Genomic DNA, 57,074 nt, shown 5'->3' with positions numbered 1-57,074 from the left:
CAATGCGTTGTTCCTGGAGGAGCTCATCCGCGCAGCCGCCGAGGGCAAAGCGGAAGGACAGCCCGACACGGTGCTGGCGATGCTCCAGGCGAGGCTCTCTTGTCTCGATCCGGCGAGCCGGCGTGTGCTCTCCGCGGCGAGCATTTTCGGACGGACCTTCTGGCGTGGTGGGGTGCACGCGCTCCTCGGGCGAGCACGCGACACGTCGTCGACGGACGAGCGGCTCGAAGAGCTGGTCCAGGCCGAGATCCTCCAGCGTCGCGCGCAAAGCCGTTTTACGGGTGAAACCGAGTATCAGTTCCGCCACGCGCTCCTGCGCGACGCCGCGTACGGGCTCTTGACCGAAGCGGATCGCATGCTCGGACATCGGCTCTCGTGCGCGTACCTGGAGCAGGTGGGCGAGACGGATCCCATGGTGCTCGCCGAGCACGCACGCGCGGGCGGAGATCTCGCGCGGGCCGCGGGCCATTATCTCGGCGCGGCGCGGCAATCGTATCATCAGGACGATATCGACGGGATGTGGACGCGCGCGGAGTGTGGCCTTCAGTGCGGCGCCTCGGGCGAGCTCAGGGGCAAGCTCCTCGCGCTCAAGCTCGAGGCTTGTGTCTGGCGTCTCGACTGGCAAACGGGCATCGAGGCAGGCAGGGAAGCCATGGCCATCCTGCCCCGGGGGAGCGTGGCCTGGAACGAGGCCGCCACGTGGTTTTTGCTGATCGCGGTGAACCTGAGCATGAAGGGCGAGGTCGACGCGCTCGTTTCCGTCATCATGAACGTCGATCCTGCGCCGGACGCGCTCGCCTCGTGCCTCTTGGCCGTCGCGCGGGCGGCGGGCATGCTCACGCTGGTCGCGGCGCGCGAGCACGTCCTCGGGCTGCTCGCGAGGCAAGACGCGCTCGCCCCGCGCCTGCCCCGGCACGAGCTGCTCATCTGGGCAAGTATGCTCCATACGCGGGCGTGCTTCGAGGCCCTGGTCGAGGGAGATCTCTTCGCGGCCCACGAGTTCGGCCGTGAGAGCATCGACGCGTTCACGAGCGCTGGCTCCTCGCGCATGAGTTGCATGGCCACGCTCCTCTTGGCCGCGACGCGCGCGGCGCTCGGGGACGAGGACGCGGCGGCGCGCATGACCCGCGAATGCCTGGACGGCGTCCTTCAGGGCAATGACGCATTCCTCGTATCCACGGCCCGTTTTTATCACATGCTCGTCCTCGCGGAGCGCTGCGCGCCCGAGCGGCGGGAGGAGATCACGGGCCTCGCGAGGCTCCTCATCGAGCAAGGCGCGATGGAGGACACCATCGGCGTCGCGTACGGCGCGCTCGCGCGTGTGTTCCTGGCCGAGGGCCGCGTCGCGGAGGCGCGGGAGGCGGCCGAGAAAGCCCTCGCGATCCTGCAATACGTCCATTGCTGGCGGCCGCAAATCGAGAGGACGTTGATCGTGGCCTTGCTCCGCGAAGGGCGCCCGGAAGAAGCGCGTCGCGTCGCCGAAGACGTCGTGCGCCGGATGCAAGCGCAAGGCGGCACCGCGGGGTATGCGGAGATTCCGCTGCGCCTCGCGATCACCGAGGCGCGCGCCGCGACCGGGGACATGAAGGCCGCCCGGGAGGCGCTCGTGGAGGCGATTCGCAGGCTCGAATGGCGGCTCGAAAGAATCGAGGACCCGGCGATGCGGGCGCTTCACCGCGATCTCCCCGAGCACGTGCGGCTCCGGGAGCTCGAACGGGAATGGTTCGAAGGCTAAGCTCCGCGCGGCGACCTGGCCGAGCCGTGCGACCGGCGTCCGAGGTCGCTCGCGCGCGGCGCGAGGCCCATCGATTGCATCACGGGCCGGCGTGGGCAAACCCAGGCGCGTCGGAGTGCAAAAGGGCGCGGCGGAGCCGGAGGGGCCGCCGCCGTCGGGGGTTGTCTCGTCGTCGCTCCGGCAGCGGGCCGCCGAGATTCACGCGCGGCTCGCCCGGGCGATCCCCGCGCCGCGGCTCGAGCTCGATTTTCGCAATCCCTGGGAGCTCCTCGTCGCCACGATCCTCGCGGCGCAGAGCACGGACCGGAAGATCAACCTCGTCACGCCGGCCCTTTTTCAGTCGTACCCCACGCCCGCCGCGCTCGGCGCGGCGCCGCAGGACGAGGTCGAGCGGCTCGTCCACGAGACCGGTTTTTTCCGGAACAAGGCCCGCGCGATCCGCGAGGCGAGCCGCAAGATCGCCGAGGACTTCGGCGGCGAGGTCCCGCGCACGCTCGAAGCGCTGGTCACGCTGCCCGGCGTGGCGCGAAAAACAGCGAACGTCGTGCTCGCGAATGCTTACCGCATCGCGGAGGGCATGGCTGTCGATCGGCACACGGCGCGGGTCTCGCGCCGGCTCGGGCTCACGGAGGAGGAAGATCCGGCGGCGGTGGAAATCGATCTCTGCCGGTCGTTCCCGACGAACGAATGGATCGACGTGGGCCTGCGCCTGCAGCTCCACGGGCGTTACGTCTGCACGGCGCGGGCGCCGGATTGTCGGCATTGCCCGCTGAACGAGCTTTGCCCGAGCAAGCGCGCCGCCCCCGAGGGCACGATCGACGCGCGCGCCGCGCTCGAAGCGGCACGGGTCGCGGCCCAGGGCGAACCCGAGCCTTGACCCCCTTCACTTGCAAGCCGGGCACTCGCAGAGGACGTTCTTGTCCGAGGCCTGGATGCAGGCGAACCCGTCCCCGCAGACAGACTCCGCGCAGGCGCACGAGAGCGGATCCGGAACGCAAGGATCGAGTACGCATTCGTACTCGGCCCCGAAGGCCTGCTTCACGACGCAGACATACCCCTCGAGGCACTGGATCTTGTCGCCGCAGGTGATCGCGCCATTGCACAGCGCCGGCATGTCGCTGTGCCATCGATTGTCGTCGCCGCACGTCACGGTGAACGACGCGCCGCCCTGCTCGCAGGCATAGGTGCACGGCGACGTTTGTCCGCACGGACCGCCGACGCAGGCCGTGCCGTCGAGGGGCGGAGACTGGGGGCACGCCGGCGGCGGCGCGCACCCGGCGAGGGTCTCGACCCAGCTCCCCGCTTCGCACGTGAAGATACGCGGGCAGCATTCGCCGTACGAGCACGGCTCGTCCGGCGGCATGTCGCAAGGCGCGCCGTCGACGGGCGGCTCGGCGGGACACGCGGAATCGGAGCCGCCGGTGCCACCCTGACCGCCGGTGCCGCCGGTCCCTGTCGAGGTTTGATCGACGTCGACCTTCCCGCTGCAAGCGACGAGGACGGGGAGGACGAGGAGAAAAGCACGATGGATGGGAAAAAGCATGGGGGCGATTCTACACGAGCTCGTGCGCTCGGTGCTCGTTCCCGGCAGCGGAGCGGCGGGCACTGCCGTTGCAGCCTCGGCGCGCATGCCAGCGACCGTGGCCTTCGTGCTCGCTTGTCTGCTCGGGCTCTCTCCTGCCGTCGCGCTCGGGTGTCCGGATTGCCCGCTCGCGCGGCGGGCACGCGCATCCATCCGGGAAGATCCGAATACGTGGGCCCACCTTGCTCTTCTGCTCCTCCCTTTCGTGGTCGCGTGGCTCGTGGCGCTCTGGTTTCACAAGCGCAGGCAAACCGCGGGAACGGGAAAGGACGGGTGACGTCATGGGACATCGAAAAGACGGGGGCCTCCTCGCAGCGGGGATCTTGCTCGGCGTGGGGCTCGGAGGATTCGTGGACGGCATCTTGTTCCACCAGATCCTCCAGTGGCACAACATGCTCTCGTCGCGCCTGCCGCCGACGAACCTCCTCGCCATGAAAATCAACATGTTCTTCGACGGCCTCTTCCACGCGGTCACGTGGACGACGACCGTGATCGGCCTCGCCTTGCTCTGGCGTGGCTTCAAGAAGGGCACGTTGCCGCGCTCGACGCCGACCTTCGTGGGCGCGATGTCCCTCGGCTGGGGCCTCTTCAATTTCGTGGAAGGCCTCATCGACCATCAGCTCTTCGGGCTCCACCACGTGCGGCCGGGCGAGCGCGAGCTTGCATGGGACATCGCGTTCCTGGTCTCCGGCCTTTTGCTCGGCGGCCTCGGGGCGGCGCTCATCCGGAAGGGGCGCGCTGCGAACATCGCGGCCTGACGCCAAACTTGGCCACGTTTCCTCGCAGGCACGACGATGTCGCGGGGAGAAATTTTCGTGTCATCCGATCGCTCGCGTCCTTTCGGGCCTCCTGCCAGGCCCCCGCATGCGGCTACCGTGGCGCAACCTCGAACGGCTACACCGACCGGACAAACCGGACAGCGGCCACCACATCCGGCGACGGTGGTGCAACGGCACGGCGCCGCGCCCGGGCCGTCCAAGGGATTGCCGCCCCATGCCGCGACCACGCTGGCCGGTCCTTCCAAAGCATCACCGCCGCATGCGGCGAAGGTGATGCAGCGGCAAACGACCCCGTTCGGGGCTGCGGGCGGGTCCGGGACGGCCCAGCGGGCGCTCCTCGTCAGTGAGGTCAATCAGAAAGGCAAAATGCTCGCCTTCACGACCGGGGCCGAAGTCCGGGTCGGCCGGCGCGAGGCGTTCTTCAAGAACTCGAAGGCCACGCACGCCGTGTTCAGCTTGGACAATACGATCTACGGTCTCAAGGGCGACCTCGGCGGCGGCGAGATCGACGTGGACGACAATACGAACAACGCGCCGTACACCTGGGTGACGGACGCCGTCTACCTGGGCTCGCAGGAGATGAACCTCTTCTGGGCCGTCGCGCAGAAGAAGGCCATCGAGATGACGTATACGCTCGTCACGCACAACTGCTACACGCCGGTGACGGCGGCGCTCGTGGCCGTGCGGGGCGCGATGCAAGAGACCGACAAACGTGTGAAGATCATCACCCAGATGCTGAAGGACCTGGCCGAGGACAACTTCGGCCTGGGCTCCTACAAGCACTCGCACAAGTTCGAGGACGTGATCTGAAAGGGCGACCCCTCAATACGTCGAGAACCCCGAGCAGCTCGACGTGATCTGCATCGACTGCGATCCGCTCGCCACGAAGCTCGAAATGCCCTGATCCCGGTCGTCCACGATCCACACCGTCTTCGGCCCGGCCCCCGAGTACGACGACGTCGAGTTCGATCCGAGCGACGTCCGCGTCCCGCTGCCGAACTTCGGGTTGTCCCCGAAGAACAGTGTTACGGTGCGCGAGCAGCTATTGTGCAGCCGCAGCGAATACGTGGACCCGCCACCGCCGGCGCTCGACGTTCCCGATCGCGCGGCCTGCTCCTGCTCTCTGCGCATGCGGCTCGCGTCGAAATCGGCGCGCATCTGCGCCGATTGCGCCTCCTGTTCGGCCCGGCGCGCCGCCTTTTGCTGGACGAACTCGCTCGTCTTCTGGTTGTAAAAATCGATGTCCGCCTGCCCGGCCCACGCGAGCCCCTTCTCCGCCGGGGCCCCGTGCGAGTGCTGCAAACAGCTATCGAGCAGCGTGTACCGATCCTCGTCGTCCCGCACCGCCGGCCGCGCCTTCTTGCAATGGCCGAGGGCCTCCTCGGATCGCCCCGCGTCGTCGAGTTCCTTGATGAGCGGCACGCACGCGAGCACCGTGGGCCGCGCGGCCATCGAGGCCTCGAGGATCTCGATGGACTCCGCGTTGCGCTTCGCGTGGATGCGCAGGATGCCCTTCGACGAGAGCGCCTCCGCCTTCTGATCGGGGTTCTTCTGCGTCGCCGCTTCGAGCGCCGCGTCCGCCTCGGCGATCGCCGCCTCGCCGTCGATCTTCTTCCGATCGACGAGCCCCAGAATGAAACATGCTCCCACGCGCTGCGCGAGCACCCGCGCCGCGTTCATGTCGCCCGGGTTCGCCTTCACGGCGGCGCGTGATTCTTCGAGCTGCGCGAGGATCTGCGCGTCGTTCTGCGCCTGCGCCTCGGCCATCACCTGCGCCTGCTGCGCCTGCATCGCCGCGGGATCGAGCCCGGCCATGCCCGCGTACGGGTTGAAGCAGCCCGCGGCGGCGAAAGAGGCGAGGAGTGTGGCCGAGAGGACGGAAAAACGTTTCATCACGAGAGGAGCCTTGTACCAGAGCCCCGCCGGGCGGGAAGAGAGAAGCTCTCCGGCAGGGCAAACCGCTTCGTGGTATGCTGGCCTCCGCCGGAGGCCCTCCATGACGACCGATGCCGGAACGTTCCAGAAGACCGCGTGTATCCTCTGCAGCATGAACTGCGGCATCGAGGTGCTCGTCGAGGATCGCAGGCTCACGCGCGTGCGCGGCGACCGACAGCACCCGACGTCACGCGGGTATCTCTGCGAGAAGGCCCAGCGGCTCGACCATTACCAGAACGGAAAGGATCGCCTGCGCACGCCCCTCCGGCGGCGGCCCGACGGCTCGTTCGAGGCGATCGACTGGGACACGGCCATCCGCGAGATCGCCGCGAAACTCGTGGGGATCCGCGATACCCACGGCGGGGCCTCGATCTTTTATTACGGCGGCGGCGGCCAGGGCAATCACCTCTGCGGCACCTACGCCACGGCGACGCTCGCGACGCTCGGATCGGTGTACCGCTCGAACGCGCTCGCGCAGGAGAAGACCGGCGAGTTCTGGGTCGACGGCAAGCTCTTCGGCCGCCCGCGTTGCCACACCGCGCCCGATTTCGAGCACGCCGAGGTCGCCGTCTTCGTTGGGAAAAATCCCTGGCACTCGCACGGCTTCCCCCGCGCCCGCCACGTGCTCAAGGAAATCGCGGGCGACCCCGCGCGCTCTCTCGTCGTCATCGACCCGCGTCGCTCCGAGACGGCGCGGCTCGCGCAGTATCACCTCGCGGTGCATCCGGGCACGGACGCCTTTTGCCTCGCCGCGATCCTCGGCACGCTCGTGCAGGAGAACCTCGTCGATCACCGCTTCCTCGCCGAGCACACGATCGACGCGGAGCCCGTGCTCGAAGCCCTCGCGCGCGTGCCCGTCGCCGAATTCGCGAAACGCTCCGGCGTCGAAGAATCCCTCGTGCGCGAGGTCGCGCGGCGCATCGCCCGCGCGAAGAGCGTCGCCATCCAGGAGGATCTCGGCGTCCAGCAGGCGCCGCATTCCACGCTCGATTCGTGGCTGGAGAAGCTCGTGTACCTGCTCGTCGGGAGCTTCGCCAAGGAAGGCGGCATGAACATCCACTCGCGGATGGCCTCGCTCGGCGGGGGCAGCGGCGGGGGCAGGCGCGGCAGCACGACGCCCGTCACCGGCGCGCGGATCATCACGGGGCTCGTGCCTTGCAACGTGATCCCAGACGAGATCCTCACGGACCACCCCGGGCGGTTCCGGGCGATGATCGTCGAGAGCGCGAACCCCGCGCACTCGCTCGCCGATTCGAAGCGCTTCCGCGAGGCCTTCGCCGCGCTCGATTGCCTCGTCGTGATCGACGTCGCCCTCACGGAGACGGCGCGGCTCGCGCATTACGTGCTCCCCACGGCGTCGCAGTTCGAGAAATGGGAAGCGACGTTTTTCACGCTGGAGTTCCCGAAAAACGCCTTCCAGCTCCGCGCGCCCCTCCTCGCGCCGCTCCCGGGGACCTTGCCCGAGTCCGAGATCCATCGCCGCCTCGTGCGCGCGACGGGCGCGCTCGACAGCGTGGATCTCGCTCCGCTCGCCGAGGCCGCGCGCCGTTCGCGGGGCGAATATGCCATGGCGTTCATGGGGCTCGTCGGGACGCGGCCCGAGCTCATGGCGCTCGCGCCGGTGATCCTCTACGAGACGCTCGGCCCGACGTTGCCCGAGGGAGCCGAGGCCACGGCCGTGCTCTGGGGCATCGCGCAATCGTGCTTCATGACCTTCCCCGAGAGCGTCGCGCGCGCGGGGTTTCCCAACGCCGACGCGCTCTTCGACGCCATCCTGCGCGAGCGCTCCGGCGTCACGTTCACCGTCGATCCGTACGAAGAGACGTGGGCGCGGCTCGATACCCCGGACAAACGCATTCGCCTGACGATCCCGGAGCTCATGCCGGAGCTCGTGGGCCTTTCGTCGGAGCCCGTGCCGCCCCGGGACGAGCGATATCCGTTCATCCTCGCGGCCGGCGAGCGCAGGTCGTCCTCGGCGAACACCATTTTCCGGGATCCTGCGTGGCGCAAGGTCGATCTCGAAGGCGCGCTCCGCATGAGCCCGGCGGACGCGGAGGCGCTCGGCGTCTCCACGGGCAGCGTCGTGCGTGTCGTGACCGAGGGCGGAAGCGCGACCGCGACGGTCGAGGTGAACGACGGCATGCGGGCCGGCCACGTGAGCCTGCCAAACGGCGGCGGGCTTCTCTATCCGGACGAAGCCGGCGGCGAGCGAAGGCACGGCACGGCGCCGAACGAGCTCACGCACCACGCGCAGCGCGATTGGCTCGCGGGCACGCCGTGGCACAAGCACGTGCCGGCGCGGATCGAGCGAATCGAGGCGGCGTAGCTTCTCTCGTCTCGCCCGAAAAACGTCAGTGCGTCTTGCGGATCGCGTAGGCGATGCCCTGCTCCAGGCTGCCCAGCGTCACGATCCCGCGGAGATCCGCGCCGATCTCGATGAGGGTCCGCGCGACCTCGCGACCGACGCCGGTCAGCACGAGCTCGGCCCCGAGCAGGCCGACGGCGCGCGCGGCGCGGGTCATCGCGTCGGCGGCGTCGGGATCCACGTCCGGCACGCCCGTGACGTCGAGCAGCACCACCGAGGCGCTGCGCTGCGCGACGCCGTCGAGCAGCACCTCGAGCAGCCGCTCGGCGCGCTCGGCGTTCACGCTGCCGATGAGCGGGACCGCGACGACGTGCCGGGCGATCGGCACGAGCGGGGTCGAGAGCGCGCGCAGGGCCTCGTTTTGCGCTGCGATGACCTTCTCGGCGAGCGCCCGTCGCTCCTCCTCGGCCGCGAGCGTCGCCGTCACGTCGGCGATGATGAAGGCCTCGTGCGAGGGCCCGTCGTCCTCGTGCAAGGCGAACGCCGTGAGGTGCCCCTGGAACACCGACCCGTCGGTCCGCCGGAAGGCCCCGATCGCGCCCCGCACCTCATGGCCTCGCCGCACGGCCTCCGCCACGGGACCATCGACCACGTAGGCCGTGACGTCGACCCCCGCCTCGCCGCTTCCGCTGCCGAAGAGCGCGCGGCAAGCGTCGTTCGCGTACATCGGCTGCCCGCCCGTTCGTGACACCGCGATGGCGCTCGGCGCATGGTCGGCGAGCGCTCGGAACAGCCGGACGGAGCGAAGCGATTCTTCGAGCTCCCTGCTGCGCCGCTGCAATGCCTCCCGGTTCTCGTGTTGCTCGGTCGTCTGGCGGACCAGCATGACGAGCTGCTCGGCGTCGAGGGGAACGACGCGCGCCTCGTACCATTCCGTCGACGGGCCCATCAAAAGCGAATACTCGGCGTGCCCCACCTTGCCGGTGGCCAGCGCCTCCCGGCATACGCGCTCCAGGTAGGCGCCCACGTCGGGCGGTAACAGATCCGCCATCCGTTTGCCCAGGAACACATCGGCAGAGACGTACAGATCGTCGTCCGATCGGGCCCGATAATCGATGATGGTCCCGTCCTTCTCCATCCGGAAGAGGAGATCCGGCAACGCGCGGAAGAGCGCGTCGACGGTCGTGGCGTCGTTCCGCTGCGCGTCGAGCGCCCGCCGTGCCTCGTCGCGCTCCTCTTCGAGGCGCGCCACGCGCTGCCGGAGGGCTTCGTTCTCGTTGCGGAGCTCACGTATAGCGTCGACGTCTGTCATCTGGGACCCTGCGTTCGGGGCACAGTAGCACGATTCCGTCGCCCAGGACGGAGCTTCCGAAGGGGCGCAGGACACAATCGGTACGTCACGCCATTGACGAAGGTCGCGCTCAGCCCGCCCCGATCCACGACGCCACGAAGTCGAGATACGCTTCGCGGAGCTCCGGGAACACGGTCACGTTGGGGATGTGGTTCAGCTCGAGCAGGTGCTTCGTCCCGTCGGGCTCGATCATGTAATCGATCGCGAACATCTCGAGGCCAAACGCCGCTCCGATCCGCCGCGCGTCCTCGACGAGGTCGGGATCGGCCTCGCCCGCGGGCAGCACCACCGAGCCGGCGTGGTGGATCGACTTGAGCCACGTCTCGCCGGCCATGCGGATCTGCCACGCGCGCTCGCCGAGCACGTGGATCCGCGTCGCCTCCCCGCGCACGAACGGCTCGACGAGCGTCGGCACCTCCGCGCGGCGTGTCGCCGAGAAGAGCTCCTTGTTCTCGCCGCAATGCCACTCGCCCCATTTCGCGACGAGCGTCTCCCCTGCCCTCGGCGAGACGGGCGACCCTCGATCGGCAAACCCGCGTTTCATCGCCCCGAACCGCGTGACCGCGAGCGCCCGCACGAGGCACGGGATGCGCAGACGCGCGTCCATCATCCCACGCGCGAGCGGCAAGCACGGGCCGCCCCAGAGCGCGAGCGCGGTCAAAAACGGCAGATCGTCGTCGAAGATGCCGTGGAACACGACACGCGAGACCGGCACGTACACCTCGTGCGCGTTCGGCCGCTCGACGTAGAGCTCGCCGGCTTCGAGCTGGATGCGCGGCAGGACGGGGCAGGAGAGCACGGGGATCTGGGTCGAGAGGCGCGCGCGTAGATCACGCACCTCGGGCTCGTCGAGGCCCACGAGGAGCAAGCGGTTCATGCGTGCCAGTATACGGAAGGCACGAACCCGGCGCGACCAAGCAGCGCGCCCGAGGGCGTCGCCGTGCTACTCGTCAGCGCCGACGGACCGGGGCCCGACGTCCCCCTGGAGGACCGAATATCATGCGCGAACGGACCATCGCTTTCCTCGTCTTCCCCGAGATCACGCCCCTCGACCTCGTCGGACCCTTGCAGGTGCTTCGGGCCCTCGAAGGCTCGTCCGATCTCCGCACCGTCACCGTGGGCGAGAGCCTCGAGCCCTTCGAGACCGACCTGCCTTTCCGGATCGTCCCCGAGCGCACGCTCGACGACGTGCCCGATCCTTACGGCATCGTCGTCCCGGGGGGCCTCATCGGGCCCTTTCACGCGATGGCCAGCGATCGCATCATGGACTGGCTCCGCGCCGCCGCCCCGAAGGCCTCCTTCGTGAGCTCCGTGTGCACCGGCGCGCTCGTGCTCGCGGCGCTCGGCTTGCTCGAAGGCAAGAAGGCCACGACGCACTGGTCGTTCCTGCCCCACCTCGCGCGCTTCGGGGCGACGCCCGTCAAGGGGCGCTGGGTCGAGGACGGCCAGGTGATCACGGCGGCCGGCGTCTCGGCGGGCATCGACATGGCGCTCGCGCTCGGCGCGCGCCTCACGAGCGAGGCTTCCGCCAGGGCGGCGCAGCTCGTCCTCGAATACGAGCCCGAGCCCCCGCTCGGCCCGATCGCCTGGGAGGGCAGTGAGGCCCTCCTCCAGGGGATGGGCGGCGTCGTCGCGCAGAGGCTCCCCGGCATCCTCCGCAACAAGCCGGAACTCCTCGCGAAATTCGCGCCGTAGCCCTCGTGCTCGTCGGCGCGGATGTGCCAGGATGCCGCGATCGCGGACGAAACCCGAGGCGGGGGACACGCCCCATCCAGCCCGACATTGGAGCCCGAGTCATGAGCGACGACGAACGAGCGCGGATCCTCGACATCGGCACCCACCGCGCGCGCTTCGATCCCCCCGACATCATCCGTGTGTGGTGGAACGGCCCTTCCGGCGTCAGCGAGATCGACACGCTGTACACCTGGTCCGCCGAGAGGCTCCCGGATGGCACCCCTTATTTCGTGGTCGCCGACATGACCGGGCTCGTGGAGGTCGGCCCGGCCGCGCGCAAGGCGGCGGCGGGGGATCCGCGGGCGCATCGCGTCGCGGGCATCGCCATCATCGGCGCGAACTTTCACATGCGCGTGCTGATGGGGATGATCTCGAAGGCCCTGCGCCTCTTTTATGGCCAGCGGCGGTTCCAGATGGAGTTTTTCGAACGGGAGGACGAGGCGCTCGCCTGGGTGGCCGCCGAGCGCGCCCGGCGCGCGGCTACTTCGGGATGATGATCGGATCGCAGTTCGTGAAGCTCAGGGTCGACTGAACCTTGAAGTTCGACCCCGTGCTGTGCCGCTCGGCATGGAAGAAGTCGAGCGCGTACTCGCCCCCGGGCACGATCCCGAGCTCGGCCGCCTTCGCGTCGAGGTTCAGCGTATCGGCCTGCGGCGGGTGCAGGCCGCCGAGATCGATGGCGAGCCGGTTGTTCACGAACACCCAGAGGTCGTCGTCGCCGCTGAACGCGAACGTCTCGCCGCCCTGGTACTTGAACGTCATGTGGAGCTCGTAGGTGAACCCGTAGTTGTGCTCGAAGCCCTCGTTGCCGAAGAGCTGGTTGTCGATCGGGAAAAACGCGGTGCTCTCGAACGTGGCGATGCCGGTGGCGGGGTCCTCGGTCAGCGCCACTTTGAATGGCATCGGCATGTTCACGCCTTCGACGTCGCGGTACCACTGGTCGAACTCCGCGGGGCCGGTCGTGTGCGCGGTGGGGCCGTCGTGCGCGTAGACGGGTTTCTTGTCGGGGCCGAGATCGAACTTCACGATCCCCTTCAGCCCTTCGCCGCCGAAATGCTCGAAATCGGGGTGGCCGTTCGGGTAGCCCTTGAAATCGCGCACGATGCCCACGAGCTCGGGCGTGCAGTTCCCGCCGGCGCCGCCGCCTCCTCCGGAGCCGCCGGAGCCGGCGAATACGATGCCGCCCTCGCCGCCCTCGCCTCCCATGCCTCCCAGACCGCCCTGGCCTCCCGAGCCGCTCTGGGAGGATGAATTGCCGGCGCCCTGGCCGCCGGCCGCGCTGCCGCTCGAATCGCCGCTGCCGCCGCCGCAGCCAATCGCGGCCCCGGCCAGCACGAGCGAAGTGGTCATGGTGAAGGTCAGGGCCGCCTGTCGTAAAAGCATATTTCCTCCTGATGAAGCAGATGCGCGTCCGCGTCAGCAGACGAGCGCGAGCGTACAGCCGGAAATTCTTCCTTGCGAGCAAGAACGAGGCTGCTATCTTGCTCGCCCCCTTCGGAGGATTACGCCCTTGCGCCTGTTTTCCTGAATCCAGCCGTTCGTAAACGTGCCGTGACGCCCGGCGCCCTGCCCCGAGGAGACGAACCCGGGGGACGCGCGGGCCACCGATTCAGGAGAACAGAATATGTTATCGCTTCATGCGCTGCGCGTAGCGTTTTCCCATGGGGATGCCACGTCCTTGCTCGAGGACGTCGAGCTGCACCTCGGTCCGGGATGGGCCGGCATCGTGGGCGAGAACGGCGCTGGCAAGACCACGCTGCTCCGCCTGCTCGCGGGTGAATTGCGGCCCGAGCGGGGCCACGTGCGGCGTGATCCGGCCGAAGCACGTGTGGTGCTCTGCCCGCAGACCGTCGATTCGCTCTCCGATGCAATCCTCAGGTTCGCCGAGGATCTCGACGGAGAAGCCATAGCGCTGCGCGGCAGGCTCGATCTCGTGACCGAGGATCTCGAACGCTGGCCGACGCTCTCCCCGGGCGAGCGCAAACGCTGGCAGATCGGCGCGGCGCTTTTCGAGGCGCCGGAGATCCTCTTGCTCGACGAGCCCGCGAACCACCTCGACGTCGAGGCGCGAAAGCTCCTCGTCGGCGCGCTCCGCCGTTTCGACGGCGTCGGGCTTCTGGTTTCGCACGACAGGACCCTGCTCGACGCGCTCACCACGACGACGCTGCGCATTCATCAAGGCCACGTGCATGTCTATCGCGGCCGTTATGCCGACGCGCGCGCGGCGTGGGAGGCCGAGGCGGCCCACGCGCGGGACGAGCGCGAGGCGGCCAAGGGCGAGGAGAAGCGCGCCGCGCGCAGGCTCGATCAGGCGCGGCGGGAGCAAGCTGCGGTCGACGCGGCGCGCAGCATGAAGACGCAGATGAAAAACAAAAACGATCACGACGGCCGGGGCATGCTCCGGAAGATCGCGATCGAATCCGCGGAGAAACGCGCCGGGCGCACCGTCGGCGTGGCGCGGGGCGATCTCGCGCGGGCGAGCGCCGAGGTCGCGCGGCACCACGTCGAAAAGGAGCACGGCGGCGAGATCTACGTCGGCTGGGAGCGACCGACGCAGCCCTGGCCCTTCCTCCTGGAGCTGCCCGTCCTTCGCGCGGGTGATACGGAGCTTCTCCGTGACGTGCGCCTCTCGGTCCCGCGCGACGGCCGCATCCGCATCGAGGGTCGCAATGGCGCGGGCAAGAGCACGCTGCTCGGCGCGCTCGTGGCCGCGGCGCGGATCCCGAGGGAGCAGGTGCTCTACTTGCCGCAGGATCTCCCGGCGGAGGCGCGGCGGGCCTTGCTCGCGGAGGTCCGCGCCCTCGGACCCGAGGCGCGCGGGCGCACGCTGTCGCTCGTGGCCACGCTGGGCACGGATCCCGAGCGGATCCTGGCCTCCGCCGAGCCGTCGCCGGGCGAGGCGCGCAAGCTCGCCATTGCGCTCGGCCTCGGCCGCAGGGCCTCGGCGCTCCTGCTCGACGAGCCCGAGAACCACCTCGACCTGCCCTCGCTCGAACGCCTCGAACGCGCGCTCACGGGGTATCCGGGGGCGATCGTGATGGTCAGCCACGACGCCTCGTTCGCCCGCCGCGCGACGAGCGTGGTCTGGCGGATCGAGAATGGGCGTGTCCGCGAGCTCGACCCCGCTCAGGGCACGGCGATCTCCACCGGCGTGCGCTGAATGGGCTCGCGGTCGCCCAGATCGAACACGCTCCCCCAGCAGTAAATCTCTCCCTCCCGCGTGCGGCCGCAGTCGCGCGCGATCTGCACGATCGCGCCGCCGGGCAGCCCCTCGATCCGGCGGAACTTCGCGACCTCGCCTTTTTTCGTCGCCTTGCGGTCGAAGCAAAACACCTCGCCTCGCTCGGTGCGCGCGCAATCGACGTCGACCTCCGCCACCTCGGTCAGGACGACCTTCGGCCCGTCGGGCGCGCCCATGCAGACGAGGCGCGCGCCCTCGTCGACGGCGCAACGCGCGGCCTCCAGCAAGGCGCGGAACTTCCCGGGGACCCGCGCCTTGTCGCCGAAGGAGTCGTCTTGGAAGATGGCCGTCCCGTCGGCGAGGATGGCCCTGCGGAAGGGGGTGAGGTACGTGGCGTTCGAAAGCTCGTCCTTCGGGTCGAACCATCCCACACGGAGGGGCTTCGGGTTTCCCTCGTAAAAGAACATCCCCGCGCCGCCGCCGCGCTTGGCGACCATGATGCCGACGCCGTTGTGGACCTTCACGGTGACGTCCTTGACCGCCGCGCCGCGGGTGTCGACGAGCGGTGCGAAATCGTCCTTCAGGTCCCCTCGGATGAACGAACGGTTCCGGCAGTACCATTGCCCCGACTTCGCGCCGCGCACGCAGAGCGGCATGCCACCGACGATTGCGTCGACGGCCGGCTCGGGCAGCACGAGATCACGCCGGGGCACGTGCAACGTGTCGGCGATCGCGCCCCAGCAGGAGACGCGGGTCGTGCCGAACCGCGCGCAGACGACGCCGCCCTCGGCGCTGATCTCGCTCGCGCCCGTGATTCCGGGGACCATCGTGGTGCGTTCGAGCACGCGCGGCACGCCGTCGCCGAGCAGGCCGCCGCGACGCGCGCCGAAGCACCGCACGCGATGATCCTTCCCGAGCGCGCAGACGTTATTCGGAAGCACGGCCACCCCGAGGGACGCATCGACTGTCGGGAGCACTTCGTACGTCTTCTCGGGGTCCACGCAGGGCCGCTCGAAGGCGCACGTGCAGCGCGACACGCCGTCCTCGCGGCTCAAGCACACGCTGGTCCAGAGGCCCGTGAAGAGCCGCGTCACCCGCTTGCCCTCGGCGAGCTCGCGGACCTTCCGGTCGACGAGCGAATCGTCGCAGAAGACGGTGCCGTCGGGCCGCCGCGCGCATACCTGATGTCCGAGGTTCCGGACATGGGCGACGATCGCTTCTTCCACGGGCCCTTTCAGGGGCATGGGCCCGACGCCGTAGCCGGGGATGGGCTTGCCGAAGCGTGTCGTTTCGGCTCTGTCGAGGTTCCAGCAATAAAAGCCGCCGTCCACGCCCATGCCGCAGTTCTCATCGGAGAGGGCGCGCATGGGCGGGGCCGGCACCCGCAGATACGGCCCATCCGTGTACTCCATGCGGAGCGAGCAAAAGACCTCGCCCTTGTCGGACAGCAAGCAATCGCGGCTGCCTGCGACGATCTGCGCGTTCCCGGGGGTATTCGAGCCGAGCGAGTACTTCGCGATGTCCTCGGGCTTGGGCTGCACGACCCGGAAGCCCCGCACGACGCGGAAGGGTTTCGTCCCGTCGTCGCGCACCACGCGAAACAACGTACCGGCCGCGTCCCAGCCGACGACCTGGCCGCCCGTGAGGATGGTGAAGCCTTTCAGGTTGGAGAACCCTTCCACGCGCACGGGGCGGTCGTACGAGCGTTGTGCCAAGTCGCCGGGCAGGGCCAGGGCGCCCCAGCAATAGAGCGAGCCGCGCTCGGTGCGGGCGCAAAAGCCGCCGTCCCCGCCGCGGACCTCGACGAACGTGTGATCCTCCGGAGGCGGCGCGGCCGGAGCGGACGTGGAGGCGGGCGCCGGGACGGAGATCGTGGTGGCGAGCGCGGGCGCGAGGTCACGCGCGGTGGGCGGCGGGGGCGGCGCGGCGGTCGTGCAGCCGAAAAGGACGAGGGCGGAAGCGGGGGCGAACGCGCGGCGCATGGCGGTCACCCTACCGCAGGGGTCGGCAGCCGCGGAAGGATTTGGTGGGGCGCGGGGATCGGGTGATCAGGAGGGTATCGCGGCGGGGGCGAGCGGCTACTTGGTGCCGTCGGATTTGCGCTTCGACAGCGAACGCTCTCGCAGGAAGAACGCCTCGGCGGCGGCCGGGTGCGCTTTGTAATGATCCCGCAGCCGGCCGAAGGCGCTCACCAGTTGCTCGCGTACGGCGCGGCGCGCGGCTCGTTCGTGGGCGAAACGCGTGTCGACCTCCGCGGCGGCCAGGTCCACGGTTTCGAGGGCGGCGCGGTGCTGCATTTCCGCGTAATCGAGGCCGGCGATGGCGTCGTCCACGTCGCCCTTGCCGGCGAAGGGCGCGAGCCGGACCCGCAAGGGGAGCAAGACGTCGAGCTGCGCCTGCCCCTCGGGCTTGAGCACCGGGCGCAGGCCCGCCGGGAAAATCGTGCGCTGCGCGGCGAGGGCTGGATCCTTGCGGTCGAGCTTCTTCGCTGCTGCATCGAGCTCGCGGATCGCGTTCTCGAGCGTGCTCTCGGCGCGCGAGAGCCCGGCCGACGCAGCGGTGGCCGCGTCCTCGGCGTCCTCGCGGGCACGCTCGGCGTCCCTCAGGTTCATGTAAATCGTGCTCGCCTCCGCGGCCAACATGTCGTGCACGGGGCCTGCGCCCTTGCAGGCCGTGAGGTGAAAACGGATGTGACGGCGGTGAACGGGACTCCCATCGGTCTCACGAGGGCATCGCATGGCTCTTCTCCTCCCCTGCCCCCGCACGGCGTGGGCGGGGTCGTTTCGGGTTCGCGCGTTAGACGTTCGGAGCGGATCATTCATGCGAGAGTGAAAAAGGTGAGCATGAAACCGTCGGCAGGCCTACCGGAGGCATGGCGACGCGCGTTCGCCGAGGGAGGAACGAGCCGCGCCGCGTGGCGGGGTGTCTTGCGAGGGATGGGAGCGTGCCGGGATCTGGATCCGCGGGCGTTGCGCGGCGGGGGAATCGTCCGGGATCCCCGTCCGCGGGTGTTGCACGGCGGGGGAATCGTTCGGGATCCAGATCCGCGGGTGTTGCACGGCGGGGGAATCGTTCGGGATCCAGATCCGCGGGCGTTGCGCGGCGGGGGAATCGTTCGGGATCCAGATCCGCGGGCGTTGCGCGGCGGGGGAATCGTCCGGGATCCCCGTCCGCGGGCGTTGCGCGGCGGGGGAATCATCCGGGCTCCCCGTCCGCGGGCGTTGCACGGCGGGGGAATCGTCCGGGATCCCGATCCGGCAGCGTTGCGAGGGATGGGAACGTCTTGGGCTCCGGATGGTCGTGGCTGGATCCGACCGGAAGGCGCTGCGGCGACCGGAACCGGTCAATACCACGGCATCATGTCGTCTCCCGGGACGAACGTCGACACGTCCACCGGATCGTAAATCTTTGGATCCGCGAGGGGCACGAACATCACCGTCCCGCTCGACGTGTGGGTGATCTCGACGCCTCCGTTGTTCCCATCGGACACGCACCCGCCATCGGCGGCCAGCTGGAAGTCGTCGAGCCAATACTGACCGAAAGGAGGGTTTTTGAGCACGACGCTCGTGCCATCTTCGCGCGCGACCTGCACGCTGTTGTGGTCGAGTCGCATCGTTCCAGGAGGCGGAGGATCCCACGGTGGGATCGTGACCGCGTTGATGCTGCCATAGAGGTAGAACGTCCCATTCGACTCGCGCGCCGCTGCCCCGAAGACCTCCCCAATGGGCAGGCCCACCGGCGTCCACGAGAGGCCGTCGCTGCTCACCTCGAGATGACAGACGGCGCTGTCGCGCATCGCCAGGTAAAGCCGTCCATCCGACGTCGGCCGCGCAGGGGTCATCTCGGTCCAACCCGGCGGCATCTGGACCGTGATCGCGCGCGCCGTGTGCGCGTTCAAGTCGGCGAGGAGCACACGCCCCTCGACCGCCGTCTCGAGCAGCGCGTGCCCCGCGGGATGGATTTCGATGAGCTCGCCTTTCTCGCCGAGAGGGATCGTCGTCGAGCCCTCCGGATCTTCGATGACGAGCTGCGTCGGATCGACGTCGTCGAGATACACGAGCCGGTGCCCCCACGTCCGAAAGGTCCCATGCGTCATGCGCGCGCTTTCGCGGGTCGGATGAAGCTCGCCCGTACACGGGTCGAGCCAGGAGAGGATCACCTCCGACGAGTTCGGATCCGCCGAGCGAACCACGACGCGGCCGCTCGGCGCCGGCTCGGCGATCGGTTGTACATCGGGGGTCGTGGCCAGGAGGCCCGTATCCCTTGCTGCGGATGTGTGGATGTCGTCCTTGAACCGGCGGCCAGCGACGATGATCCCGCGGTCGCTCAGAAAGAAGCCAACCAGCCCGACGCTCGAGATCGACGGGCCCTCTTCCAGGTGCTGCCCGAGGAGCGTTCCGTCGCGGCGAAGGAGCACGGTCTCGGCGTGGATCGGATCGCCATACGCGAGCCCGTGAGGCTCACGGGTGACCGTCGCGGCCACGTAATCGCCACGGACGACCATAGCCGTGTCGATGGCGGTCGCCTTCGTGTCATCCTGTCCTTCGAAGAAGCGGTGGATGATGCGAGGCCCGGCGCTGGTCACGCCGATGAGGTCGAAGCCCACCATCGCGAACATCCCGATATCGTCGCCGAGCGATCCCGCGTCGCACGCGTGGCCGCGCTCCCAGTCGGGAGCGCTCGTCCTCGCGAGGTCGGCGAGGCAGGCATGTGGCTCCGTCGGCGGGAGGCTCGTGGGCGGAGCGCTGCCGAGATCGAGGGATGTGCGCGCTCCGCACGCGGTGAGCAGCAGGAAGAGCAGGAGCGAGGTACGTCTCACGTAGAGAGTTTATACGGGACCACCTCTGAGAGGGTGTTCCAGTGCGACCAGGCAAGGCTAGACTCCCCCCATGTCCGGCGGCCTGATCCCCCACGACGACGGCCCCCCCATCGCGCGCTGCGTCCGCTGCAGCGCCGTTGCCGCCGGTCCCTGCGCGCGTTGCCAGTCTCCCGTCTGCGGCGACTGCTGCGTCCTCACCGAAGGCGGCACCCGCGTCTGGGCCATCTGTCTCGCCTGCGAAGACCGAGGCGGCCGCTCCCTGCGCCGCGGCTGGGTCACCTTCCTCGGCTGGATCGCCCTCCCCATCGCCGGCCTCGCCGCCCTCGTCGCCCTCCTGGAGTGGCTGGCCCGGAAGTAACCTCGCCCCCTCGATCGCGCCCACGTCGATTCCGCGTAACCTTTCGCCACCCCCCGACGTGCCTCCCCTGAGAGGTGCGATCATGACGACGAACACGGCGGCTCGGGTGGTGGTCATCGGCGGCGGGCTCGCGGGGCTTTCGGCGGCGGCGTATGCGGCGCGGGCGGGCCGGCGGGTGACGGTGCTGGAGAAGGCGTCCGAGCTCGGGGGGCGCGCGGCGACCCACGAGAAGAAGGGGTTTTCGTTGAACATCGGTCCTCACGCGCTTTACCGCGGCGGTGAGGCCGAGCGCGTGCTCGACGAGCTCGGCGTGGAGATGAAAGGCGCACCTCCGCCCACGAACAGCGGTGCATATGCGATCGATGGCGAGCTGCTCCGGGCCCTGCCGACCGGGCCCGTGTCGCTCTTGACGTCGTCGCTCTTGCCGCTCATCGGGAAGATCGAGGTTGCGCGGCTGCTCGCTCGTCTCGACAAGGTCGACGTCACGGCCCTCGGCGAGACGAGCTTCGAGGCGTTCCTCACGCAGAAGGTCCGCACGCCCGAGGCCCGGGCCGTGGTCCGCGCGCTGATCCGGCTCTCGACGTACTCGTCGGACCTCACGCGGCTCTCGGCGGACGCGGCCATCTCGCAGTTCCAGCTCGGGACGACGCGGGGCGTGATCTACCTGCACGACGGCTGGCAGACGCTGGTGAAAGGGCTCGCGGGCGTGGCGCGGGCCGCGGGGGCGGAGATCGTCGCGGGCGCGAAGGCCGTGTCCGTGGTGCGGGAGGATGGGCGCGTGAAGGCAGTCCGGCTCGCGGACGGGGCGGAGATCCCCGCGGACGCCGTGATCATCGCGGCGAGCCCTTCGCTCGCCTCGTCGCTCTTGCCCGACGTGCCGGTCCTCGCGGCGTGGGCCGCGGCGGCGATCCCCGTGACGGCCGCGTGCCTCGACGTCGCGCTCTCGCGCCTGCCGCAGCCGCGGAACACGTTCGCGCTGGGGATCGATCGGCCGCTCTACTTCTCGGTGCACTCGGCGTCCGCACGCCTCGCGCCCGAAGGCGGCGCCGTGGTGCACGTGGCGCGGTACGGCGCGCTCGACGATCCACGGGCAGGCGAGCGCGAGCTCGAAGAGGTGCTCGAACTGTTGCAACCGGGCGCGAAAAACCTCGTGGTCGAGCGTCGATTCTTGCCGTCGATCACGGTGGCGCACGATTTCCCGCAGGCATCACGCGGCGGCGCGCGTGGCCGGCCCGGGCCCGCAGTGCCGGGCGCACCCGGGGTATTCGTGGCAGGCGACTGGGTGGGCCACGCGGGCATGCTCGCGGACGCAAGCCTCGCGAGCGGGAGAGCCGCGGCGCAAGCCGCCACGCGGCGAGAGGTGAATGTGCTTGGCGAGGCGGGCCGAAAGGTTTTGGATGCGAGGGCGTGACGGTGATGGCTGACGGGGACGGGCTCGCGCGGGAGCATCGGCGGTACTTGTGGGGGCTCTGCTACCGATTGACCGGATCGGCAGCGGACGCAGACGATCTCGTGCAGGAGACACTCCTGCGCGCCCTCGAGCGTCCGCCAGCCCGCGCCGATGAACCCATGCGGCCATGGCTGACGCGCGTGGCGGTAAACCTCGGGATCGACCGGCTACGCGCGCGGCGACGGCGCGCATACGATGGCCCCTGGCTGCCATCGCCGGTCGAGACGGACGGCGACGGCGCGCTGGAAATCGGAGTCGAGCCGGTCGAGACCGAGGGGCGTTACGATCTCCTGGAGAGCGTGTCGATGGCGTTCCTCGTAGCACTGGAGGCGCTGACGCCGCGGCAGCGGGCCATCGTGCTGCTCTGCGACGTGTTCGACTGGTCGGTAAAGGAAGCCGCCGACGCACTCGGAATGACAGAGACGGCCGTGAAGACGATGCACCACCGGGCCCGTCGCGCGCTCTCCGCCTACGAATCGAGCCGGACACGCCGCACCCCCGAGCTCGTAGAAAAAACACGCGCAGCACTGGGGCGTTTTCTCCTGGCGCTCGGGACCACGGACGGGAAAGCCCTCGAATCGATGCTGGACGCAGAAGTCCGGCACCTGAGCGACGGCGGAGGCGAGTTTTTCGCAGCACGCCTGCCCATCCTGGGGCGAGATCGAGTCGGGCGCCTACTCATGGGTCTCGGCAAACGGCGCAACATGGCCGCGCGATTCACATTCCGAATGCTGAACGGGCTGCCCGCCGTGGTACTGGAGCACGCCCCAGGGCGGAAGATCGCGCCGCGATCAGTGCTGCAATGCGAGATCGGCGACGATGGATCGATCCGGGCAATCTATTGGGTGCTGGCGACGAAGAAGCTTTCGGCGGTGGGGCCTGTCGTCTGATGGCGCTGCGCTGGGGCTTTGCCCCAGGCCCCAGCAGGGGCTGTCCGCCCCTGCACCCGGACCAGCGCAAGCGCTGGACTCGGGGTCGATGAACTGCGCTCCGCGCAGTTCATCGAACGGCCAGGGTCAAGACCAAAGGCGACCCTTCCAGGCAAGGCGGCAGCGCTGACGTTTCAACCGGCAACGGTGTCCCCGTCGCCAGCTTGAAACGCACCTCCATGGTCTTGCCACCGGCCTGTGGGAAGAACTGCGCATTGCGCAGTTCTTCCTCAAATGGTCCAGCGCTTGCGCTGGTTCGGGTCGAGGGGCGAACAGCCCCCGCGGGGTCCGGGGCAGCGCCCCGGCGCGACGCCCGCCATCAGAACGCCGCCCCATTCGCCCGCGTGCCTGGCGAGCTTCCTGCCGCGACGAGATTCGTGTGTAGGACGAAGGTGGCGCTTTCGGCGGCGTCGGGGCTGCGGTTCATGCTGACGCCGTCGACTGCGGCGAGGGAGGCGGGGTAGCTGAACGAGTCTTTTGTTGTGCCTGCGGCGTCGCGCAGGTAGACGGCGTCTCCGCCGTTTGCGAGGCCCAGGTTGCTCGTGCTGCTTTCGATTGCGTTTGGGGTGCCTGCGGGGATGCCGGCGGCTGTGCCGAAGACGACGAGGCTCTTGCCTGCGGCGAGTGTCGTGCCTGCGGCGAATGTGTGCCGCACTGAGGAGGCGTCTGAGATTGTCCAGCCGTCGAGTGTGGCGGGGACGCCGCCGATGTTGACGATTTCGACGAATTCGCCGACCACGCTGCTGCCGGGCTCGTTCGCGCAGATCTCGTTGATGATGACTTGCGCGGGCTTGGCGGCGGCCCAGGTGTAGCGGCTCAGGATTGGAAAGTGGTCGCTCGTCGTGGAGGCGTAGCTTGGGATGAAATTGGAGACGCGGTAGGCTTCGACGGAGCCGGGGACGAGGGTCAGGGCGAGCTCGTTCGTGACGAGATGGTGATCGATGGTCGCGCCGCCGCTCGACGTCGAGGAGATGTTTGCGTCCGTGAGGACCTTCGTGGCGAAATGGTAGTCGGCGGTGTCGGCGAGGAAGTTGGCGTAGGGGGTGGTGCTGCCCGAGATGGACTTGTCGAGGTCGTCGTTGAAATCGCCTACGACGAATACCTTTTGCGTCGGGTAGTTCGTGTCGAGATGGGATTTCAGCGCGGCGGATGCGTCGAGCCGGCGCTCGTAGCTCGCGGCGTCGGCGAGCGCTTTCATGTGGAGGACGATGACGACTACGTTCTCCGTCGTGCCGTTCAGCGTGACCGAGAGCTTTACTTCGAGCGGAGGCCGGCCGGCGAACTCGTAGTCGTAGGCCGTCAGGATCACGCGCGCGCTTTGCACTGTGGCGATCGAGGTCTTGTAGAGGAAGCCGAGTTTTTGTTCGGATGAGGTGTAGTAGGAGGAGCCGTTCGTCACGATTGGGTCGTTCGACAGGAACCCGGCGTAACCGACGAGCTGTGATTTGAGCGTGTTCCATTGCGAGACGCTGACGATCTCCTCGACGCCCCAGAGATCCATGTCTGCGCCGCTGATCACGTCGTACGCGTTTTGCCGCTGGAGTGTGTCGTTCGTGGGGCCGCGGCTCGTGTCGCCGAACCACTCCAGGTTCCAGGCGGCGACGTCGAGCGTGGTCGCTGTCCCTTTCGCCGGGACTGTGTATGCGAACGTCGCTGTGTCGACGGACGGTTCGTCGAGCTCGGGCGCGACGCACGCGGGCGCTGCGACGATCACGAGCGATGAAGCGAGAAGGACGAGCGATGAAGGAGCGCTCGTCCTGGATCCAGACCTCGGCCGACCGTGCGCGTATTTCATGGTTTCCATGGTACGCGAGGAGCTGAAGAAGGGGCGAGGAAGTTCCGCTCGGAGTGAGCTGCCACAGGCACTCCACACTTTTCTGCATCGACCGCATCGCGGTCGATGCACGAGCGGTCCAGGGCTGCGCCCTGGTGCGGAGCGGGTCCAGGGGCGAAGAGCCCTGGTCGGGTCCGGGGTGAAACCCCGGCGAGGCGCAGCAGCCTCAGGAGCGCGCCATCGGGTACGAGCCGAGGACCTGGAGGTAGCCGGCGCGCGCTTGGAGCTCGACGAGGGCGCGGCGCAGCGCGGCATCCTCTGCGTGGCCCTCGACGTCGACGAAAAAGAGGTAATCCCAGAGACCTCGGCGCGAGGGGCGCGATTCGAGCTTGGTCATGCTGACTCCGTGCCGCGAGAAAGGGCGGAGGAGCGCGACCATCGCGCCCGGGCGGTTCGGCGCCGACATGACGAGCGAGGTTTTGTCGTGGCCCGAGGGCGCGGCGCTGGCTTCGCCGATCACCAGAAAGCGCGTGGTGTTCGTGGGGTCGTCCTCGACTCCCTCGGCGAGGATGGTGAGCGCGTGGATCGCCGCTGCGCGCTTGCCCGCGAGGGCGGCGGAATTCAGCTCGAGCGCGGCGAGGCGCGCCGCCTCGGCGTTGCTGGAGACGGCGATACGCTCGGCCAGTGGGAGCGTCTTTTTCACGAATCGCTGGCATTGCGCGAGGGATTGCGCGTGCCCGTAGACACGCGTGATCCCGTCGAGCTGCGCCTCGCGCCGGAGCAGGTGTTGGCGGATCGGGAGCGCCACCTCGCCGGAGATGCGGAGCGGCGAGGCGACGAGGCGGTCGAGGGTATGGCCGATCGCGCCTTCGAGGGAGTTTTCCACGGGCACGACGCCGAATGGGGCCGCGCGCGCCTCCACCACGTCGAAGACGTCGTCGATCGTGGTGCAGAAGAGGGGCCGGGTGTCCTGCCCGAAATGGCGCGAGGCCGCCTCCTCGCTGAACGTGCCCGAGGGACCGAGGCAAGCGATCGAGATCCCCTGCACGGCGCCTCGGGCCTCGGTCAAGCGGCGCTCGGCTCCGTGGCCGCTGCGGCCGGCGGCGCCGCGCCCGCGCCGAACTCGCGGACGATTCCTGCGTATGCGAGCCGCACGCTCTCCACGTACCGCGCGAAACGCGGCAAGGCGTGGAGCTCCAGGGCCTGCGGGCCGTCGCAGAGCGCCTCGTCGGGCCGCGGGTGGAAATCGACGAGCACCATGGAAGCGCCCGCGATGATCCCCTGCCCCACCACATGGAAAATGTCGGGGAGGCCGTCCGGCGCGTTGTCCATGCGGCCGACGGCGTGCGAGGGATCGACGCAGACGGGCAGGCGCGTCTGCCGGCGGACGACGGGCACGTGCGAGAAGTCGACGAGATTCCGGTGGGGATCGCCGAGGTGCGTCTTCACGCCGCGCAGGCAAAAGACGATGTTCGGGTTGCCCTCGCTCGCCACGTATTCGCAGGCATTCAAGGATTCTTCGAGCGAGATGCCCATGCCGCGCTTGAAGAGCACCGGGAAGCGCCTTTGCTGGCCCACTTGCTTCAAGAGCTCGAAGTTCTGCGTGTTGCGCGTGCCGATCTGGAGCATGACGCCGGTCGGATCACCCGCCGCCGCGAGCGCCGTGTTGATCTCGTCGATGTGGCGCGCGTCGGTGACCTCCATGGCGATCACCTTGATGCCGTGCTTGCCCGCGAGCTCGAAGACCCAGGGCAAACATGTTTTGCCGAGGCCCTGGAAATCGTAGGGGCTCGTGCGCGGCTTGTACGCGCCCATGCGCGTCGTGCGGATGCCCGCCTGTTCGAGCGCGGCCATCATCTGCGCGACGTGCTCGCGCGTGTCGACGGCACAGAGGCCGGCGAAGACGTGGACGCGCTTCTCGTCGAAATGGACCCCGTTGTACTCGAACCCGTGCGTCTCGGCGTCCGGGTGGTGCCGGCCGATGAGCCGGTATTTCCGGGAGACGCGGACGACCTTGCGCACGCCCGGCAAGCTTTCGAAGGGCTCCGTCGGCACGGCGCGCGTCGAGCCGATGAGGTGCACCTCCGTGATGGAGGTGGATTCGCCGCGAAAGACGAATTTCTGGACCGAAACCCCCGGATACCGCGCTGCGAGGCGGACGACCGCCTCGGCGCGCGATTCCGGCGCGTCCGGCTCGAGTGTGACAATCATGTAAGTTCCCCCTGGAGTCCGTGTCCTGTTGGATGCCGCGGCGGCCTCGGCCGGGCCAGAAAAAGATCAGTCCGTTTCGCCGGTGGGTTCCTCGTGTTGCAAGCGTCTGGAGAATCGGAGAATGGCGTCGAAGATCTCGTGCACCGAGGCCGGATCGAGATCGCGCTCGGCTGCCCAGCGCCTGCGCGCATCGAGGAGCTCCGCCTCGCGCTCGGGATCGCGCACGGGGCGGCCGAGCTTCGCCTTCTCCCGCGCCGCGCGCCGCGCGAGCTGGGCCCGCCGCCCGAGGAGATCGATGAGGTCACGATCGAGGTCGTCGATGAGATCACGCGCCTCTCGCAAGGCTTGCGAGCCCGCCTTGGAGGGCAGGATGAGCGCGGAGGAGGGCGGCGCAGCCATCCCGTCCGATCCGGAGAGGTTCTGATCGGCGGCGAGGAGCGCATCGACGAGCTTGCGGCGGGCCTCGGCGGCATAGGGATTTTCGCGGTGGAGCGCGGCATAGAGGTGCCCCGCGTCCGAGCGCGCGGCCTCCACCGTCCGCGCGAGCGCCTGGAACGAGGGCGGCGCGTACGGGATGTCGAGGGGCACGGCCGCGTCGAGCATACCCTTGGCCACGAAGAATGCGAGGGCGTGCGTCCAGGCCATGTTGCGGTCATGCGTGGCCTCGTCCTCCAGGACGACCGTGCAGCCGATTTGCTCGTACAGGCTCACCACGCGGTCGACCGCCGCCGGATGCATCGCATTGGGACAGACCACCGCGACGAGCGGCCGCTCGCCCCGGGAGAGGCTGATCGGGCCGAACAAGGGATGCGTGGCGACCCAGGGGATGTCGGCGCCGAAGCATTCGTTCATGGCGGCCGAGGGGCCGAGCTTGACGCTGCCGACGTCCACGACGATCTGCGAGGGCGAGAGCAGCGGGCGCATCGCCATGAAGGCGCGGCGCATCGCGGTGACGGGGACGGCGACCACCACGACATCGCGGCCTCGCACGAGATCGGGGAGCGACGCCGCGCGCATGTCGTCGGGCACGTGGGAGCGATCGTCGAGAGCCTGCACGTCGACGTTCGCATCCCGGAGGAGCGAGGCCATCGCCGCGCCGAAGCGACCGTATCCGAGCAGTGCGACGTTCGTCATGACGCCTGTATGGGGCCGATCCCCACATCAAGCATAGCGGATGAACGGCCCCGTGGGCGAGGAGGCGATGCGGAAGAAAATCGTTCCGTCGCGGACGCGGTCGGCGGCGTTTCTCCGGGTTTTTCCCGGTTGCGACGGAAATGCCGCTCAGGGGGCGCGGGGCGACTCGGATTTCGTCACGACGAAGGTCCGGAGGGCGGCAATCGCGTCGTCGCGCCGCGGCTCGATCCAGTACATCCGGAACGGCGCGGCCGATCCGATGCGCCCCGCGAGCACGCTCGCGACGCGATCACAGAATCGGAGCGGCATCTTCGTGTTCGGGGGCGCCGCGCCGGGATCCCGCGGATCGACCTGCTCGTGACTCCGATCGAATTCGCCCACGCCGCCCCATTCGGCGCCTCCGAATTCGTCGAGCTCGATGCTGCCGATCGCGGCCCTGTCTTCCAGCGCCGGCAGGACGAGCTCGCGCATGCCGGGGATGCGCAGCAAGGAGGGATCGAGCAAATCGTCGCGCTCGCCGCGCCGAAAGCGGGTGGCCCAGGGAGAAGTCTTGGTCGCGAACATCGCGCGGCCCGCGGCGACGATGGAAGGACGCGTGGGCCGGAGGGTCAGGGGCGCGAGGAGCGTGCGGAGCTCGCCTGCCCTCGGGGGCACGGTCGCGGGATCGATCTCGCGGATGAAGGACGCGTATTCGTCGAATGCCTTCTCGTCCCCCGAGGCGGCTCGGGCCACGAAGAACACGGCGAGGCATTGGCGCAGATCGTCCGCGGCGGCGGGGTCCTTGATGTCCTCCCAGCCATTGCGCAAGGAGCCCGTCCCCTCGCGGAGGGCGCGCGCGGCGCCCTTGGGATCCCAGAGCGCGAGGAGGAGGCCCATCTCGCACGAGGCCTTCAAGTACCCGTGCCCCATCATGTCGGCGAGCTGTTTTGCGCGTCGCGCGAGGAGCTCGGTGACCGAGGGATTTTTACGAGACGAAAGGCCCGCGAAGCGAGGCTTGGGCGGCCCGTCCACGCGCAAAAAGAGCGCGAGGAAATCGGAGGCGTCGGGGCTCCGGCGGGGCGCGTCCGTGGGCCCGACGATACGCGTGGCGGCCTGCACCCACCGCAGAGGACCCGCGGTGTCGTCCGCGAGATCACGGAACCAGCGCTCGTCCGTGGGGATCGATTTGAACCTTTCCGCCGCCTCCCGGAATCGTTCGGCCTTCTGTTGCTTCGTCTCGTCCGGCGGCGCGGGGGCGACCGGGAGATCCGCGGCGAGCGAGTCGAGGGCGAGCTCGGCGACGTCGCGCACCGTGAGGAGCTCGATGCCGTGCGCCTCGTACCATATCGATCGCGTGTAACGTTCGTCGTTCGCGAGCGCCTCCGCGAGCGACAGGACCGCCGCTTCGCCTTCCGCGAGCAGCGCCTGCAAGATCGGGTCTTCGAGGACCTGCGCCTGCGCCCCATGCCGTCCGAACGCAGGCTCGTGCACCTCGCCGAGCGCCGCGACGAGCGCCGCCACGCGCGCCGCCGGATCCGCGGGCAAAGGCGAGGGCAAACCTTTTGGTCCCTTCGTCGGTTGCGCCGCTCGTCTTTCCTGGTCCACGAGCAGCGGCCCCGCCGGCGCGGCGAATCCCTGGACGGTGGCCTCGTCCGCTCCGAGCGAGGCCGCATGTGCGGCGAGCGCCGGGCCGATCCGCGCCACGCCCCGCAAGCTCGCGAGCGCGAGCTCGTCGTCGCCGCGGACGTGCGCCCAGAGCGCGCGTTCGCGGAGCACCGAAAGGAAATGGTCGGCGATGCGCACGAAGACGGCCCGCTCGCTGCCCGAAATCTCCGGCGTGTCGTCGAGCGAGCCTCCCGCGATCCAGGTCTCCCAGAGCGATTGCGCCAGGGTATCCTCGCCGAGTTGCACGAGCATCGCGACGTGCATCGGCAGGATCTCGTCGAGCTTGTGGGAAGGAAGCTCGTACCGCGCCCGGCGCGTCCGGAAGCAAGGCATTTCGGGGAAATGCGCTGATTGCTGGTCGCAGATGCGCTTGTCGCTGGCCCGAAGCGCCTCGATATCGGCGCGCAGGTCCGCGGGCGGGCCGACGGCGACGAGCGGATACTCGAGGCCATTCCAGAGAATGCCGAAGCGCGGCCCGCTCTCCGGCCCCGGGAGCACGAACGCCTTCGTCGGAATCACCTCCCCTGGCCCTTCCGGCTGCGTCGTGAGCGTGATGGTGACGACGTGATAGGGCAATCCGCGTGGATCCGCGAGGCCTTTGCGGAAGAGCGTCTCGACGGCGCGCACGAGCCCGTCGGGCAAACCGTGGCGCCGGCCGGGCTCGGTCGGCGTTCCGTGGGCCGGCGGCGCAGGCAAAATGGTATCCGCGAAGGGCCACGGCAGGGGCGCCGCATCTGCGGGCGCAGTTCGTGATGCGGCGGTGGGCGGCGACGGAGGAACACGCGCGGGGCCGCAAGCGGCGAGGGCCAGGAGGGCGAGGCGAAACACGCGGCGGCGCATCACGGAACGAACGCTACCGCGACGCTCCCGGCGCGACAATCACGTGCACCTGGATCCCACCCGCGCCGCGGGGTACCGTGGGCAGGATGTCAGAAACGAGGGACGTGGCGACGCGGGTGCTCCTCGGATTCGCGGCATTCGCCCACGCCGCGGGAGGCCTCGCCTACGCGCTCTCGCAGCCGCGCGGATTTTCCGTTCCCTCCGCGGCCTTTTTCGAGCATCAGGTCCTCGGGCCGCTCGTCGTCGTGCTCGCACTCGTCCTCGGCTTTGCGCTCGTCACGCGCCGGGAAAAGCTCGCGGCCTCTGGGGCCGCGGTGCTCGCAGGGTTCTGGTTCGTCGTGGCGGGGTTCGGGCTGGTCACGGGCACGACCTCGTATACGCGTCTCCTCGTGCTCCCGTTTGCAGGGGCGTTCCTGCTCCTCACGCTCGCCCATCGAATGCATCGACGGGTGGTTTTCGTGGGGATCCCGGCGCTCACGGGCGCGCTGCTCGGCGCCGGCTTCTGGGCCTCGGCGCATGCCCCGAGGGCGTCGACCACGCCTTCGAACCATTCTCCGAAGACAGGCACGATCCCCGAGGGCGAGCCGGCGATCCGGAAGGATGGGCTGCGCGTGCGGGTCGAGGGGACGTCGGTCGTCGTGGATGCCGGCATTCATCGGGCGCAGATCGTCCCCTCGTTCGATTACGACGCCGTGGCGGACGGCTGCGGGCTGACGGTCCTCGACTTCCGATCGGCAGGGCCCCCGGCGTTCCGCGCCGGCGGCGACGGCGAGAGAATCGTGTTCGCCGCGGAAGACGCCGATTTCGAGGTGTTCGGCGTGGTGGAGATCCAGGGCACGTCCACCGTGCGGATCGAGGTCTCCACGACCGTACGGCGCGAGCTCTGCGCGCACCTCGGGTCGATCGTCTCCATGCGGCTGTCGCGGATCCGCGGGTCCGGCGACTGGTTGCAGCCCGACGAGGCCTCGATCAACGGAATCCCTTGGCCTTCGGGCAGCGCGGGGGAGCCTGCCCATTTCGTCGCGTTCCTGGGGGACGAGCTCGGGTTGTTCCGGGCGACGAGCGACGAAAAAGGCCCCTTCGTTTCGCTCGGCAAGATCGACGAACCCGTGATCACGGCGAGCGGCTTCCGGATCCGCGTGCCCTCGTGGAAGGCGCAAGCCTCCCGCGAGCCTTCGCCGACGGCCGGCTGGGGCATTTCGCAAGGCGCCATCGAGCATTACGGCGACTGGTTCTCCTGGGAGATCGCCGCGACCTCGATCGGCCGCGGCTGGCATACCGTACGGACCGCCCCCGGCACGTACGTGACGACGATCCTCGTCGAGAAGCTCTGACGGCTCGCCGCCCCCCGCCCCGTCGCGGTAAAAGGCTCGGCATGGATCCGCGACCCGTCACCCTCGAAGGACGCCATGTCCGCCTGGAACCCCTCACGCTCGCGCACGCGCCTGCGCTGCTCGCCGCGCTCGTCGAGGACGAATCCATCTGGCGGTGGATGTCGATCGAGCCGCCGCTCTCGCTCGAAGCGATGGAGGCGTACATCACGTCGGCGCTCGAGGCGCAGGCCTCGGGAGGGCAGATCGCGTTCGTGCAGATGGGCCTCGCGGACGGGCGCGCCTGCGGCTCGACGCGGTACCTCGACATCAAACGGAATGATCGAGGCCTCGAGATCGGCTGGACCTGGCTCGGCAAGCGCTGGCAACGCACGGCGATCAACACGGAGGCGAAGTTTCTCCTCCTGCGGCACGCGTTCGAGGTGCTCGGCGCCGCGCGCGTGCAGCTCAAGACGGACGCGCGAAACCTGCAATCGCAGGCCGCGATCGCGCGCATCGGCGGCGTGCGCGAGGGCGTGCTGCGCAAGTACCAGAAGACGCGCGGGGATTTCCTCCGCGATACGGTGATGTTCAGCATCCTCGACGACGAGTGGGCCGCCGTGAAAGAGCGGCTCGTCGCGAAGCTCGGCGGTTGATCAGATCGCCACGGCGAGCGGCTCGTCCGGCGCGAAGCGCACGCGGAGGCTCGCCGGGCCGTGCACGTGGAGCGCCTTGCGGGGCTGCCACGGCGCATCACTCGCGGGCGCGAGGCCACGCAGGCGCGAGAGCAGATCCGGGATCGCGACCTTTGCTTCGAGGCGGGAGAGCGAGGCGCCGAGGCAGAAGTGGATCCCGTGGCCAAAGGCGATGTGCGGGTTCGGGTCGCGGCCGACGTCGAAGGTGTCGGGCTCGTAAAACTGCTTCGGATCCCGGTTCGCCGCGCCCAGCAGGACGAGCACGAACTTTCCAGCCGGGATCGTCTTTCCGTGCATCACGACGTCGCGCTTCGTCGCTCGAAACACCATCGAGACGGGCGAGCGGTACCGCAAAACCTCCTCGATCGTCGTGGGCAGGAAGCGCGTGGGATCGCCCTCGAGACGCGCGAGCTCGGCGGGGTGCTCGAAGAACGAGAGGATCGTATTGCCGAGGAGGTTCGTGGTCGTCTCGGTGCCGGCCACGAGCAGGAGCTGGAAGAAGCCGAGGATTTCCTCGCCCGTCAATCGATCGCCGTCCACCTCGGCCTCCACGAGCCGCGTCAGGAGGTCGTCCTTGGGCGCCTTTTTCCGCGCCGCGCAGAGGTCGCCGACGTAGGCGCGCATCTCTTCTTTGAGCGCGGCGTGCTCCGCGACGGCGCGTGCCGCGGCCTCGCCGCCGGAGATGGTGTAGCTGAGGTTCAGGATGATCTCGCTCCAGCGAACGAAGCGCGGCCGATCGGCGACGGGGATGCCGATCATCTCGGCGATCACCATCGTCGGCAGCGGCTCGGCGTAGTCCTTGACGAGATCCATCTCGCCCCGCTCGATCACGCCGTCGAGCAGCTCCCGCGAGAGCTCGCGGATGCGGGGCTCGAGGTTCGCGATGGAGCGCGGGGTGAACGCGCGCTGGATGATGTTCCTGAGTTTCGTGTGGCGCGGCGGATCCGAGAAGACGAGCCAATCAGGGGTCGGCCCCGTCTGCGTGGTGACGACGGAGCTCCAGGTGTCGTGCTCGTGGAGCGCGCGCTTGACGCTGTCGTAGTCGAAGAGCATCCACAGGTCGAGCAGCGGGACGTGGAGCACCGGCGCCTTCGCGCGCATCTCTGCGTACAAGGAGAAAGGATTGCGGCGAACGTCGTCGGTGAAGAGGTCCAGCATGTCGGCCCGAGGCCCGCTATAAACGGGATTTCGCGGGACGTGCGCCGATGAGGATCCTGCTTTTCCGTCGGGGAACCGACGTATTCGGCTCAGGCGCCGCCGCCGCCCTCGGGCGGTCGCGCTTCACGGCGCCCGGACGGAGGGGAAGAGCGCGAGGATCCGCTCGATCGACGGATCAACGCTCGGCGTGGAGAAAGGCGCGAGCGCAAGCGCGAGCTCGGCCACGTTGCGGAAACGTTCGTCGCGGTCGCGGCGTAAGCAACGCGCGATGACGGCCGCGAGGCCCTCGGGGACGTCCTGCCGCTTGTCCCGGATCGACGGCGGCTCGGAGAGGACGATCTTGGAGAGGACCTCCACCACGCTGCGGGCGGCGAACGGCGGCTCGCACGCGAGACACTGGTAGAGCACGGCGCCGATCGACCAGATGTCGATGCGCACATCGACGTCCGTCGCGTCCCGGATCTGCTCGGGAGGGAAGAGCGGCCTGCCAAGCAACATGCAGGCGTCGGCGGGGTCGTCGTCGACCTCGGCGCCCGCCTTTGCCTCGAACTTCGCACAACCGAAATGGCGCACCTTCAGGAACCGATGCCCGCCCCCTCGCTCCGCGAGGAAGAGGCTCGCGGGCATCACATTGCGGTGCACGATGCCACGCGCATGCGCCTCGGCGAGGCCTTCGAGCGCCCCGATCATCCAGTCGACCGCGTCGAGGAAGTGAAACGGGCCGCGCCACTTGATCTCGTCGGCGAGGTCATTGCCGAGGAGGTCCTCGACGACCATGAAGGACACGCCGGCCTCGAGCGTGCCGCAGTCGAAGACGTGCACGACCCGCTCGGACGGGATGGCGGTCGTGGCCCGGATCTCGCGACGGACGAACGGCAGGAGCATCTCGTACGCGAGCTCGAGGGCCACGTTCCGGACGAGGCCCTCGTGCTCGACGACGGCGAGGGCCACGCCGTCTTCGGCACGGAAGCCCTCGACGCGATACTTGCCGGCGACGACGTCTCCCACGGCCACGGGGAGGCGCCGTGCGAGCTTGGCGTCATCCGGAGGTCGCGAACGCCGCGAGGCCATGGTGCATGCGGGAAAACGTGTTCTGGTGCGCGACGAGCGTGATGGCCGCGAGGATCGCAGGATCGTCGAGGCCGTGCGCACGCAGCAGAGCCGCATCCGCCGCGGAGGCGGCCCACGGCGTGCGCGTGAGCTTCGTCGCGTACGCCGCGAGGGCGTGCTCGCGAGGATCCCGCGGGACCACGTCCTCGTAGCGGGCGACGGCGCCGGCATCGCAGAGCTCGGCCGCCGCGGCGCGAGCGAGGAGCCGGCGGTCGCGGCGCGAGAGGAGCGCGTCGCGCTCGAAGTGGTACGCGTGCCACTCTTCGAGGAGCCCCTGGGCAAACGCGCGGCGCGGGAACACGGGGACACGCGAGCCGTCGACGGCGGGATTCCAGTCACGCGGCGGAGGGCGAGGCACGGGCTCGCGCGTGGGATCGATGGTGAGGCGCGGCAGCGGCGAGTCGTAATCGAACGTGATGCCCGTGCCGTCGGCGACGCGCGTGTAGTAGTTGAAGAACGCCGCGACGCAGATGGCTTGCTCGACGGCGTCCTCGGTGAGCCCCACGGCGCGCAGGCGGTCGAGGTCGGCGGCGTCGATGGACCACGGCGCCTCGGTCATGACGACCGCGAACCCGCCGAGGGCGCGCTCCCGCGGGGAAGCGCGCTGCATGTCGGCTCCCGTCGCGACGTCCGCGGCGAGGGCCTCATCCTGAGAAGCGACACGCAGAAACTCTGCGTGAGCTGACGTTCAGTAAAAGCACTGGTTCGTGCGCGAGGCGGACGCGGCGATGAGCTCGCGCTCTGCCCAGGTGAGCCCGTCGCCGCGGTGGAACGTGCCGGTCGCGGTGAAGGTGATCCGGAGTAGATCCGGGTCGAGGCTGTGCGCGCGGATGATGCCGGCCGGGCCGCCGTGCGGCGTACGGTAGGCCGCGGGGATGGGGCGCGACATCATGGCTTCATAGACGGCGCGCAGGGGGGCGTCGGCTTCGTGGGCCTCGACGATCCGGATGTGGGGCATGAAGGGAGGCTATCACGGATCCCGAGGCAGAGTGAAATCCGGACGCGGATGCAGAAACGCGAAGCGGCAGAGCGCGGGACGATTCCCATGTCATTTTGGCAATGACGGACGCGCGATTCTCGCGCGCACGCTATGCGCGTGCCGCGCCGAACCTGTCATGCGGAAACGTGCTACGTAGAACGCGGGGGCAAGGAGGGGGGAGCTTTTGGCGCGAAGAACCGATAACGCCTCGGGCGCCTCGGTGGGCAGCACGAACGCCCCCCTCCGGGATGGTGACGGGCGTGGTGGTTCGTGTAAGCTGCGGGCACTTCGTTCCTCGGAAAGGACCTCTACGGGCGATGGACTCCAAGGAGATGCTTGACAAACGGATCGCGCTGGCCACGAGCACCGACAACATGCTCGGCATGGTGCTCGACGGCGCGCTCACCCACCTCGGCCGGGCCTACGGCGCCCCGAAGGTGAACGCCATCCGCACGCAGGTGATGGGGGACAAGACCATCCGCTCCTTCTTCTGGTACCCGGTGAGCTCGCTCCTCAAGGTCGCGCGTCGCCTCGTCGACGAGCCGAGCCTCGGCCTGAGCTGTGACGAGATCATGAGCGGCTGCGGCGAGCACGCCTTCAGCTCCCTGCTCGAGTCGCCCGTGGGGAAGATGCTCGCCCGGTTCGGCCAGGGCAACCCTCAGGCCCTCGTCGCGAACGGCCCCTACGCCTACACCCTGGCCGTGAGCTTCGGCGAGCGCGAGTACACGAAGACGAGCGAACGCTCGGCCGACGTGGTCTTCACGCGTGACCTGTTCGGCCCCGCCTTCACGGTCGCCGTCTACAAGGTGGCCTACAAGCTCGTGAGCAACGTCGACGCCATGGTCACCGCGACCATCGCCAACGACGCCGGCACCGACTTCATCATCCACTCACGGTGGTGATTCCATGCTCGGGCGATCGCCGCGCTTGCGGACGAGGAGGAGGTGGAGGCAGCCCGTGGGATCGGTCCAGACCTCCGCGTCCTCGACGTTCGGCAGCCCCGAGGCCAGCGCCAGCATGTCCGGCACATCCCTGTAGATGAGGTACCAGTCCATCGCCGCCTCGATGAAGCGGCGCATCGGGTCGTGGCCGTTGAAGTTGCCGAGCGCGAGCAGACCCCCCGGCGCGAGGTTGAGCCAGAGCCGCGCCGTGAGCGCCGTCGCGAACCGGGGCGACAGGTAGTCGTACAGGCCAATCGAATAGATGAAGTCCTGGTCGCCGGGGACGAGGGTGGTCTTGCCACGAATGAGCGTGAAGACCGAGCCGGACCAGGTGCGCACGTGGGCGGGATTCATCCGCCGGCCGAGCGCCGTGACCGCGGCATACAGGGCGCCCTGGTCCTGGTCGAGCAGCGTGATGCCTTCGAACGGCGTCGTGGGCACCACCTCGGAGAGCTCCGAGGCCGCGCCCGACGCCACGTTCATGACGTAGCGCGCGCCCCGGTTCCACTCGTGGGCGAGCAGCGCCTTGAGCTTCTCCCGGCGGTTCCTGACCGCCACGAAGCCGGGCTGCTCCAGCACCCATCGGTCCATCCAGCGGCCGAGGTTCGTCTCGCCCTTGGGGACGTTCCGATAGACGTCGTCCATCATCAGGAAGTCGCCGGCGTAGCCCCGGGGTTTGGCGAAGCAGCGGTGGATGATGGGGCTCTGCCAGAAATACGGCCCCAGGACCTCCTGGAAGCGGCGCTGGGCCGGGGAGTTGCGCAGGAGGCCGGAGGGGCCGAGGGCGTCGCTCGCCTCCCAGACGCGGAGCAGCATCTCCCTGAGCCGGGCGCAGTCCTCCGGCGACGGAGGTAGCGCGCTCCGCGGGGAGGCCTCGAGCTCCCTGCACCAGGCGGCGAGCTCGACGAGCCGCCGCTCGCAATCCATCGAGATGGGCGGCCCTTGGACCTCCTCCTCCTCTGGATCGAATGATCTTCGAGCAGCGTGCTCCCCCGCCGCGCGCTCCTCGGCCCCCTTCGCGATGCTCTCCCTGGCAAGCTGCTGGGACATGGCCGGGCTCCTGTCTTGTTCTCCGAACTGGCGCAGCATCGCCGAAAAACCCCCTCGCTGACAACCCTTCCGGTACTTTGCGCACGAAGGACACGTTCGGGTGAGTTCGGCCACGCGAACCCCGGGGGGACCCGAGGACGAATCCGCGCTCGTTCCAGCGTCCCGGGCACCGTTCGCGGCGGGCTGCAGGTGTCTTTCGGGACGAACCCGCCGCGCAGCCGGGTCCTCGGGCGTGGCCTCGGGTGGCGCGGGGCAGGCGCTTCAGCGAATGAACTCGGCCGAGGGGTGTGCCCGCGGGAATTTGCGCAGGTATTCGAAGAAGCGCGCGAGCGCCGTGTCGCTCTTCGTCAGGGCGCCGGGCCGGAAGTGGACGCCCCGGAGGATGGGGGCGTCGTCCGCGAGGATTTGCCGCTGCACGCCCATCGCGAAGTCGAGCAGCTCCTTCTGGGATGCCGCGTCGCCCTCGGATTTCCGCGTGGCCAGGACGTAATACACCTTCGTTCGTCCCGGCGCGGGCATCCCGAACGGGGCGATGTATCCATACCAGCGGCCGTTGAAGAAGCTGCTCTGATAAAAGATCGTGGTCCCGAAGATCCCCACGCGGAACGTGACCCGCGGGCCCGCGGGGTGGATGCCGTCGAAGTCGTACATCATCGAGTGCTCGGTGAGCACCATGTTCTCGGCGGGCTCGCCCTTGTCGAACGTGAAGCCGTGCACGACGCGGATGTGCTGCACGTCCGGCGTATTGCAGCAGACGACCCAAGGATCGACCGGAAAGACCTCGTCGTGCGCCTCGACCCGGAAGACGAGATCGTCGTCGGGATAAGGGAAGTCCGGGAGGTCGAAGAGAGGGGTTTCGCCGTTGAAGACCCAGATCATCCCGTACCTCTCCACCGTCGGGAAACGGAAGAGGCAGGCGCCGGGCGGCGGCGGATCGCCGGGGCCGGTTTTCAGGCAGGTCCCCTCCTGGCTGTACTCCCAGTGGTGAAACGCGCAGCGGATGGCGTCCCCGACGACCGATCCCGCGGCGAGGTCGGCGCCGAGGTGCGGGCAGTAGGCGCTCAGCGCTTGCGCCCTGCCGCTCTCACCTCGAAACACCACGATGCGCCCGTCGAGGAAGCTCGTACCGAGGATTTTCCCCGGTGGAAGCTCGCTCGACATGCAGACGGGATACCACGATTGCGTGAATACCCCGCCCTCCCCTTCGGCCGGGATCGGTTTGCCGAGGAGCCTCCTCCTCGCGCCGATCGCCGGGCCCGGTCCCCCATGGCTCTTGGTCTCCATCGTACCCTCGTCTCCGTCCTTCGTCTGCGATGGCCGATTCAATGCGGGATTGCCGCGCATCGAGTAGACGAGACAGCCGAGGCGCATGTCAAGGAGCGCCGGGCCCGAGCACTGCGGCGGCACTGCGGGAGGGACCTGGAGGCCTGAGCCGCCAACGATGGAGGTGCAGCCAGTTCGACCCGTGAGCAGCCTCGACAGTTTCGCGGCGCCAAACTCTCCAGGTGACACGAAGGCCTCGCCGTGTAGAATGGGCCCCCACGAAGGGAGGAATTCATGACGGTGAAGAGCTCGTACGCCCCCGGCCAGTTTTGCTGGGCGGACCTGACGACCACGGATCCCGCGGCCGCGAAGGCGTTCTACACGGCGCTGTTCGGCTGGACCGCCGAGGACATGCCGCTGCCCGGCGGAGCGTACACGATGTTCCGGAAACGCGAGCACGACGTGGCGGGGCTCGGCGGACAACCGCCCGAGGAGCAATCGCGCGGAATCCCGCCGCATTGGAACATCTACGTCTCCGTGGCCGACGCCGACGCCGTGGCAGCCAAGGCCGCCGAGCTCGGCGGGAACATCCTCGCGCCCGCGTTCGAGGTGATGGAGTCCGGGCGTATGGCGATCGTCGCCGATCCCACGGGCGCGGTGTTTTTCCTCTGGCAACCGAAAAAACACATCGGTGCGACCTTGTGGGGCGAGCCGGGCGCGCCCTCGTGGTTCGAGCTCCAGACCACCGACCCCGAGAAGGCAAAAGCGTTTTACACGGCGCTCTTCGGCTGGTCGACCGGCGGCGACGCGACGTACACGGAATGGATCGTGGGCGGCGAGCACGTCGGCGGCATGCTGAAGATCGACCCGAGCTGGGGCCCGGTGCCGTCGAACTGGGGCGCGTATTTCACGGTCGAGAGCGCGGACGATACGGTGGCCAAGGCGCGCGAGCTCGGCGCCAAGGTCTACGTCGCGCCGAAGGAGATCGGCGGCGGGGGCAGGTTCGCCGTGCTCGCGGACCCGCAGGGCGCGATGTTCTCGGTGTACGAAGAAAAACGCCGCTGACCGCCCTTCACGGCCCCGGAGGGCTGCCGCCCCGGATCTTGAAGACCACCTGGAACTTCACGGGGCCCTTCACCTCCGGGGCCACGATCTTCTCGAGTTTGTCGTAGATGGCCCGCGCGAACCGCTCATCCACGGTCGGCCGCTGGGCCATCTCGAACTTCTTTTTCTTGCCGGGGAAAAGCTCGCATTCGACGAGCAGGTCGGTGCCCGGCCCCTTCGACACGCCCACCTCTGCCTCGACGATCGTAATGATCTGCTTGATGACCGCGACCGCATCCTCGACCGTGGTCCGCTCGGCGATCTCCTTCTCGCTCGTCAGGAGAACGACGGAGGCCTCGACCTGGTCGTTCCGCTTGGGCGCCGCGCCGTCGCCCTTGGGCCGGACCTCCTCCCAGCCGCCTTCGGATTCGTAGCGCTTGCCGTCGATGGGATTCACGTACGTCGTCTGCACATGCTCCACGGCAAACGCCGGCATGTCCCCCTGTTCGGGAATCGAGATCTCTTTGCCGGAGAGGAGCGCCTCGCGAATCCGTTTCCACGCGTCCACGGGGAACATCATGACGAACCCGTCCTCGGTCACCCCGGCCTTGGACACCTCTTTCGAGCTGGCGAGGATCAAAAAGTTGCCGGTGACCCGATCGGTCCCCGCCGCCGGGCAAGCAATGGCGGAGGCCAAGGTTTGTCCGGGATACCAGTAGAGGCCGGAGCCCGAGCCGGGATCCATTTCGAGCATCATGACGATCCCGTCCTCGTTGTCCTTCGCCGCCGCGGCCTCCTTCAAATCATCGGCCCCACGAGGAAACACGCGCAGGACGATACGATCCCCCGGAACGAAAAAGCTCTGCGTCGGGGAGACGTTCGCGAGGCCGCCCTTTCGCTCGAGGCGCACCGACACGCCGCGGAGGTGTGCCCGTTGGGCCCGCGTGATCAAGGACTGGTCGGCCTCCCCGGGCCGGGCCACGGACGAGCGCTTGCGGTCGGTCCAGAACGGCGTCGGATAATACCTCGCGTCCGCGCCGAGCCGCGCCAGGATCCGCGCATAACCAGCCTGCCCCCCGATGTCCTCCTCCTCGCACGTGACCATCACGGCCGAGAGGAAGGGCGCCTCCGCCGGGATCCCCTCCAAAGGCTGCGGCGGACCATAGATGATGCAATGAAAATCGTCGCGCCCGAGGAGCGGCGGGCCGCCGAGCTGCGAGCGGCCATGAACGTCGACGAGCTGACCCTTCTCCGCGAGCTCGTAGATGAGCCCGTAGAGCTTGAAGAGCTGACGATCGAATGCGCCCTCGGCATCATCCGGCTCACGCTTGACGGAGAACCGGATCTCGCGTTGCCCGAGCGGCCAGAGGCCCTCGCTCACGTAGGTCCAGAAGCGCAGCGGCCCCTCGGGCGTCGTGAGCGAATGCGAATACACCGCGACCGAGAGCTTCCCCGGCACGACCTCCTCGCGCAGGAGCATCTGCGCGCGAGATCCGGTCGATCGGCACGCGGGAGCCTCGGCGCGGGGCGACGGCGCGCTCGTCGTGGCCGGAGGTTTTTCGTTCGCCGGTCCCGCGCAGCCCGCGGCGAGCGCCGCGGCGAGCAGCGCCGAGCGCGCGCCGCGACGTGCCGTGATCCATGTCCCCTGCCCCTCGATGCGCCTCGTCTCCATCGGCCGACGAGGGTAGCCGCATCGAAGGCGCGCCGTCACCTTTGTCGTGGTTCGTCGTCGAGCGTCATTCCACGGGCAACATCCGGAGGATCTCCTGCGCCGCGTCCAGGTGCCCCCGCAGAATGGGCAGGTTCTTCTGGGCGAACGCCTTCACATCCGCGTCCCGGGAGGTCAGCGCTTGCGACAGGATCGCCACATCATACCGGTGCGCCTCGATGAGCGTGTGCAGATACGCCCGATCGAAGCGATTTCCCCGGAGGTTCGAGAGACGCTGGAAGAGGCCCGCGATCACGGGATCGAACTCCGTCGGCATCTCGACGTCGAACTTCGCCGCGAGCGTCTCGATCCCCTCGGTCACGTTCACGTGCTCGGCGATCTCCAGGAGCGCGAGCGCCTCGACCTTGGAGTTTCTCGCATGGCGCACGGCGAGCCGCGCGGCCCTCACCGACCAGAGATTGCTGTTCGCCGCTGCCTGCACGAATTTCGCGTCGTCGTGCACGGTCGCGATTTCGGCCGTCGCTTCCTCCGGCGGCGTTTCCGAAAGGGCCACGGACGACACTCCCATCGCGGCGAGCACGACCGCCATGAAAACCTTCTTCATGATGACATTCCCCCCTCCCCGGCCCCCCACGGAGCGCCGGCTGTCCTGGCTGGATCCTGGGACGACGAGCTCGCAGGTGGGAGCCTGGTCGAGAGGATGTTTTCCGCGTCTATGCGGACGGCAGCGTGAAGAAAAAGATCGATCCTCGGCCGGGCGTGCTCTCGACGCCGACCTCACCCCCGAGCCGCTCGACGATCCGCTGCACGATGGACAGGCCGAGGCCATGCCCCGAGGCGCGCTCGGGGTCGAGACGGGTGAACGGCAAAAAGAGCGATTTCTGCGCGTCCGCCGTGATTCCAGGGCCGCGGTCCTCGACCCAGTAGCGCACCTTGCCCCCCTCCACGAGGCGCGCGCCGAGCGTGAGGCGCGGGGAATCGCCGCCGTATTTGAGGCCATTCGAGATGTAATTGACCCACACGCTCTCGACCCACGGCCCATACCCCACGGCGGGCGGGAAGCGCTCGGGCACCTCGACGGCCGCGCCACGCGCGCCGGCCTGGGCCTTCACCAGCTCGAGGGCCTGCGCGACCACCTTGCCCATGTCGAGCGTGGACGTTTCGGCGCCGCCGCGGTGCACGCGCGCGAGCAGGAGGAGCGCGTTCACGATATCCGTCATCTTGCGCCCCGTCGATTCGATCCGACGGCAGAGATCCACGAGCTCGTCGGCAGGCACGTCGGGCAGATCGTTCACGAGCAGGCTCGCATACCCGACGACGACGTTCAGCGGCTGCTTGAGGTCATGCGCCACCGTGCGCGCGAAGGCGTCGAGCTCCGCGTTCGTGCGCACGAGCGAGGCATTCGCGGCCCGAAGCTCCGCCGTGCGCTCCTCCACCAGCCGCTCGAGGTTGCCGTAGATGCGCGCGTTTTCGAGGGAGATCGCGGCCTGCGCCGAGAGCACGCCGAGGACCTCGGCGCGCGCCGGCGTGAAGACACGCGCGAGCCGTTCGTGCTCCAAATAAAGCAGGCCGAGGAGTTTGCCCTGGTGCAGGATCGGCGTGCAGAGCAGCGAGCGGATCGCGCGCGTCTCGATGTGGGGATCCCCGAGGAAAGGGCCCTCCTGGTGCGCGTCGTCGAGGATCACCGACTCGTGCGAGCGGGCGACGTAGGCGAGGCAGGTTCGCGGGACGTCGTCTCGCGCCTCGATCGGCGCGCCCCCGAGGCTCGAAACCGAGGGCGGCTCGGCGTAGCCCTCGGCCTCGATGCGCAGGTCCCCCGCTGCATCGACGAGGGCGACGAGGCCCCGCCGCGCGCCCGAGACTTCGAGCAGGATCCGCATGAGCGCTTCGAGCAGCCGCCCGAGGTGAATCTCGCCGGAAAGGGCCTGCGAGGCGCGCACGAGCGCGAGCGCGTCGAACACTTCGCCGCGCCGGGTCGTGCTCCCGGAGGCGGTGAGGGTGCTGGTGACGGCTGCCCTGCCCTCGACAAATGCATCGGCGTGCGCCTGTTCGAGCGCGCTCACCCGGCGCGTGGCGCCCCAGAGGCGGTGGTGGTAATGCGCTTCGACGACGTGCGGCCGCGCATAATGCGGGCGCCCCTCCGCGAGCCAGAACCTCGCGGCGAGCTCGTGGGCGAGGGCCACGTCGGGCGCGATCTCCGTCGCGCGGGCGGCGGTGATAGCCCGGTCGTAAAGCTCCACGGCCCGCGCCTTGTCCCCCTCGATGCGCGCTCGTTCTGCGGCGATCATGGCCCCGAGGTGCTCGAAATTCTCCGGGCAGATCTGCGCCCAGCGCGTGAATCGAGCGTCGGCCTCGACGAGCACGGCGTGAAGGCCCGCCCACTCCTCCTTGCTCGCGTCGCGAAGGCGCGCGGCCGAGACGAGCGCGCGCGCGAAATGATACTGGACCGCCGAGACGAGCCCGAGCGGCTCGACATACCCGACGAGGGGCTCGGCCGCAGCGAGGGCCCGCGCGGCCTCGTCGATCCGACCGTCGACGAAGAGCTCGCGGGCGCGGGCGATCTCGTACATGACGAGCGCCTGGAGGTTCTGGTGCTCGCGGCAGGCGTCGCGGAAGCGCGCTTCGGCCTGCTCGCCGCCCTCGGGTGCGCTGCCCGAGAGATCGGAGACGAGGAGCGCGAAAGCTTCCATCGTGTCGATGGCCCAATAGTTCCGCGTCTTGCGCCCGAAGTGCGCGTATCGACCGATCTCGGCGGCGAGCTCGCCGAGCGGCATGCCCTGGTAGAAGAGGATCGGCACCTTGTGCGCGAGGCAATAACCGGCGAACTGGATCTCGCCGGCGCCGAGGCCCGCGCGGTAGGCGTCCTCGAAGACGGCGTTGGCCCCGTGCAGCTTGCGGACGAAGTGATGGATCGACGAGCCGAGCAAGAGGCCGGCGCGACAGCGTTGCGAGCCGTTGTGGAAACGATCGGCCAGCCTGAGCGCGAGCTCGGTGAGCTCGTGAGCTTTTTCGTATTGCCCGAGGATCGATCCGAGCGGAATGCCGAGCGCCACGAAGCCGTAGGGCGAGGCCGGCGCCATGCCACGCGTGAGCGAGATCCGCACGATCTTCGCCGCCAGGATGTGGAACGTCTCGAGGTCGAACGCGTAATAGGGCGGGCAAACGTTGGCGAGCAGCTCGACGAGCAGCCGGGTCGTGGGATCGGTGGTCTCGTCGATCGCGGCGAGCGAGGCGATGGGGCGGCCCGCGATGAGCGCCTCGATGGCCGAAAGCTCGTCCAGAAACGCTTCCCGTTTGCCCTCCTGGGGCAAGATCGTCCCGAGGAGCGCGAGGCCCTCGTGCGCCGCCCCGACGCCGCGATCGTAGCGCCCCTGCATCGTGTGCAAGACGAGCAGGAGGTTGTGGATCTCCGCTTTCTCGACAGGTGTCCTCGCGCGCGACAGGACGATCTCGACGAGGCGCTCGGCCTCGTTGAGATCGCCGAGCAGGTACTCGGCCTCGGCGAGCTCGCGGTGAAGCGCGAGCGCGAGGCTCTCCTCGTCGGCCCACCCGCCGCCGGGGAGCAGGCCGATGCCGGCGACGAGGTAGCGCTTCGCCGCGGCGTAGGCGGCCGCGGTCTTGGCCCGCCGGGCCGCGTCGAGGTTCAGCCGCGCGAGCGCGAGCCGCTCGGCGGCGTTTTCCATGAGCTCGCGGCCGTGATCGAGGTGGTCGACGACGGTGAAGAGCCGCTCGGCGAGCCCCTCGGGCCCCGCCTCCGCGAGGAGCATCCGCCCGATGCCGAGGCGAATCCGCCGCGTCTCCTCGGCGCTCTCCAGGTTGTAGGCGGCCTGCTGGACGCGGTCGTGCTGGAACTTGTAGCCGGGCACCACGAGGTCGGCGACGAGCGCCTCGCCCGGGCCGAGATCGATCCGCGCCGCGGCGTGGATCATGCCGGCCGTGATCGCAGGCTCGAGGTCCGCCATCACGGCGCGCGGCGCCTTGTCCGCGACCCGCGCGAGCACGGAAAGCTCGAAGCTACCGCCCACGCACGCCGCGAGGTGCAGCGCTTTTCGCGCCTCGGCGGGGAGCCGCACCATCGAGGCGAGGAGCAGATCGATCACGTTGTCGGTGCTGCCGACGGCCTCGATGCGCGCGAGATCCCAGCGCCATCGCATCACGCCGTGATCGAAGTGGACGAGCCCGTCGCGGTGGAGCGCCCGCAAGAGCTCGCCGAGGAAGAAGGGGTTTCCCTGGGTCTTCTGCACGAGGAGCGAGACGAGCGGCAAGACGTCGGCCGTCGACTGCCGGAGCGTGTCCGAGACCAGCTCGACCACGGGCCCGAGCCCGAGCGGGCCCAGGGCGAGCCTGTGCACCGGCGTCCCTCCCCGCTCGAGGCGCGCGAGGGCGAGCGCGAGCGGGTGCGAGGGGCCGACCTCGTTGTCGCGCAGCGCGCCGATCAGGCAGAGCCGGCCGAGCTCATCGTCCGCGAGCAGGCGTTCGAGGAGGCCAAGCGAGGCGTCGTCGGCCCACTGCAGGTCGTCGAGGAACAGGACGAGCGGGCCCACGTCGCAGAAGACGCGGATGAACGCTTTGACCACGTGATCGAGGCGGTTCTGGGCCTCGGCCGGGCCGAGCAGCGGCGCCTTCGGCAGATCACCGACGAGCCGGGTGATCTCGGGGACGAGCGAGGCGAAAAGCGCGAGGTTCGGGCCGAGCGCGGCGAGGAGCCGCTCCCGGAAGCGCGCGAGGCTTTCGTGGGTCTCGCCGAGCACCTGCCGCATGAGCTCGGCGAGCGCCATCGAGAGGCCGCCATAAGGGACGTCGCGCTTGTACTGGTCGAACTTCCCGGAGGCGAACGTCCCACGGTGGGCCGTGAGGGGCCGCAGGATCTCGCGCACGAGCGCCGATTTGCCGACGCCGGCCGGGCCCTCGACGAGGACGGCCTCGGCGCGAGCCAGGGCGGGCTCCTCGGCGGCGCGGCGGCTCTGCGCTTCGAAGAGCGCGACGAGCGCTTCCGCCTCGCGGGCGCGACCATACAGGCGCTGTGGGATGCGGAAGACGTCGGAGGCGTCACGCTCGCCGAGCGGGAACGGCGCGATCGTCCCGTCCGGCGTGAGGCCTTCGAGGCAACGCTCGAGGTCGTGGGCGAGGCCAAAGGCGCTCTCGTAGCGGTCCTCGGCGCTCTTTTCGAGCAGGCGCATCACGATGGCGGACACCACCGTGGGCACCCCGGGGTTTGTCTCGGAGAGCGGGCGCGGCGTGCGCGCGAGGTGGCAATGCAAAAGCTCCAGCGGATCCTTCGTGGGGAAAGGCAGCTCGCCGGCGAGGAGCTCGTAGAGCGTCACACCGAGCGCATAGAGGTCGGTGCGATGATCGATGCGCCGGTTCGTGCGGCCCGTCTGCTCGGGCGAAAGATACGCGAGCGTACCTTCGAGCGTATTCGGATGGGAGAGCGCGGCAAGCTCGCCGCTCTGCCGCGTCGCACAGCCGAAATCGATGAGCTTGAGGACGTCGGTCCGGGGGTTATGGACGATGTTCGCGGGGTTCAGGTCCTTGTGCACGACCCCCCGCCGGTGGACCTCGCCGAGCGAACGGGCGACACGCGCGCCGATGCGCAGGCCGTCCCGGAGCGGCAGGCGCGCGGATGCAAGGAGATGCCGCAGCGATTGCCCGCCGAAATCCTCGAGGATCATCACGAGCACGTGATCGTGCCGCAGCAGATCGTGCGCGGCGATGACCCCGGGCAGGTCGAGCGAACGCGTGATCTCGTACTCCTGCCGGTAGCGGACGATCTCCCCCCGGGAGGGGTAGGGCCCCTTCATCGACTTCACGATCACGCGGCGCCCATCCGGCGCGACGCCACGCGAGACGACGGAATGGTCGGTCTCGGAAATGCGCTCGACAATTTCGTATCCTGCGACGTTCATCCTCGACTCCTCCCGCCTAGCAGCCTGTGGCGCGCCCCGAATCGTCGGTCGACATCGCTCGAAATCCTTCTCCCCTGCCCTGCTCCAAAATCGACACGATGCGCGCATGGAGCCGCGCGAAATCGACCGGCTTCTCCTCCCGCGCCGTCACGCCCGCGCGGGCGCAGGCGGCATCGATCTCCTCGGTCGTGTGGCCCGTGAGCATCACGATGGGGACCGCCCGGGTCTCCGGCGCCTCCCGCAGCGCACGCGTGGCCGAAAGGCCGTCGAGCACGGGCAACGACAGATCCATGAGGACGAGCGCCGGCGGGGTTTCACGTGCCAAACGCACGCCCTCCGCGCCGTCCTTGGCGATCTTCACGACGAACCCCCGGCGGCCGAGCCAGCGACGGAGCACGTCCGCGCTGAGGGCGTCGTCCTCGACGATCAGGATTTCCTTTGCTTCATCCATCGGGGGCCCCCTGCTCAAGCGCTCGCCGCGTTGCTCCCGAGCACGGAGCGGACCACGTCGAGCAGCCGCGACATCTCCCCCTTCGTCGCATACCCCTCGACGCCGAGCGTACGCGCGCGCTCGGCGAGCTCCTCCTCGTCGACGCTGCTGTAGAGCACGATCTTCGTCGTGATCCCTTTGCGCGAGCGGACCATGCGGACGATGTCGGCGCCGCTCAACGCCGGCATGCGCAAATCGAGCAGGACGAGGTCGTAGTCCCCCTTCGAAAGGTCGGCGAAGACGCCCATTGGCCCTCCGCGCACGTCCACGATATGACCCGCGTTCTGGAGCCTTCGCTGGGTCAGCCACCCGAATACCGTGTCGTCATCGACGACCAGGATGCGTGCCATGCTTCTCCTCCTCCCGTACGTCCGCCGGCGAGCCCCGTGGCCTCGGCACCGTCAAAGCAATCGTCGCGCCACCGTCCGGCGCATGTTCCACGGACCAGGCGGAGCCCGCATGCGCCAATAGCGCGCGCACGAGGGACAGCCCCGCGTCCGTGAACGAAGCGTCGCCGGCGAGCCCCCACGCTGCGGCGCAATCGGGGCCCACGACGACGGAGATCGATACGTCTTCGGCGGCGTGCGTGACGGCGATCGTCACCGAGGGCTCGGCCGAGCGGGCCATCACCATTCGCAGGAGCACCCCGAGGGCGACCTTCGCGCGACGCATGTCGGCGAGCACGGGCGCCGGAGTGCCCTCGCGGCGGAGCTCGATCCGCGCCCCGCGGCTCTGCAAGGCCGAAAGGAGGGGCTCGACGACGGATTCGATGGTCCCGACGGTGTGCGTGATCGGCGCCTTGCCCGACTCGACACGCGCAAGCTCGATCAGGAGCTCCAGGAGATCCACGAGCTGCCTCCCGGACGTATCGATTGCCTTCAGGTCGACGAGCCAGGTTTCATGGCCCGCGCCCTCTCCCACCTCCTCGATCAGGAGACCGGTCGCGCCCAGGATCGCGTGCAGCGGCGCACGCAAATCGTGACCCAGGCCGGCGACGAGCGCCGCGAATCGAGACGACGAGGGAGCCCCATCGGCTGCGAGCAAAAGTTCCTCCATGTGCTTTCCCCCTCGCGTCACGTCGAACCGTGCGAGGGGTTGAAAAAGCCAAATCAGCGTAAGCAATCTTTCGACGCAGTGTCAACGATTCTTCGCGGCTTTCTCACCTTTTCGGCGCGCCGTGCCTACGCATGCTTTGCGCCGCGTGAACGCACGGTTTGCACGGTGCAGACGCGCGCTCGCGAACGCACGCTTTGCGCCGAACGCACGCTTTGCGTGGGCCTCGCGCGTGCACGTCCTGCGCATACGCGCATTCTCCGATCTCGTCTCGGGTTTGCCGGAGGCACGACGTTCCATCCCGGCACCCGCCGCTATGGGATCGAGCGGGACGAACTCGCGTTCGAAGCGCTCGCCGTCGCAGAGCTCAAGGGCAGGCGTTCGTCGCGGGGAACTTGCAGGTGCCGTCCATTTCGCACTGGAGATCGCCGAGGCATTCGGCGAAGCTCATCGGATCACACGTCCCGCCCTCGCCGGGCTTTTTCTTGCACATGCCGCCGGCGTCGCAGGTCGCATACGGAATGCACTGGACGCCCATGGGGCACGCCTCGCCGATGGCCTTGCCCGTGGTGCATTTGTTCGTCGTGGGATCACAATAATCGTCGAGGCGATCACACTTGAAAACGGCTTTCTGATCGCACGTCGCGTCGTGCGCGGCGGGGACGACGCAGGTGCCCATGCCGGTCATGAAATCGAGCGCGCAGAACGACGGCAGCTTGCACTGATCGAACGAGGTGCACGCCCCGCCCGCGTCGACCTGCGCCGCGCACGTGGTCGGGTTGCCCATGTCGTCGGTCTGGCAATAGGCGTTGTCCTCGCACGTCTCGCCGTTCGCGCACGACTCGCCGATCTTCGCGCGTGTGCTCGGGGCACACGTGCCCTCGCAACACCCCTCGATACACGGGAGCGTGCAGCTCTGCGAGATGCACTCGAGCGACGCGTAACACTTGCCTCCGTCGGCCACCGTGGGCTCGAACGCCTCGGCGCAGGCCACGTCGTTGGCTTTTGATGGAGCACCAAAGAGATCGCTGATGGAGCAGTCCTCGAGAACGCCCTTCAGGCCGTCGAGGCAGGCCTGCAACTTCTCGGGGTGATACTTGACGCGGCCGGCCTCGACCGAGGCTTCGTACTGGGCGTTCGTGTCGAGCACCGACGCGCGGCACTCGGCGTCGCTCTCGTAGAGGCCGCAGGCGACGCTCGCCGCGCAGCGGACCTCGATGGTCTTTTCCCCGGCCTCTTCGAGGGTCGGGCCCGTGGGATTGCCGCTCTCCGTGTCGTCGCTACACGCGGCGACGGCGACGAGGGTGAAGAGAGATGCTGTGAGGATGGCAAATCGATGGACCATCGCCGCGGCGTACGATTGCGGCGAATCTGCGTCAACCGCGTGACACCGGCATCGCCTCGCTCACCGGCGCCTCGCCTTCGGCCAGCGGCCGGCTGAGGAGATCGACGGCTTTTTTCACCGCGCCCACGGGCCCCGCGAGGTAGACGATGTCGCCGAGCTCGAAAGGCTTGTGAGGATCCATCTGTTCGAGGAGTTTGTCGCCGCGGCGCACCGCGACGATGAGCGCCCCGGTCCGGCGACGCACGCCGAGCGACGCCACCGAACGCCCGACGGCCGCGCTCGCCGCCGTCACCGAGGCGCTCTCGATCTTGAGCTCGGCGAGATCCGCGTGTTCGCCGAGCACCCGCCGCGGCAGCTTGTGCGTGCGCTCGGTCGTTTGCGTGGTCGCGCGCGCCTCGTCCACGCGATCGTCGATCACGTTGCGCGGCACGTCGAGCCAGCGGAGGAGCCGCGCGAGGATCTCCACGCCGCCCTCGACCTCCTCGGCCACCACGTCCGTCGCGCCCATCCGCAAAAGCGCGGGTTTCTCGAGGAGGTAATGGGCCCGCATGAGGATCGGCACCTCGGGCGCGACACGCTTGGCCGTGTCCACCACGCGCTGCGCGGCCTGCGGATCGTTCATCAGCAAAAGAAGTGCGCGGGCCTTTTCGAGGTGCGCATGCCCGAGCGCCTCTTCGCTCGTCGCGTCGCCGTAATACAGGGGCTCTCCCGCGGTGCGCGCGGCGCGGACGGTCTCGGCGTTCAATTCGAGCACGACGTAGCGCACGCCGCACGCCGCGAGCGCGCGCGCCACGAGCTTGCCCGCGACGCCGAAGCCCACGATGACCACGTGATCCGCGAGCCCGTGCGCCTCGCCCGCGTCCGCCTCGTCGATGCTGCGGACGCCGATGAGCCGCTCGAGCGGCGCGAGCAATCGCTGGCCCGCGGTGACGTGCGGCGCGACGCGCACGAAGACCGGCGTGAGGAACATGCTGGCGATGCCGGCCGCGAGGAGCGGGCGCGTGGCATGCTCGTCCACGACGCCCGCGCTCTCGCCGAGGCGCGCGAGGACGAACCCGAACTCACCGAACTGCGCGAGCCCCACGCCCGCGAGCCAGGCGACGCGCGCCGGGAAACGCATGGCGATCGCGGCGATGGTGGCGAGCAGGCCCTTGGCGATGAGGAAGCCGCCGAGCAGGAGCAAAACGAGCAGCGGTCGTTCGAGCACGACCCGCGGGTCGAAGAGCATGCCGAGCGAGACGAAGAAGACGCTCACGAAGGCGTCGCGCAGCGGGAGCATGTCGCCCATGGCGCGATGGCCGTACTCGGTGTCGGCGACGACCATGCCGCCGAGGAAGGCGCCGAGCGCGAGCGAGAGGCCGGCGAGCGACGTGAGCCACGCGGTGCCGACGCAAAGCGCGAGCACCGCGAGCAGGAAGACCTCGCGGCTGCGGCTCGCCGCGACCCAGCGCAGAGCCCGCGGCACGACGAGTCGCGCGACGAGGATGGTCGCGACGACGACGGCCGTGGCCTTGCCGAGCGCGAAGCTGATCTCCTTGGCCATGTTCGTGCCCGCGGAGCCTTCGCCGAGCATGGGGACGACGAGGACCATCGGGACGACGCAGAGGTCCTGGAAGATCAGGGTGCCGACGATGAAGCGGCCGTGCGGCGCGTCGAGCTCGCGCCGCTCGGCCAGGGCGCGGAGGACGATCGCTGTGCTCGAGAGCGCGAAGACGAAGCCGTAAAAGACGCTGCGCCCGGCCGGCTGCCCGAGGGCGTTCGCGACGAACGCGACGACGGCCGTGGTGAGCCCGACCTGGATGATCCCGCCGAGCGCGACCTGGCGGAAGATGCTCTTCAGGCGCGCGAGCGAGAACTCGAGGCCGATCGTGAAGAGCAAGAGGACCACGCCGATCTCGGCGAGGATCTCGATGGCGTGGATCGAGCGTACGAGCTTGAAGCCGAACGGCCCCACGAGCGCGCCCGAGAAGAGCAGCCCCGCGACCGTGGGCAACGAGAGTCGCGAGAGGACGACGGTCACGAGGACGCCGAGGGCCGCGATGACGGCGATCTCGTCGAGAAGCGGAATCTGGCCCATCGGAGTGGAGGGTATCGTCGAACGGGTTTCTTTTGAAGACAAACGAACGGCGCGCTCGATCGTCACCCCATTCGCGGGCCGAAGCAAGCCGCTTCGCGCGTGGCGTCGTCAGGCCGAGGGCTTGCTGAAGTCGACGGCGAACCAGAGCACGTGGACCGCGCCCTTCTTCGTCTTCGCCATGGCCGGGCCGAGCCAGAGACCGGGCGCGACCTCGCGGATCTCGTCGCGGATGCGGGCGATGAAGAAGGGATTTCCGGGTTGCTCGTAGTCGAGGTAGACGCAGGGGCGGCCGTCGACCGCGGAGGGCTCGATCCGCGTGCGGAACGGGAACCAGTCGAACCGGAACGGCAGGAGTTTTACGCGGTTGATGCCCGTGCCCTCGTGCGGGCCGAGCGCGCCGAAGCTCTTTCCATCCCAGGGAAAACGCCGGCGGGACGCGAGGAACTTGAGGGCCGAAAAAAGCGGCGTGCCGTCGGTGCCGCGGACGGCGAGCATGCGGCCCTTCGGCGTCCCCACGAGGCGCTCGACGCTCACGGGCGCAGGGGCCTCGCGGTAAAGTCGAGCGAGCTCCGTGCTCGAGAGCTTCGCGAGATCGTCCAGGCTTCGTGCGCGCACGGCGCCCCCGCCGCGTGATGTCGTGCCGTTCGCCATCGTCGTCGTTCCCATGAATTACCTCCCCGAAAGATGACGCGTGCCATGGAACCACGGGCGCCGCGCGATTGAAAACCCGCATTTCCGTGGGCTCGTCGCGGCGACCGCGATTCCAGAGTGGACGATTTGCCGGCGGACGGCCCGGGCGTTGCTTCACCGGCATTGCGAGGAGGCAGCATGAGAATTCCGTGGCTCCTGCGTGTCGTCGAGCGGCTCCCGCTCGATGAAATCGTCGACGTGTTCCACGCGCCCGTGCGTGGTTTCTTCGCACGGCACCCTCGCATTCGAAGGGCGCTCGATGGATCGTGGCTCGGGCATCCGCTGCATCCGGCGCTGATCCCCGTGCCCATCGGGGCCTTCACGACGGGCATCGTGCTCGATGTCGCCACGCTCCTCGGGAGCCCGTGGGCGGCGCGCGGAGCGGATCTCGCCTTCCTGTTCGGGCTCGTGGCCACTGTGCCCGCGGCGCTCACAGGCCTCACGGAGTGGAGTTATCTCGATGGAAATCCGCGGCGCGTGGCGTTCGTGCACGCCGTGTCGAACCTGGCGAGCACGAACCTCGTGGTGGGATCGGTGATCCTGCGGGGGATGGGGCTCCGCGGCGCGGGGATCGCGGCGTCCTCGCTCGGTTTCCTGATTCTCGGGGCCGGGGCGTGGCTCGGCGGGGAGCTCGCGTATCATTACGGCGCGGGCGTCGGGCGCATCTCGGAAGATCGGCGCGATCCGAAGGCATGACCCTCCTTCAGTAGAGCGTCCCCCTCCCCCCGCGGCGCAGGCCGAGCCAGCCGAATCCGCCGCTCTTCGCGTGCGGCTCTTTCGGCTCGAATAGATTGCCGAGCGTCGGCGTCGCGCGCGCTGTGTGGATCGAAAAATGGCGCGTGAACGAGCCCATGAAACGCGCCGAGAGCGCCGGTGAGAGCCGGCTGAACACGTAAATGAAGGCGCCTGCGAGGCCGACGGTGCGCCGCGCGCGCGGCCGTTCGGCGAGGGCGACGAGGATCTCGGCCACGTCGTTCGCCGAGGAGACCGGCGGGACCGGCCCGACCTCGTGGCCCGTGAAGTTGCCCGCGCGCTCGTAAATCGGCGTGTCCACCGAGGGCGGGAACACCGAGCATACGTGGATGTCCGGGAAACGCGCGAGCTCGAGGCGCAGGCACTCCGAGAGGCCGAGGATCGCGAATTTGCTCGATACGTACGAGCTCACGAGCGGCGCGCCCACGAACCCCCAGCCCGAGACGTTGTTGATGAGAATGCCGCGGCCCTGCGCGAGGAACACAGGCAGCGCGGCCCGGACGCCGTGGAAGTAGCCATAGAGGTTCGTCTCGACGACCCGCTTCCAGGCGGCGCTCGGCGTGTCGAGCAGCGTGCCGAAGAGCAGGAGCGCCGCATTGTTGATCCAAACGTCGATGCGGCCAAAACGAGCGACCGCCGCCTGCGCGAGCGCCTCGACGGCGGCCTCGTCGGTCACGTCGGTCGGCACGGCGAGCGCCTCGGCGCCGAGTGCCTCGCATGCGCGCGCCGCCTCCGCGAGTGCGTCCTCCTGCCGCGCCGCGAGCACGAGCCGCGCCCCGCGCCGGGCGAACGCCTCGGCCGTCGCGAGCCCGATGCCGCTCGACCCGCCGGTGATGACGACGACCAACCCCTTGATCGCGCTCGAATCCCCCATGTCGATTCCCCTCCGGCGCGAAACGACCCCCCCTGCCGCTTCAATGGGCCGCGGCCCCCGCTCCCCGAGCGGGGAGCGAGGGCCGGGCAATCTATGATTCTCGAGCCGTGTCGGGTTGCATCAGAAGCGGCCGCCGCGACAGACCCGCCTGATGCAGAAGTTGAACTCGCGCTGGCACCGACCGTGGCGACGGAACCGATCGCGGTCATAGCCGCGACGCATGAACCGATCGTCGAACCGCTCACATCGGAAGTACTCTTCCTGGCAGAACTCACGACATTCGCGCCGCCCGCCATGACGACGGAACGAATTGTAATCGAAGGGGTCCCAGTCCTGGCTCACCAGCGCCTCGTCGGACTCCGTGATGTTGCGCTCCTCGGTGGCTTCGTTGTCCACGAGCGCGCCCTCGGCCTCGGCGACGATGCCTTCCTCCATCGGCTGCTCGGCGCGGGCCACGCTGGCGATCCCGACGAGACCCATCGACATCACGGCCAAGAACAACGACTTGATGACGTTCATCGTACATCCCCCCTGCGCCCGGGACAGCCCCGGGCAGGCAAGCTGTACGTCGTGCCGCGACGACCGGACGTCCACAGGGGGAAATGTTTTTTCCGTCTGTCGTGAGCTAATCTCCAGGCATTGCCAGAAGCTCCAGGAACCGCGCCTCGTCGAGCGTCGGGACGCCGAGCTTCTCGGCTTTTTCGAGTTTCGAGCCTGGCCCCTCGCCGACGACGAGGTAGTTCGTCCGCGACGAGACGCTCGACGTGACCTTGCCGCCGAGCGCCTCGATCCGGGCCTTGGCCGCCTCGCGCGACATGCCCGCGAGCGTCCCCGTGATCACGAACGTTTTTCCGGACAAGGGCCCCTCCGTCCCCTTCCGCTCCTCCGTGAGGCGCACGCCGGCGCGTCGGAGATCCTCGACGAGCGCCTGCATCGCGGGCCGGTCGAACGCCTCGCGAACCGCCTTGCCAATCGTGGGCCCGACGCCCTCCACGGCCGCGATCTCCTCCACGCTCGCCCGCGCAATCGCGTCGATCGAGCCAAACGCGTCCGCGATCCGCCGCGCCGCGGTCGCGCCCACGTGGCGAATGCCGAGGCCGTACAGCAATCGATCGAGGGGGCGATCCTTGGCGGCCTCGATCGCCGCGAGCAAGTTCCGGATCGAACGGTCCTTGTACCCGGGCAAACCTGCGAGATCGGCCTCTGTCAAGAAGAAGACGTCCGACGGGCCCCGGATGAGGCCCCGATCGAGCAGGGCCTGCGCCGTGGCATACCCGAGGTGCTCGATGTCCATCGCGCCGCGGGAGGCGAAATGGACGACGCGCTCGAGGGCCTGCGCCGGGCAATCGAGGTTCGGGCACCGCGCGACCGCCTCGCCCTCGGGCCGCACGATCGCGGTGCCGCAGGCAGGACAAACCGTGGGCATGTGGAAAGGGCGCTCCGCGCCGGTGCGCAAGCTCGGAATGGGGGCAACGACCTCGGGGATGACGTCGCCCGCGCGGCGGACCACCACCGTATCGCCGATGCGAATGTCTTTCCGGGCGATCTCGCTCTCGTTGTGCAACGTGGCCATTTGCAGGGTGACACCACCGACGCGCACGGGTTCGAGGATCGCGAACGGCGTGACCGCGCCGGTCCTGCCGACATTGACCCGGATGTCGAGGAGCTTCGTCGTTCGTTCTTCGGCCGGGAGCTTGTACGCGACGGCCCAGCGCGGCGCCTTGGCCGTGGCGCCGAGCTCGATCTCGTCCGCGAGCGGATTCACCTTCACCACGGCCCCGTCGATCTCGTGCGGCAGCGAATGCCTGTCGGCGGCGAGGCGCCGGACCTCGGCCTTCGCCGCGTCGAGGTCCGGCGTGCGCACCGAACGCGGGTGGACGCGCAGCCCGACCGAGCGCAGATATTCGAGCATCTCGAAATGGGTCGCGAACGTGCGCCCCTCGATCCGCACGAGGCCGTGAAAATAGATGTCGAGCGGCCTCCGCGCCGTGACGGCCGGATCCTTTTGCCGGAGCGTGCCGGCGGCGGCATTACGCGGGTTCGCGAACAGGGCTTTTCCTTGCTGGCCGAGGTCCTCGTTGATCCGATCGAACGCGGCGATCGGCAAGAACACCTCGCCGCGGACCTCGAGCCACGTCGGCGGTTTTTCCGTGCGCAGGCGCGCGGGGAGCGCGCGTAGGGTCCGGAGGTTTTGCGTGACGTCCTCGCCCACCATGCCGTCGCCGCGTGTCGCGCCCCGCAGATAGCGGCCATCGGCATACACGACCGCGACGGAGACGCCGTCGATCTTGGGCTCGGTCACGAGGTCGACGTCGCGGCCGAGGGCGCGGCGCACGCGCTCGTACCAGGCCTCGAGCTCGGCGTCGTCGAAGACGTTGTCGAGCGAGAGCAAGCGGTCGCTGTGATGGACCGGCGCGAAGAGGGCCTCGGGCGCGGCGCCCACGCGCTGGGTGGGCGAGTCGGGCGTGATCAGCTCGGGATACGTCGCTTCGAGGGACGCGAGCTCCCGGACGAGCTCGTCGTATTCGGCGTCGGAGATCTCGGGCGCGGCGAGGACGTGATACCGATAATCGTGGTGCGCAATGGCAGCCCGGAGCTCGTCCGCCCGCACGCGCGCCCGCGCGAGGTCTTCTTCGGAGGGCACGCCGGGCAGGATGCGGCTTCAGCGCGAGGCGCGCAAACGACGGCGAATGCGGGTCGCCACGAAGGCGCCGGCCACGAGCGCGAGGGCGCCCTGGTTCGTCCCGGCGTCCGTCGTTCCGGCCACGCGGCAACTGCAGCTCCCCTCGGAGCCGGAATCGCCCGCCGAGGCGCCGCCCGCGCCGCCGGACGCGCCTGCGCCCGCGCCGCCGGACGCGCCCGCTCCGCCGCCGCCGCCGACGCCCGAGCTCGTCGGACCGCCGCCG

General features: G+C 69.0%; 49 protein-coding genes (1 of these 49 running past the window's edge). 17 read left to right on the top strand and 32 right to left on the bottom strand.

All coding sequences use genetic code 11. The features are described 5' to 3' along the window. Both QHF84_RS44895 and nth read left to right on the top strand, forming a co-directional pair. Positions 1-1,735, top strand: partial view of a serine/threonine-protein kinase gene (locus QHF84_RS44895; protein ID WP_281319769.1) — the 3' portion only. It extends 2,219 nt beyond the left edge of the window; 1,735 of the gene's 3,954 nt are visible here — the last part of the coding sequence; the start codon falls outside the window, past its left edge; the stop codon is at positions 1,733-1,735. Positions 1,736-1,826: 91 nt separating this feature from the next. Then, positions 1,827-2,612, top strand: a complete 786-nt coding sequence (gene nth, locus QHF84_RS44890; protein WP_281319768.1) for an endonuclease III — start codon at positions 1,827-1,829, stop codon at positions 2,610-2,612. 6 nt (positions 2,613-2,618) lie between these two features. Here nth and QHF84_RS44885 read toward each other — a convergent pair whose 3' ends face one another. Beyond that, a complete protein-coding gene (locus tag QHF84_RS44885) occupies positions 2,619-3,278 on the bottom strand; it encodes a hypothetical protein (protein WP_281319767.1) in 660 nt (219 codons plus the stop codon). Here QHF84_RS44885 and QHF84_RS44880 point away from each other — a divergent pair. From QHF84_RS44880 to QHF84_RS44870, 3 genes are all read left to right on the top strand, one after another. Then, positions 3,277-3,594, top strand: coding sequence for a hypothetical protein (locus tag QHF84_RS44880; protein WP_281319766.1), 318 nt, complete (start codon positions 3,277-3,279; stop codon positions 3,592-3,594). The genes QHF84_RS44885 and QHF84_RS44880 overlap by 2 nt on opposite strands. 4 nt (positions 3,595-3,598) lie before the next feature. After that, entirely contained in the window at positions 3,599-4,075 is a 477-nt protein-coding gene (locus QHF84_RS44875) for a DUF2243 domain-containing protein (RefSeq protein WP_281319765.1), read from the top strand. Between the two features lie 183 nt (positions 4,076-4,258). Beyond that, a complete protein-coding gene (locus QHF84_RS44870) occupies positions 4,259-4,906 on the top strand; it encodes a hypothetical protein (protein ID WP_281319764.1) in 648 nt (215 codons plus the stop codon). Positions 4,907-4,918: 12 nt separating this feature from the next. Here the strand turns inward: QHF84_RS44870 and QHF84_RS44865 are convergent, their stop codons facing one another. Continuing rightward, the gene (locus QHF84_RS44865) at positions 4,919-5,989 is read right to left on the bottom strand and encodes a hypothetical protein (RefSeq protein ID WP_281319763.1); all 1,071 of its coding nucleotides are present in this window, start codon (positions 5,987-5,989) and stop codon (positions 4,919-4,921) included. A 103-nt stretch (positions 5,990-6,092) separates the two neighbouring features. Between QHF84_RS44865 and QHF84_RS44860 the strand changes: the two genes are divergently transcribed. Further along, positions 6,093-8,357, top strand: coding sequence for a molybdopterin-dependent oxidoreductase (locus QHF84_RS44860; protein ID WP_281319762.1), 2,265 nt, complete (start codon positions 6,093-6,095; stop codon positions 8,355-8,357). A 25-nt stretch (positions 8,358-8,382) separates the two neighbouring features. Here QHF84_RS44860 and QHF84_RS44855 read toward each other — a convergent pair whose 3' ends face one another. Continuing rightward, positions 8,383-9,648 carry a PAS domain-containing protein gene (locus QHF84_RS44855; protein ID WP_281319761.1) on the bottom strand — a complete coding sequence of 422 codons (1,266 nt, stop codon included), beginning with the start codon at positions 9,646-9,648 and terminating at the stop codon, positions 8,383-8,385. A gap of 109 nt (positions 9,649-9,757) precedes the next feature. Then, a complete protein-coding gene (locus tag QHF84_RS44850) occupies positions 9,758-10,564 on the bottom strand; it encodes a hypothetical protein (protein WP_281319760.1) in 807 nt (268 codons plus the stop codon). Positions 10,565-10,686: 122 nt separating this feature from the next. On the opposite strand from QHF84_RS44850, the gene QHF84_RS44845 reads away from it, so the two are divergent. Beyond that, on the top strand, positions 10,687-11,382 hold the full coding sequence (locus QHF84_RS44845; RefSeq protein ID WP_281319759.1) for a DJ-1/PfpI family protein: 696 nt from the start codon (positions 10,687-10,689) through the stop codon (positions 11,380-11,382). A gap of 101 nt (positions 11,383-11,483) precedes the next feature. Beyond that, a complete protein-coding gene (locus QHF84_RS44840) occupies positions 11,484-11,915 on the top strand; it encodes an STAS/SEC14 domain-containing protein (protein WP_281319758.1) in 432 nt (143 codons plus the stop codon). Here QHF84_RS44840 and QHF84_RS44835 read toward each other — a convergent pair. Continuing rightward, positions 11,902-12,771 carry a fibro-slime domain-containing protein gene (locus tag QHF84_RS44835; RefSeq protein ID WP_281319757.1) on the bottom strand — a complete coding sequence of 290 codons (870 nt, stop codon included), beginning with the start codon at positions 12,769-12,771 and terminating at the stop codon, positions 11,902-11,904. The two genes, QHF84_RS44840 and QHF84_RS44835, sit on opposite strands and share 14 nt — an antisense overlap. A 274-nt stretch (positions 12,772-13,045) precedes the next feature. On the opposite strand from QHF84_RS44835, the gene QHF84_RS44830 reads away from it, so the two are divergent. After that, positions 13,046-14,581, top strand: coding sequence for an ATP-binding cassette domain-containing protein (locus QHF84_RS44830; protein ID WP_348652936.1), 1,536 nt, complete (start codon positions 13,046-13,048; stop codon positions 14,579-14,581). On the opposite strand, the gene QHF84_RS44825 is transcribed toward QHF84_RS44830, so the two are convergent. From QHF84_RS44825 to QHF84_RS44815, 3 genes are all read right to left on the bottom strand, one after another. Continuing rightward, on the bottom strand, positions 14,548-16,584 hold the full coding sequence (locus QHF84_RS44825; RefSeq protein WP_281319755.1) for a hypothetical protein: 2,037 nt from the start codon (positions 16,582-16,584) through the stop codon (positions 14,548-14,550). The two genes, QHF84_RS44830 and QHF84_RS44825, sit on opposite strands and share 34 nt — an antisense overlap. 96 nt (positions 16,585-16,680) lie before the next feature. After that, entirely contained in the window at positions 16,681-17,340 is a 660-nt protein-coding gene (locus tag QHF84_RS44820; protein WP_281319754.1) for a hypothetical protein, read from the bottom strand. Positions 17,341-17,945: 605 nt separating this feature from the next. After that, positions 17,946-19,421 (bottom strand): hypothetical protein, encoded by a 1,476-nt coding sequence (locus tag QHF84_RS44815; RefSeq protein WP_281319753.1) that lies wholly within the window; start codon positions 19,419-19,421, stop codon positions 17,946-17,948. Positions 19,422-19,491: 70 nt separating this feature from the next. Between QHF84_RS44815 and QHF84_RS44810 the strand changes: the two genes are divergently transcribed. The 3 genes from QHF84_RS44810 to QHF84_RS44800 all read left to right on the top strand — a co-directional run bounded on the left by QHF84_RS44810 (position 19,492) and on the right by QHF84_RS44800 (position 22,119). Further along, positions 19,492-19,779 (top strand): hypothetical protein, encoded by a 288-nt coding sequence (locus QHF84_RS44810; RefSeq protein WP_281319752.1) that lies wholly within the window; start codon positions 19,492-19,494, stop codon positions 19,777-19,779. 82 nt (positions 19,780-19,861) lie between these two features. Further along, positions 19,862-21,190 carry an FAD-dependent oxidoreductase gene (locus QHF84_RS44805; RefSeq protein WP_281319751.1) on the top strand — a complete coding sequence of 443 codons (1,329 nt, stop codon included), beginning with the start codon at positions 19,862-19,864 and terminating at the stop codon, positions 21,188-21,190. 5 nt (positions 21,191-21,195) lie between these two features. Further along, on the top strand, positions 21,196-22,119 hold the full coding sequence (locus tag QHF84_RS44800) for a sigma-70 family RNA polymerase sigma factor (RefSeq protein ID WP_281319787.1): 924 nt from the start codon (positions 21,196-21,198) through the stop codon (positions 22,117-22,119). Positions 22,120-22,477: 358 nt separating this feature from the next. On the opposite strand, the gene QHF84_RS44795 is transcribed toward QHF84_RS44800, so the two are convergent. From QHF84_RS44795 to QHF84_RS44775, 5 genes are all read right to left on the bottom strand, one after another. Beyond that, positions 22,478-23,953, bottom strand: coding sequence for a lamin tail domain-containing protein (locus QHF84_RS44795; protein WP_281319750.1), 1,476 nt, complete (start codon positions 23,951-23,953; stop codon positions 22,478-22,480). 205 nt (positions 23,954-24,158) lie between these two features. After that, positions 24,159-25,001 carry a prephenate dehydratase gene (pheA, locus tag QHF84_RS44790; RefSeq protein ID WP_281319749.1) on the bottom strand — a complete coding sequence of 281 codons (843 nt, stop codon included), beginning with the start codon at positions 24,999-25,001 and terminating at the stop codon, positions 24,159-24,161. Continuing rightward, entirely contained in the window at positions 24,998-26,143 is a 1,146-nt protein-coding gene (locus QHF84_RS44785; RefSeq protein WP_281319748.1) for a hypothetical protein, read from the bottom strand. The genes pheA and QHF84_RS44785 overlap by 4 nt, the downstream gene beginning before the upstream one ends. 66 nt (positions 26,144-26,209) lie before the next feature. Then, positions 26,210-27,277 carry a prephenate dehydrogenase/arogenate dehydrogenase family protein gene (locus tag QHF84_RS44780; protein WP_281319747.1) on the bottom strand — a complete coding sequence of 356 codons (1,068 nt, stop codon included), beginning with the start codon at positions 27,275-27,277 and terminating at the stop codon, positions 26,210-26,212. Positions 27,278-27,424: 147 nt separating this feature from the next. Beyond that, positions 27,425-29,764, bottom strand: a complete 2,340-nt coding sequence (locus QHF84_RS44775; protein ID WP_281319746.1) for a hypothetical protein — start codon at positions 29,762-29,764, stop codon at positions 27,425-27,427. A gap of 83 nt (positions 29,765-29,847) precedes the next feature. Here QHF84_RS44775 and QHF84_RS44770 point away from each other — a divergent pair, with 83 nt between their 5' ends. Beyond that, positions 29,848-31,095 (top strand): hypothetical protein, encoded by a 1,248-nt coding sequence (locus QHF84_RS44770; RefSeq protein WP_281319745.1) that lies wholly within the window; start codon positions 29,848-29,850, stop codon positions 31,093-31,095. Between the two features lie 41 nt (positions 31,096-31,136). Beyond that, positions 31,137-31,727 (top strand): GNAT family protein, encoded by a 591-nt coding sequence (locus tag QHF84_RS44765; protein ID WP_281319744.1) that lies wholly within the window; start codon positions 31,137-31,139, stop codon positions 31,725-31,727. Here the strand turns inward: QHF84_RS44765 and QHF84_RS44760 are convergent, their stop codons facing one another. The 4 genes from QHF84_RS44760 to QHF84_RS44745 all read right to left on the bottom strand — a co-directional run bounded on the left by QHF84_RS44760 (position 31,728) and on the right by QHF84_RS44745 (position 34,992). Further along, entirely contained in the window at positions 31,728-32,924 is a 1,197-nt protein-coding gene (locus tag QHF84_RS44760) for a cytochrome P450 (RefSeq protein WP_281319743.1), read from the bottom strand. It lies immediately after the preceding gene. 123 nt (positions 32,925-33,047) lie between these two features. Continuing rightward, positions 33,048-33,938: a serine/threonine-protein kinase gene (locus QHF84_RS44755; RefSeq protein WP_281319742.1), complete on the bottom strand. Its 891-nt coding sequence runs from the start codon at positions 33,936-33,938 to the stop codon at positions 33,048-33,050. A gap of 25 nt (positions 33,939-33,963) precedes the next feature. After that, positions 33,964-34,644: a hypothetical protein gene (locus QHF84_RS44750; RefSeq protein WP_281319741.1), complete on the bottom strand. Its 681-nt coding sequence runs from the start codon at positions 34,642-34,644 to the stop codon at positions 33,964-33,966. A gap of 78 nt (positions 34,645-34,722) precedes the next feature. Then, positions 34,723-34,992 (bottom strand): carboxymuconolactone decarboxylase family protein, encoded by a 270-nt coding sequence (locus tag QHF84_RS44745; RefSeq protein WP_281319740.1) that lies wholly within the window; start codon positions 34,990-34,992, stop codon positions 34,723-34,725. A 353-nt stretch (positions 34,993-35,345) separates the two neighbouring features. On the opposite strand from QHF84_RS44745, the gene QHF84_RS44740 reads away from it, so the two are divergent. After that, positions 35,346-35,915 carry a DUF2378 family protein gene (locus QHF84_RS44740; RefSeq protein WP_281319739.1) on the top strand — a complete coding sequence of 190 codons (570 nt, stop codon included), beginning with the start codon at positions 35,346-35,348 and terminating at the stop codon, positions 35,913-35,915. Here the strand turns inward: QHF84_RS44740 and QHF84_RS44735 are convergent. After that, positions 35,904-37,004, bottom strand: a complete 1,101-nt coding sequence (locus QHF84_RS44735; protein WP_281319738.1) for a class I SAM-dependent methyltransferase family protein — start codon at positions 37,002-37,004, stop codon at positions 35,904-35,906. The genes QHF84_RS44740 and QHF84_RS44735 overlap by 12 nt on opposite strands. Before the next feature lie 261 nt (positions 37,005-37,265). Then, on the bottom strand, positions 37,266-38,288 hold the full coding sequence (locus QHF84_RS44730; RefSeq protein WP_281319737.1) for a Rieske 2Fe-2S domain-containing protein: 1,023 nt from the start codon (positions 38,286-38,288) through the stop codon (positions 37,266-37,268). 273 nt (positions 38,289-38,561) lie between these two features. Here QHF84_RS44730 and QHF84_RS44725 point away from each other — a divergent pair, with 273 nt between their 5' ends. Next, a complete protein-coding gene (locus QHF84_RS44725) occupies positions 38,562-39,332 on the top strand; it encodes a VOC family protein (protein ID WP_281319736.1) in 771 nt (256 codons plus the stop codon). 7 nt (positions 39,333-39,339) lie between these two features. Here QHF84_RS44725 and QHF84_RS44720 read toward each other — a convergent pair whose 3' ends face one another. The 9 genes from QHF84_RS44720 to QHF84_RS44680 form a co-directional block, all read right to left on the bottom strand. Next, on the bottom strand, positions 39,340-40,983 hold the full coding sequence (locus tag QHF84_RS44720) for a hypothetical protein (RefSeq protein ID WP_281319735.1): 1,644 nt from the start codon (positions 40,981-40,983) through the stop codon (positions 39,340-39,342). A 64-nt stretch (positions 40,984-41,047) separates the two neighbouring features. Next, positions 41,048-41,584, bottom strand: coding sequence for a DUF4142 domain-containing protein (locus QHF84_RS44715; protein ID WP_281319734.1), 537 nt, complete (start codon positions 41,582-41,584; stop codon positions 41,048-41,050). A 109-nt stretch (positions 41,585-41,693) separates the two neighbouring features. Continuing rightward, the gene (locus QHF84_RS44710) at positions 41,694-46,886 is read right to left on the bottom strand and encodes an ATP-binding sensor histidine kinase (RefSeq protein ID WP_281319733.1); all 5,193 of its coding nucleotides are present in this window, start codon (positions 46,884-46,886) and stop codon (positions 41,694-41,696) included. Positions 46,887-46,902: 16 nt separating this feature from the next. Further along, complete coding sequence (locus QHF84_RS44705; protein ID WP_281319732.1) at positions 46,903-47,337, bottom strand: response regulator; 435 nt, start codon at positions 47,335-47,337, stop codon at positions 46,903-46,905. Between the two features lie 14 nt (positions 47,338-47,351). Then, positions 47,352-47,726, bottom strand: coding sequence for a response regulator (locus tag QHF84_RS44700; protein ID WP_281319731.1), 375 nt, complete (start codon positions 47,724-47,726; stop codon positions 47,352-47,354). Next, positions 47,701-48,432 (bottom strand): histidine kinase dimerization/phospho-acceptor domain-containing protein, encoded by a 732-nt coding sequence (locus QHF84_RS44695; protein WP_281319730.1) that lies wholly within the window; start codon positions 48,430-48,432, stop codon positions 47,701-47,703. Before QHF84_RS44695 ends, QHF84_RS44700 begins: the two co-directional genes overlap by 26 nt. Before the next feature lie 364 nt (positions 48,433-48,796). Next, entirely contained in the window at positions 48,797-49,774 is a 978-nt protein-coding gene (locus tag QHF84_RS44690) for a hypothetical protein (RefSeq protein WP_281319729.1), read from the bottom strand. A gap of 31 nt (positions 49,775-49,805) precedes the next feature. Next, positions 49,806-51,851, bottom strand: a complete 2,046-nt coding sequence (locus tag QHF84_RS44685) for a cation:proton antiporter (protein WP_281319728.1) — start codon at positions 51,849-51,851, stop codon at positions 49,806-49,808. 108 nt (positions 51,852-51,959) lie between these two features. After that, complete coding sequence (locus QHF84_RS44680; RefSeq protein ID WP_281319727.1) at positions 51,960-52,517, bottom strand: hypothetical protein; 558 nt, start codon at positions 52,515-52,517, stop codon at positions 51,960-51,962. A gap of 162 nt (positions 52,518-52,679) precedes the next feature. Here QHF84_RS44680 and QHF84_RS44675 point away from each other — a divergent pair, with 162 nt between their 5' ends. Beyond that, positions 52,680-53,237 carry a DUF2231 domain-containing protein gene (locus QHF84_RS44675; RefSeq protein WP_281319726.1) on the top strand — a complete coding sequence of 186 codons (558 nt, stop codon included), beginning with the start codon at positions 52,680-52,682 and terminating at the stop codon, positions 53,235-53,237. A gap of 7 nt (positions 53,238-53,244) precedes the next feature. Here QHF84_RS44675 and QHF84_RS44670 read toward each other — a convergent pair whose 3' ends face one another. From QHF84_RS44670 to QHF84_RS44655, 4 genes are all read right to left on the bottom strand, one after another. Further along, positions 53,245-54,168, bottom strand: coding sequence for an SDR family oxidoreductase (locus QHF84_RS44670; RefSeq protein WP_281319725.1), 924 nt, complete (start codon positions 54,166-54,168; stop codon positions 53,245-53,247). A 120-nt stretch (positions 54,169-54,288) separates the two neighbouring features. Further along, positions 54,289-54,687, bottom strand: a complete 399-nt coding sequence (locus tag QHF84_RS44665) for a hypothetical protein (RefSeq protein ID WP_281319724.1) — start codon at positions 54,685-54,687, stop codon at positions 54,289-54,291. A 106-nt stretch (positions 54,688-54,793) separates the two neighbouring features. Next, positions 54,794-56,812, bottom strand: a complete 2,019-nt coding sequence (gene ligA / locus QHF84_RS44660) for an NAD-dependent DNA ligase LigA (RefSeq protein ID WP_281319723.1) — start codon at positions 56,810-56,812, stop codon at positions 54,794-54,796. An 18-nt stretch (positions 56,813-56,830) separates the two neighbouring features. After that, the coding region (locus QHF84_RS44655; RefSeq protein ID WP_281319722.1) for an MYXO-CTERM sorting domain-containing protein at positions 56,831-57,074 on the bottom strand (244 nt) is incomplete at its 5' end.

It is taken from the genome of Polyangium sp. y55x31 (genome assembly GCF_029946505.1).
Lineage (GTDB): Bacteria > Myxococcota_A > Polyangia > Polyangiales > Polyangiaceae > Polyangium.
Note: the sequence above shows the minus strand (reverse complement) of the source record. Positions and strands in the feature narration are given on the sequence as shown.

Bases quoted from the DNA above. Each gene is read 5' to 3' on its own strand.
- QHF84_RS44670 (WP_281319725.1), bottom strand. From the start codon at position 54,168: ATGGGGGATTCGAGCGCGATCAAGGGGTTGGTCGTCGTCATCACCGGC.
- QHF84_RS44745 (WP_281319740.1), bottom strand. From the start codon at position 34,992: ATGCCCCACATCCGGATCGTCGAGGCCCACGAAGCCGACGCCCCCCTG.
- QHF84_RS44710 (WP_281319733.1), bottom strand. From the start codon at position 46,886: ATGAACGTCGCAGGATACGAAATTGTCGAGCGCATTTCCGAGACCGAC.
- QHF84_RS44685 (WP_281319728.1), bottom strand. From the start codon at position 51,851: ATGGGCCAGATTCCGCTTCTCGACGAGATCGCCGTCATCGCGGCCCTC.
- QHF84_RS44700 (WP_281319731.1), bottom strand. From the start codon at position 47,726: ATGGCACGCATCCTGGTCGTCGATGACGACACGGTATTCGGGTGGCTG.
- QHF84_RS44740 (WP_281319739.1), top strand. From the start codon at position 35,346: ATGCTTGACAAACGGATCGCGCTGGCCACGAGCACCGACAACATGCTC.
- QHF84_RS44730 (WP_281319737.1), bottom strand. From the start codon at position 38,288: ATGGAGACCAAGAGCCATGGGGGACCGGGCCCGGCGATCGGCGCGAGG.
- QHF84_RS44855 (WP_281319761.1), bottom strand. From the start codon at position 9,648: ATGACAGACGTCGACGCTATACGTGAGCTCCGCAACGAGAACGAAGCC.
- QHF84_RS44680 (WP_281319727.1), bottom strand. From the start codon at position 52,517: ATGGGAACGACGACGATGGCGAACGGCACGACATCACGCGGCGGGGGC.
- QHF84_RS44865 (WP_281319763.1), bottom strand. From the start codon at position 5,989: ATGAAACGTTTTTCCGTCCTCTCGGCCACACTCCTCGCCTCTTTCGCC.
- QHF84_RS44820 (WP_281319754.1), bottom strand. From the start codon at position 17,340: ATGCGATGCCCTCGTGAGACCGATGGGAGTCCCGTTCACCGCCGTCAC.
- QHF84_RS44830 (WP_348652936.1), top strand. From the start codon at position 13,046: ATGTTATCGCTTCATGCGCTGCGCGTAGCGTTTTCCCATGGGGATGCC.
- QHF84_RS44795 (WP_281319750.1), bottom strand. From the start codon at position 23,953: ATGAAATACGCGCACGGTCGGCCGAGGTCTGGATCCAGGACGAGCGCT.
- QHF84_RS44840 (WP_281319758.1), top strand. From the start codon at position 11,484: ATGAGCGACGACGAACGAGCGCGGATCCTCGACATCGGCACCCACCGC.
- QHF84_RS44825 (WP_281319755.1), bottom strand. From the start codon at position 16,584: ATGCGCCGCGCGTTCGCCCCCGCTTCCGCCCTCGTCCTTTTCGGCTGC.
- QHF84_RS44675 (WP_281319726.1), top strand. From the start codon at position 52,680: ATGAGAATTCCGTGGCTCCTGCGTGTCGTCGAGCGGCTCCCGCTCGAT.
- QHF84_RS44810 (WP_281319752.1), top strand. From the start codon at position 19,492: ATGTCCGGCGGCCTGATCCCCCACGACGACGGCCCCCCCATCGCGCGC.
- QHF84_RS44750 (WP_281319741.1), bottom strand. From the start codon at position 34,644: ATGCAGCGCGCTTCCCCGCGGGAGCGCGCCCTCGGCGGGTTCGCGGTC.
- QHF84_RS44690 (WP_281319729.1), bottom strand. From the start codon at position 49,774: ATGGTCCATCGATTTGCCATCCTCACAGCATCTCTCTTCACCCTCGTC.
- QHF84_RS44705 (WP_281319732.1), bottom strand. From the start codon at position 47,337: ATGGATGAAGCAAAGGAAATCCTGATCGTCGAGGACGACGCCCTCAGC.
- QHF84_RS44785 (WP_281319748.1), bottom strand. From the start codon at position 26,143: ATGATTGTCACACTCGAGCCGGACGCGCCGGAATCGCGCGCCGAGGCG.
- QHF84_RS44725 (WP_281319736.1), top strand. From the start codon at position 38,562: ATGACGGTGAAGAGCTCGTACGCCCCCGGCCAGTTTTGCTGGGCGGAC.
- QHF84_RS44875 (WP_281319765.1), top strand. From the start codon at position 3,599: ATGGGACATCGAAAAGACGGGGGCCTCCTCGCAGCGGGGATCTTGCTC.
- QHF84_RS44760 (WP_281319743.1), bottom strand. From the start codon at position 32,924: ATGCTGGACCTCTTCACCGACGACGTTCGCCGCAATCCTTTCTCCTTG.
- QHF84_RS44665 (WP_281319724.1), bottom strand. From the start codon at position 54,687: ATGAACGTCATCAAGTCGTTGTTCTTGGCCGTGATGTCGATGGGTCTC.
- QHF84_RS44780 (WP_281319747.1), bottom strand. From the start codon at position 27,277: ATGACGAACGTCGCACTGCTCGGATACGGTCGCTTCGGCGCGGCGATG.
- QHF84_RS44845 (WP_281319759.1), top strand. From the start codon at position 10,687: ATGCGCGAACGGACCATCGCTTTCCTCGTCTTCCCCGAGATCACGCCC.
- QHF84_RS44735 (WP_281319738.1), bottom strand. From the start codon at position 37,004: ATGTCCCAGCAGCTTGCCAGGGAGAGCATCGCGAAGGGGGCCGAGGAG.
- QHF84_RS44805 (WP_281319751.1), top strand. From the start codon at position 19,862: ATGACGACGAACACGGCGGCTCGGGTGGTGGTCATCGGCGGCGGGCTC.
- QHF84_RS44885 (WP_281319767.1), bottom strand. From the start codon at position 3,278: ATGCTTTTTCCCATCCATCGTGCTTTTCTCCTCGTCCTCCCCGTCCTC.
- QHF84_RS44800 (WP_281319787.1), top strand. From the start codon at position 21,196: ATGGCTGACGGGGACGGGCTCGCGCGGGAGCATCGGCGGTACTTGTGG.
- QHF84_RS44715 (WP_281319734.1), bottom strand. From the start codon at position 41,584: ATGAAGAAGGTTTTCATGGCGGTCGTGCTCGCCGCGATGGGAGTGTCG.
- QHF84_RS44770 (WP_281319745.1), top strand. From the start codon at position 29,848: ATGTCAGAAACGAGGGACGTGGCGACGCGGGTGCTCCTCGGATTCGCG.
- QHF84_RS44850 (WP_281319760.1), bottom strand. From the start codon at position 10,564: ATGAACCGCTTGCTCCTCGTGGGCCTCGACGAGCCCGAGGTGCGTGAT.
- QHF84_RS44860 (WP_281319762.1), top strand. From the start codon at position 6,093: ATGACGACCGATGCCGGAACGTTCCAGAAGACCGCGTGTATCCTCTGC.
- QHF84_RS44695 (WP_281319730.1), bottom strand. From the start codon at position 48,432: ATGGAGGAACTTTTGCTCGCAGCCGATGGGGCTCCCTCGTCGTCTCGA.
- QHF84_RS44880 (WP_281319766.1), top strand. From the start codon at position 3,277: ATGGGGGCGATTCTACACGAGCTCGTGCGCTCGGTGCTCGTTCCCGGC.
- QHF84_RS44835 (WP_281319757.1), bottom strand. From the start codon at position 12,771: ATGACCACTTCGCTCGTGCTGGCCGGGGCCGCGATTGGCTGCGGCGGC.
- QHF84_RS44765 (WP_281319744.1), top strand. From the start codon at position 31,137: ATGGATCCGCGACCCGTCACCCTCGAAGGACGCCATGTCCGCCTGGAA.
- QHF84_RS44720 (WP_281319735.1), bottom strand. From the start codon at position 40,983: ATGGAGACGAGGCGCATCGAGGGGCAGGGGACATGGATCACGGCACGT.